Annotated in this window: 40 protein-coding genes and 1 pseudogene; 20 read left to right on the top strand and 21 right to left on the bottom strand. The window is 61.3% G+C overall.

From position 1 onward, the window contains the following. Positions 1-1,828: DUF6531 domain-containing protein (locus tag J5M72_RS27455; RefSeq protein ID WP_243433520.1), on the bottom strand; the 1,828-nt coding region annotated here is incomplete at its 3' end. A gap of 249 nt (positions 1,829-2,077) precedes the next feature. Here J5M72_RS27455 and J5M72_RS27450 point away from each other — a divergent pair. After that, a complete protein-coding gene (locus J5M72_RS27450; RefSeq protein ID WP_207868051.1) occupies positions 2,078-2,773 on the top strand; it encodes an HAD-IA family hydrolase in 696 nt (231 codons plus the stop codon). Between the two features lie 71 nt (positions 2,774-2,844). On the opposite strand, the gene J5M72_RS27445 is transcribed toward J5M72_RS27450, so the two are convergent. Beyond that, complete coding sequence (locus J5M72_RS27445) at positions 2,845-3,591, bottom strand: 3-oxoacyl-ACP reductase family protein (RefSeq protein WP_207868049.1); 747 nt, start codon at positions 3,589-3,591, stop codon at positions 2,845-2,847. A gap of 125 nt (positions 3,592-3,716) precedes the next feature. Between J5M72_RS27445 and J5M72_RS27440 the strand changes: the two genes are divergently transcribed. Next, the gene (locus tag J5M72_RS27440; protein WP_207868047.1) at positions 3,717-4,658 is read left to right on the top strand and encodes a LysR family transcriptional regulator; all 942 of its coding nucleotides are present in this window, start codon (positions 3,717-3,719) and stop codon (positions 4,656-4,658) included. On the opposite strand, the gene J5M72_RS27435 is transcribed toward J5M72_RS27440, so the two are convergent. From J5M72_RS27435 to J5M72_RS27425, 3 genes are all read right to left on the bottom strand, one after another. Continuing rightward, positions 4,627-5,355 (bottom strand): aspartate/glutamate racemase family protein, encoded by a 729-nt coding sequence (locus J5M72_RS27435; protein WP_207868045.1) that lies wholly within the window; start codon positions 5,353-5,355, stop codon positions 4,627-4,629. The genes J5M72_RS27440 and J5M72_RS27435 overlap by 32 nt on opposite strands. Before the next feature lie 54 nt (positions 5,356-5,409). Next, positions 5,410-6,954 carry an NCS1 family nucleobase:cation symporter-1 gene (locus J5M72_RS27430; protein WP_207868043.1) on the bottom strand — a complete coding sequence of 515 codons (1,545 nt, stop codon included), beginning with the start codon at positions 6,952-6,954 and terminating at the stop codon, positions 5,410-5,412. 509 nt (positions 6,955-7,463) lie between these two features. Continuing rightward, positions 7,464-8,198, bottom strand: coding sequence for a phosphoadenylyl-sulfate reductase (locus J5M72_RS27425; RefSeq protein WP_007960132.1), 735 nt, complete (start codon positions 8,196-8,198; stop codon positions 7,464-7,466). A gap of 163 nt (positions 8,199-8,361) precedes the next feature. On the opposite strand from J5M72_RS27425, the gene thrH reads away from it, so the two are divergent. Beyond that, on the top strand, positions 8,362-8,979 hold the full coding sequence (thrH, locus tag J5M72_RS27420) for a bifunctional phosphoserine phosphatase/homoserine phosphotransferase ThrH (protein WP_119428417.1): 618 nt from the start codon (positions 8,362-8,364) through the stop codon (positions 8,977-8,979). Positions 8,980-9,020: 41 nt separating this feature from the next. On the opposite strand, the gene pabB is transcribed toward thrH, so the two are convergent. The 4 genes from pabB to J5M72_RS27400 form a co-directional block, all read right to left on the bottom strand. After that, the gene (gene pabB, locus J5M72_RS27415; protein WP_207868041.1) at positions 9,021-10,364 is read right to left on the bottom strand and encodes an aminodeoxychorismate synthase component I; all 1,344 of its coding nucleotides are present in this window, start codon (positions 10,362-10,364) and stop codon (positions 9,021-9,023) included. A 108-nt stretch (positions 10,365-10,472) separates the two neighbouring features. Next, positions 10,473-11,459 carry an alpha-L-glutamate ligase-like protein gene (locus J5M72_RS27410; RefSeq protein WP_169429549.1) on the bottom strand — a complete coding sequence of 329 codons (987 nt, stop codon included), beginning with the start codon at positions 11,457-11,459 and terminating at the stop codon, positions 10,473-10,475. Beyond that, entirely contained in the window at positions 11,459-12,994 is a 1,536-nt protein-coding gene (locus tag J5M72_RS27405; protein ID WP_085711890.1) for an inactive transglutaminase family protein, read from the bottom strand. Before J5M72_RS27405 ends, J5M72_RS27410 begins: the two co-directional genes overlap by 1 nt. 5 nt (positions 12,995-12,999) lie before the next feature. Beyond that, positions 13,000-13,536 (bottom strand): ATP-dependent zinc protease, encoded by a 537-nt coding sequence (locus J5M72_RS27400; RefSeq protein ID WP_169429550.1) that lies wholly within the window; start codon positions 13,534-13,536, stop codon positions 13,000-13,002. A 298-nt stretch (positions 13,537-13,834) separates the two neighbouring features. Between J5M72_RS27400 and J5M72_RS27395 the strand changes: the two genes are divergently transcribed. The 6 genes and pseudogenes from J5M72_RS27395 (at position 13,835) to prpD (ending at position 22,449) form a co-directional block, all read left to right on the top strand. Beyond that, positions 13,835-14,557: a GntR family transcriptional regulator gene (locus J5M72_RS27395; protein ID WP_169432611.1), complete on the top strand. Its 723-nt coding sequence runs from the start codon at positions 13,835-13,837 to the stop codon at positions 14,555-14,557. After that, the gene (gene prpB, locus J5M72_RS27390) at positions 14,554-15,444 is read left to right on the top strand and encodes a methylisocitrate lyase (protein ID WP_007951973.1); all 891 of its coding nucleotides are present in this window, start codon (positions 14,554-14,556) and stop codon (positions 15,442-15,444) included. The genes J5M72_RS27395 and prpB overlap by 4 nt, the downstream gene beginning before the upstream one ends. Before the next feature lie 43 nt (positions 15,445-15,487). Then, positions 15,488-16,615, top strand: coding sequence for a 2-methylcitrate synthase (gene prpC / locus J5M72_RS27385; protein ID WP_207868039.1), 1,128 nt, complete (start codon positions 15,488-15,490; stop codon positions 16,613-16,615). 203 nt (positions 16,616-16,818) lie between these two features. Further along, positions 16,819-19,413 (top strand): Fe/S-dependent 2-methylisocitrate dehydratase AcnD, encoded by a 2,595-nt coding sequence (gene acnD, locus J5M72_RS27380; RefSeq protein WP_207868037.1) that lies wholly within the window; start codon positions 16,819-16,821, stop codon positions 19,411-19,413. 54 nt (positions 19,414-19,467) lie between these two features. After that, positions 19,468-20,741: pseudogene (gene prpF / locus J5M72_RS27375) on the top strand (2-methylaconitate cis-trans isomerase PrpF). A 223-nt stretch (positions 20,742-20,964) separates the two neighbouring features. Then, a complete protein-coding gene (prpD, locus tag J5M72_RS27370) occupies positions 20,965-22,449 on the top strand; it encodes a 2-methylcitrate dehydratase (RefSeq protein ID WP_207868032.1) in 1,485 nt (494 codons plus the stop codon). 20 nt (positions 22,450-22,469) lie between these two features. On the opposite strand, the gene J5M72_RS27365 is transcribed toward prpD, so the two are convergent. The 3 genes from J5M72_RS27365 to J5M72_RS27355 form a co-directional block, all read right to left on the bottom strand. Beyond that, positions 22,470-23,792 (bottom strand): nitrate/sulfonate/bicarbonate ABC transporter ATP-binding protein, encoded by a 1,323-nt coding sequence (locus J5M72_RS27365; RefSeq protein ID WP_207868030.1) that lies wholly within the window; start codon positions 23,790-23,792, stop codon positions 22,470-22,472. Between the two features lie 14 nt (positions 23,793-23,806). Continuing rightward, complete coding sequence (locus tag J5M72_RS27360; protein WP_207868028.1) at positions 23,807-25,552, bottom strand: ABC transporter permease subunit; 1,746 nt, start codon at positions 25,550-25,552, stop codon at positions 23,807-23,809. A 296-nt stretch (positions 25,553-25,848) separates the two neighbouring features. After that, positions 25,849-26,667, bottom strand: a complete 819-nt coding sequence (locus tag J5M72_RS27355) for a pyruvate, water dikinase regulatory protein (protein WP_169429557.1) — start codon at positions 26,665-26,667, stop codon at positions 25,849-25,851. A 174-nt stretch (positions 26,668-26,841) separates the two neighbouring features. On the opposite strand from J5M72_RS27355, the gene ppsA reads away from it, so the two are divergent. From ppsA to J5M72_RS27315, 8 genes are all read left to right on the top strand, one after another. Further along, positions 26,842-29,217, top strand: a complete 2,376-nt coding sequence (gene ppsA, locus J5M72_RS27350) for a phosphoenolpyruvate synthase (RefSeq protein WP_207868026.1) — start codon at positions 26,842-26,844, stop codon at positions 29,215-29,217. A 98-nt stretch (positions 29,218-29,315) separates the two neighbouring features. After that, on the top strand, positions 29,316-30,305 hold the full coding sequence (locus J5M72_RS27345) for an alpha/beta fold hydrolase (protein WP_207868024.1): 990 nt from the start codon (positions 29,316-29,318) through the stop codon (positions 30,303-30,305). A 226-nt stretch (positions 30,306-30,531) separates the two neighbouring features. Continuing rightward, positions 30,532-31,023, top strand: coding sequence for a ribonuclease E activity regulator RraA (gene rraA / locus J5M72_RS27340; RefSeq protein WP_065259739.1), 492 nt, complete (start codon positions 30,532-30,534; stop codon positions 31,021-31,023). A gap of 24 nt (positions 31,024-31,047) precedes the next feature. Further along, positions 31,048-32,043 (top strand): zinc transporter ZntB, encoded by a 996-nt coding sequence (locus tag J5M72_RS27335; RefSeq protein WP_169429559.1) that lies wholly within the window; start codon positions 31,048-31,050, stop codon positions 32,041-32,043. Between the two features lie 63 nt (positions 32,044-32,106). After that, positions 32,107-32,355: a CrfX protein gene (locus J5M72_RS27330; protein WP_085700244.1), complete on the top strand. Its 249-nt coding sequence runs from the start codon at positions 32,107-32,109 to the stop codon at positions 32,353-32,355. Positions 32,356-32,357: 2 nt separating this feature from the next. Further along, on the top strand, positions 32,358-33,182 hold the full coding sequence (locus tag J5M72_RS27325) for a mechanosensitive ion channel domain-containing protein (RefSeq protein ID WP_065259736.1): 825 nt from the start codon (positions 32,358-32,360) through the stop codon (positions 33,180-33,182). Between the two features lie 90 nt (positions 33,183-33,272). Continuing rightward, positions 33,273-33,863 carry an RNA polymerase sigma factor SigX gene (gene sigX, locus J5M72_RS27320; RefSeq protein WP_011333251.1) on the top strand — a complete coding sequence of 197 codons (591 nt, stop codon included), beginning with the start codon at positions 33,273-33,275 and terminating at the stop codon, positions 33,861-33,863. Between the two features lie 107 nt (positions 33,864-33,970). Further along, positions 33,971-35,020: an OmpA family protein gene (locus tag J5M72_RS27315; RefSeq protein WP_085711904.1), complete on the top strand. Its 1,050-nt coding sequence runs from the start codon at positions 33,971-33,973 to the stop codon at positions 35,018-35,020. 74 nt (positions 35,021-35,094) lie between these two features. Here the strand turns inward: J5M72_RS27315 and cobA are convergent, their stop codons facing one another. The 8 genes from cobA to J5M72_RS27275 form a co-directional block, all read right to left on the bottom strand. Continuing rightward, the gene (gene cobA / locus J5M72_RS27310) at positions 35,095-35,847 is read right to left on the bottom strand and encodes a uroporphyrinogen-III C-methyltransferase (RefSeq protein ID WP_169429561.1); all 753 of its coding nucleotides are present in this window, start codon (positions 35,845-35,847) and stop codon (positions 35,095-35,097) included. 13 nt (positions 35,848-35,860) lie between these two features. Then, positions 35,861-38,575 carry a nitrate reductase gene (locus J5M72_RS27305; RefSeq protein ID WP_207868021.1) on the bottom strand — a complete coding sequence of 905 codons (2,715 nt, stop codon included), beginning with the start codon at positions 38,573-38,575 and terminating at the stop codon, positions 35,861-35,863. Further along, positions 38,575-38,892, bottom strand: a complete 318-nt coding sequence (nirD, locus tag J5M72_RS27300; RefSeq protein ID WP_007951992.1) for a nitrite reductase small subunit NirD — start codon at positions 38,890-38,892, stop codon at positions 38,575-38,577. Before nirD ends, J5M72_RS27305 begins: the two co-directional genes overlap by 1 nt. Then, a complete protein-coding gene (gene nirB, locus J5M72_RS27295; RefSeq protein WP_169429563.1) occupies positions 38,889-41,357 on the bottom strand; it encodes a nitrite reductase large subunit NirB in 2,469 nt (822 codons plus the stop codon). The genes nirD and nirB overlap by 4 nt, the downstream gene beginning before the upstream one ends. Before the next feature lie 308 nt (positions 41,358-41,665). Next, positions 41,666-43,336, bottom strand: a complete 1,671-nt coding sequence (locus J5M72_RS27290) for a bifunctional protein-serine/threonine kinase/phosphatase (protein WP_207868019.1) — start codon at positions 43,334-43,336, stop codon at positions 41,666-41,668. Positions 43,337-43,343: 7 nt separating this feature from the next. Then, a complete protein-coding gene (locus J5M72_RS27285) occupies positions 43,344-44,555 on the bottom strand; it encodes a nitrate/nitrite transporter (protein ID WP_169429565.1) in 1,212 nt (403 codons plus the stop codon). A gap of 220 nt (positions 44,556-44,775) precedes the next feature. Beyond that, on the bottom strand, positions 44,776-45,351 hold the full coding sequence (locus J5M72_RS27280; RefSeq protein WP_007916390.1) for an ANTAR domain-containing protein: 576 nt from the start codon (positions 45,349-45,351) through the stop codon (positions 44,776-44,778). A 15-nt stretch (positions 45,352-45,366) separates the two neighbouring features. After that, on the bottom strand, positions 45,367-46,578 hold the full coding sequence (locus J5M72_RS27275) for a CmpA/NrtA family ABC transporter substrate-binding protein (RefSeq protein WP_207868016.1): 1,212 nt from the start codon (positions 46,576-46,578) through the stop codon (positions 45,367-45,369). A 222-nt stretch (positions 46,579-46,800) separates the two neighbouring features. Between J5M72_RS27275 and J5M72_RS27270 the strand changes: the two genes are divergently transcribed. Next, on the top strand, positions 46,801-47,820 hold the full coding sequence (locus tag J5M72_RS27270) for a quinone-dependent dihydroorotate dehydrogenase (protein ID WP_169429567.1): 1,020 nt from the start codon (positions 46,801-46,803) through the stop codon (positions 47,818-47,820). 138 nt (positions 47,821-47,958) lie between these two features. On the opposite strand, the gene J5M72_RS27265 is transcribed toward J5M72_RS27270, so the two are convergent. Continuing rightward, the gene (locus J5M72_RS27265; protein ID WP_003223300.1) at positions 47,959-48,174 is read right to left on the bottom strand and encodes a ribosome modulation factor; all 216 of its coding nucleotides are present in this window, start codon (positions 48,172-48,174) and stop codon (positions 47,959-47,961) included. A 530-nt stretch (positions 48,175-48,704) separates the two neighbouring features. Here J5M72_RS27265 and rlmKL point away from each other — a divergent pair. Continuing rightward, the gene (gene rlmKL / locus J5M72_RS27260; RefSeq protein ID WP_207868014.1) at positions 48,705-50,975 is read left to right on the top strand and encodes a bifunctional 23S rRNA (guanine(2069)-N(7))-methyltransferase RlmK/23S rRNA (guanine(2445)-N(2))-methyltransferase RlmL; all 2,271 of its coding nucleotides are present in this window, start codon (positions 48,705-48,707) and stop codon (positions 50,973-50,975) included. A 144-nt stretch (positions 50,976-51,119) separates the two neighbouring features. After that, positions 51,120-53,481 (top strand): diguanylate cyclase (locus tag J5M72_RS27255; protein ID WP_207868012.1); only part of this gene is annotated, 2,362 nt, incomplete at its 3' end.

Here is a 53,481-nt window from a genome sequence, read left to right as displayed (position 1 = left end):
CGACCAGATGCGCCCGCTCGTAACGCAGCAGCAGCGAACGACCGGCCCCGTTATCCAGGCGCTGAATCCGGTCGGAATGATCCCGATGCACCGTCAGACGATTCGCATAGGCATCGCTGACAGCGGTAAGACGTCCAGCCCGAAAGTGATAAAACCGCGCCGCGTCCCCCGCCAGCGCGACGATCAGTTCCTCCGGCTCGTCCCCGAGAAAAGTCGCCGCCCGCGACAAACTGTTGTGAATCGCCGGCCGCTCGACGCTCGGCAATGGAAACCGCGTGCGCCGGTTCTCATGGTCAACCCAGACCACCGAAGCACCATCGACCTCCAGCCGATGCGCCAGCGAATGACTCCAGCCAAACCCCAGCCCGACATCGATCTCGGCTGCACTGGTGCGATACAAGCGGCTGAACTCGAACGGCAACAGCCCGTCGAGCACGCCGTCGGTCAGCGTCAGCAACTCCTCACCGGTGACCATCGACACCGGACAGCCGTTGGTACAGGTCCGCGGCGCACAATCGGCGCTGGCGCCGTTGGGGTTTTTAGCCTGCTCCGAAGCATCATCCCGAGGCTCATGCCGTTCCATGCGCGTCATGGCGTGGGACTTGTCACGGGCAATGGGCGCCGGATTGGGCACCGTCAGCACCAGCGTATCCGCCGTGCGGACTTCCAGCGGAATGGCCGGTGTCGGGCGCAGCGGCGCCGGGCGTGCATTGACCATCAGCGGTTTCAAAGCGCTCGCATGTCGGGTCAGATCGGGCGCCGAGGTCAGCTCTGCCAGCCGCAACGCCGACGCCGCCAGCCATTCCCGCGCACGCGGCGACTTGACCTTGCCCAATACCTTTGTGCTCAACCGCAGCGGCACACCCATGCCACCCGACACACACATCAACAGAAAGCCGACCAGCAGTTCGGCCCTGACCTCAGCCACCACCTCGGCCAGAAAGTGCGGCGGCAGCATCTTCAGCCAACTGGTAAAGGCCGCCAGATAAATGAACAACAACGGCTCATCGCTGAGCATCAGCAGACCATTGGCGATGGCCTCGGACGACGCGGTGAGCAGGGCATCCAGTTCAACAGCGGAAAGGTATTGCAGAAGCTTTTCGCTGTTGGCCTGCAAGTCGGCGAGCAGGGCAAACAGTTGCTTCACGTCATCCCAGACACCATTCAGGGCCGTTTCGAAACCGCGCCAGTCGGCCTGCTGCAACTGACCGTAACGCTCGGTGAAACCGGCGCTGGAAAACTCCGTCCACTGCGGTTGAAATCCTTTCCATTCCTCGCGCAGCCAGCCTTCCAGGCCATCGATAAGGCCCTGATACGAGGCATACAACGCCTGGATATGCGCGTTGGAAACATCGGGAAAGAAGGTGATGCGATAACGCTGGCCCCGGTCGCAATCGTCGACCTTGAGAATGCCACTGGGGCCGATGGTGTAATGCAGCGGTTCGCCGAACTTCAGGACACCATCGACATCGGAAATGACCGGTTCCAGGGTCACCGGCGTGTCGCCGATCGGAACGAAGCGCGCTGCTTCGAACATGTGCACCAGCGTCATGGAGCCAGTGGCGGAACACATGGCCACGGAGGAACTGATGGGCTTTCGGCTGGCCACGGGTGCACTGAGCCGCACATCGTTACCGACCTCGAACACCTGATCGACATCCAGCGCGGTGCCTGTCCAGAACTGCTCGGCCCAGCTTTCATAGTTGTTGAGGCAGAGGCGGAACTCCTGAAACAGCGTTTCGGCGTCGGGCTGGTCAGGGTTCAGCGCAGCGACCACCAGCAAACCAATGCTGTTGTTCAGGGTCAGGAGTCGATCGGATGGAAGCATTCGCAGTCACTCGCGCGCATCAAGGGAATGGCGCGAAACTTTGCGGGGGATCAAACAGGAAAGAAGTCGGGCAAGTAGGCGATGTCTGTAGGGCGATTCTCTAAATGTGCCTGGCAACGTTCGGCGGACAACCGACATTCCCCGTTGCTCAACCTCGGCTGGGCTCGCTATGCTGCTGAACCCATTAATCAGATCCGAGCAGCGGCGCTACCCACGCCGCCCGGGATATCTTTGATAACGGATCCGATGATGAATGCACCGCTGAAGGCGTTCGGCCCGATCAAGGCCGTGATTTTCGACATGGACGGTTTGCTGCTGGACACCGAGGGCATTTACACCGAGGTCACCTCGCTGATTGCCGAACGTTACGGACGCACGTTCGACTGGAGCATCAAGCAGAACATCATCGGTCGCGGTGCCGGCGATCTGGCGCGCTACGTGGTCGAAGCGCTGGACCTGCCGATCACCGCCGAAGAGTTTCTGGTGATTCGCGAGCCGCTGATGCGCGAGCGCTTTCCCACCGCGCAAGCGATGCCGGGTGCCGAGGAACTGATCCGCCACCTCAAAGCGCACAACATTCCGATTGCCGTCGGCACCAGTTCGTCGCGCCAGTCGTTCGGTCAGAAAACCACGTTGCACCGCGACTGGTTTGCGTTGTTCGACTTCATCGTCACCGCCGACGATCCGGAAGTCGGCGCTGCCAAGCCTGCACCGGACATTTTCCTCACCGCCGCTCGCCGCCTGGGTGTGGCACCGGAAGATTGCCTGGTGTTCGAAGACTCACCGTTCGGCGTGACAGCCGCGAAAGCAGCCGGCATGACCGCCATCGCCATTCCCGATGCCGCCATGGCCGATGAAAAATACGCACACGCCGACGGGATTCTTCGTACGTTGAAAACCTTCACACCGAGTGCCTGCGGATTGCCGGCGCTGGATTGGGCCTGATCAAACCGCCGACATAAAAACGCCGCCCCTCCTTTAACAGAGGGGCGGCGTTTTTCGATCACACGAAACAATCAGGCGCCGAAACCACCGTCGATGGTCAGGCTGGCACCGGTGATGTAACCGGCTTCCGGGCCTGCAAGGTAGGCGACGAAGCTGGCGATTTCCTCGGCTTTGCCGTAACGACCGACCGCCATCAAAGGGATCAGGCTGTCGGCGAACTCGCCATGAGCCGGGTTCATGTCGGTATCGACCGGGCCAGGTTGCACGTTGTTGATGGTGATGCCGCGTGGGCCGAGGTCGCGGGCCAGGCCTTTGGTCAGGCCGACCAGTGCGGACTTGCTCATCGCATACACGCTACCACCGGCGAAGGGCATGCGGTCGGCGTTGGTGCTGCCGATGTTGATGATGCGTGAGCCTTCGCCCATGTGTTTGGCGGCTTCCTGGCTGGCAATGAACACGCTGCGCACGTTGATTGCCAGGGTCTGGTCGAAGTCTTCCAGCTTGAAATCTTCCAGCGGCGCGACGGCCAGCACACCGGCGTTGTTGACCAGGATATCGAGGCGGCCAAAGGTTTCGACAGTGGCGCTTACGGCGTGACGGATGGCGCTGGCGTCTGCACTGTCGGCCTTGATCGCCAGGGCTTTGCCGCCGGTGGCGGTGATGCTGTTTTGCAGTTCTTCAGCCTTGGCGGCGGAGCTGACGTAGGTAAAGGCAACCGCGGCGCCTTCAGCAGCCAGGCGTTTGACGATGGCGGCACCGATGCCGCGAGAGCCGCCTTGAATCAGAGCGACTTTACCGCTGAGGTGTTGAGTGGTCATGTTCGATCTCCAGAAATTTCAAGGCAGGCTGCCTTGGTGTGGTGTCGAGTATCTGCCCCTCGCCACCAGGCGAGTAGACCGTGGTTGCTATAGTCTGTGTAAACCAGAAGTTTAGAGTGGCGGCCATGGAAACCTTCAGCAGTATCGAATGCTTCGTGCGCAGCGCCGAAGTCGGCAGCTTTGCCGAGGCCGCGCGACGCCTGAGCCTGACACCGGCCGCCGTGGGCAAAAGCGTGGCGAAACTGGAAGCGCGCCTCGGCGTGAGGCTGTTCCAGCGTAGCACCCGTCGGTTGACCCTGACGGAAGCGGGTCAATTGTTTCTGAGTGAGGTCAGCGCAAGTCTGACCACCATCCAGAATGCCGTGAGCAATCTGGCCAGCGCCGGCGGTCAACCGGCGGGCACGCTGAAGGTCAGCATGGGCACGGTGTTCGGCCGCTTGTACATCGTGCCGTTGCTGGGAGAGTTCCTGAAAAGGTTTCCGGCGATCAATCCGGACTGGCACTTCGATAACCGCCAGGTCGATCTGATCGGCCAGGGTTTCGATGCGGCGATTGGCGGTGGTTTCGAACTGCCCCAGGGCGTGGTTGCGCGCAGGCTGACGCCGGCGCATCGGGTGTTGGTGGCTTCCAAGGATTATCTGGATCGGTACTCGCCGATCAGCGAGCCGGACGACCTCAAGTTGCACGACGGTATCCTGATCCGCTCACCGCAAACCGGTCGTGTGCGCTCCTGGCAGTTGACCCATCGCACCCGACAACACAGCCCGCTGACCCTCAAGGCACGAATGACGATGAGCGACTCCGAAGCCGCCTGCGCCACGGCGGCGCAGGGGTTGGGGATTGCGTTGGTGAGCATGCCGTTTGCCGTCGGCTATCTGGAGGCGGGAACGTTGCAGCGGGTCCTGCCTGACTGGTACGTCGACGACGGCAACATCTCCATTTATTACGCCGAGCACAAACTGCTGCCGGGCAAGACCCGGGCGTTCGTTGATTTCATCATCGAGCAGTTTTCAACGCGGGATCTCGCAGAACGGTTCAACGCGCAAAACGTGCTGGCCAGCCGGTGATGGTTTTCGGGCGCGGCGTCGCATACGTGCGCACCTTGGACGTCGACAGCCCCAGGCGCACGAGGGATTCGGCGATCGTGACGGCAGCGGTGACGCCATCGATCACCGGCACGCCGGTACGCTGACGGATTTTTTCATCGAGCCCGGCCATGCCGCCGCAACCCAGGCAAATCACTTCGGCTTTGTCCTGGGTCACCGCCAGTTCGGCCTGGTGCACGATCGCCTCCAGCGCCCGCTGCGGTTCATGTTCCAGCTCCAGAACCGCAAGTCCACTGGCGCGCACTGAGGCACAACGATCCCAGAGGCCGGACAGTTTCAGCCGATCCTCAATTAACGGTACGGTGCGATCCAGCGTGGTGACCACCGAATAGGCGTGGCCGAGAAACATCGCGGTGCTGGCCGCCGCGTCGGTGATGTCCACCACCGGCACGTTGAGCAATTCCTGCAAACCTTCGCGACCGTGTTCACCGTAGCCGGCCTGGATCACTGCGTCGAACGGCTGGTCGTAGGACATCACCCGGTCCATCACGGCGATGGCGGCCAGATAGCTTTCGAAATTGCCCTCGACGGAATCGGCGCCGAAATGCGGCGTCAGGCCGACGATTTCCGTGCCCGGGGAGGCGACAGCCTGCGCCGAACGGGCGATGGCCTGGGTGATGGATTCGGTGGTGTTGACGTTGACCACGAGAATTCGCATGGGAAGTCCTTATTACGGTTGGTTCTGCGGCCCCGCGAAGGGCCGCCAAAAAAATCAGTGGCTGACGTTGTCGACGGCGATGGATTCACCGTCCACGTCGGCGTAGTGCGGCTGGCGTTTGGCGATGATCAGGTAGAGCATCCCGGCAATGCCGGCACCGATCAGCCAGGAGAAGGGCGAAACGCTGTGGAAGCCCGGTACCAGTGCGAGGACGATCGCGATCAGCGCGGCCGGAATGAACGCCGCCACCGCGCGCAGATTGACGCCACGGCTGTAGAAATACGCGCCGTTCGGGTCTTCGCTGTACAGCTGCGGCACGTGGATCCGGCCTTTGCGGATGAGCCAGTAGTCGACCATGATCACGCCGTACAACGGGCCAAGCAGGGCGCCGAGGCCGGACAGGAAATACACGATCACCAGCGGGCTGTTGTAGAGATTCCACGGCAGGATCAGCACGGCAATGGTGGCGCTGATCAGCCCGGCGCGGCGGAAGGTCAGGTATTTCGGCGCCAGGTTGCTCAGCACGAAGGCCGGGGCGACGAAGTTGGCCATGATGTTCACCGCCACGGTGACGATCAGGAACGCCAGGCAGCCGAGTACCAGAAAGAACGTGTTGGGTATCGAGGCGATGATCTCGGTCGGACTTTCGATGATCCGGCCGTTGATCTGAAATTGCGCACCGCACAGCAGGACGGTGATTCCGGCGAACACCAGAATATTTACCGGCAGGCCCCAGAAGTTTCCGATCTTGATGGTTTTGCGGCACGGCGAAGAGCGGGCGAAGTCGCAGAAGTTGAGGATCAGCGTGCCGTAAATCGCCAGCCACAAGGCGCCACCGGCAAAGATGTTGCGCCACATCTCGCCGCCGGTCAGCGGTTCGCGAATCGACCAAGCGATGGTCGCGTTGGCCTGGGTGTACATCCACGCGGCGAGGCAGGCGACGGTCAGCAGAATTACCGGCCCGGCGAACGCTTCGTAGCGGCGGACCATTTCCATGCCGTAGGCGAGGATCGCCAGCTGCACAAACCAGATCGCCACGAAACACACCCAGCCCAGGCTCGACAGGCCGAGGATCGAGTTGTGGTCGTAGTCGGCGAATCCCGGATGAATCGCCGTGAGCAACACCCGAAACACCACCGACGCCAGGTACGTCTGAATGCCGAACCAGGCGATGGCGATAACCGCCCGGATCAACGCAGGAATCTGCGCCCCGTGAATGCCGAAACTGATCCGGCTGATGACGGGAAACGGTACCCCGGTCTTCTGGCCCATGTAGCCCGACAGGTTCATGAAGAAATACACCAGCGCCGCGCCGATCCCCAGCGACAGCAGAATCTGCCAGCCGCCCAGACCCAGGGCGTAGAGGCCGATGGCAAATGAATAGTTGGCGATGTTGTGCACATCGTTGGTCCACAGGGCAAAGATGCTGTATTTGCCCCAGCGCCGTCCTTCGACCCTGGTCGGCGCGAGGTCACTGTTGTGTAGACGCTGGCTCAGTTGCAGCGACTCGGCGATACCGTCACGAGGCACGGTGTGGTCGAGGGTTGAGGAGGAGGGCTGATTCAGCGCGATGGTGTTGTTCGAGAGACTCGTACGCATTCCGGCAGGCTCCTGATGTTCGGGCCACGATGACTGTGCATGAGCGCTCAGGCTCGGCAGATCTTCGTCGGGGCGGTGAAACATCACAGGTTAGGGGCATCTGCAGCCTGTACGGGATAGGGCGCTTCAGGCTGGCGGATCGAAGTGTGGGTTCATGTTTTGCAGATTTGTATACAAAACATGTATGCACATAAGCCAGATCTGTGCCAGTTATCGATCTATGCAAACCCTCGCTGATTTCTAAAAGTTATTGAATGGCGCCAAGTCGCTGAAACTCAGGCGATATAAATTGACCGTTCGAACAGGTATTTATTTTTCGGGAGGGATTTTGGCGGGCGCCGGGAGGATTCGTTTCTGGAGCGTGATGTAACTTTTCAGGGCGCAGAAACGAAAAGTGCACACATAAATGGCACTGATGGTGACATTCGTGTGTACACATTTTTCAAGGCGGGTAGAGAACACTGTGGGAGCTGATTTGTTCCCACAGTCGCATCATCGGGGCTGGGAATTTACGCCTTGCTGATGATATTCCCCGCATGCAGCCCGCATTCTTTCTGGGTCGCTTCTTCCCACCACCAGCGACCTTCGCGTTCGTGCTGGTTCGGCAGGACAGGGCGGGTGCACGGTTCGCAGCCGATGCTGATGAAGCCGCGCTCATGCAGGCTGTTGTACGGCAGCTCCAGCATGCGGATGTAGCCCCAGATTTCCTCGCTGGTCATCTGCGCCAGCGGGTTGAACTTGTACAGGGTGCGCTCCGGGGTGGAGAACGCTGTATCGATTTCCATCACCGCCACGGCGCTGCGGGTGCCAGGGCTTTGATCGCGGCGCTGGCCGGTAGCCCAGGCTTTGACACCTGACAGCTTGCGGCGCAGCGGCTCGATCTTGCGGATGCCGCAGCATTCGCCATGGCCGTCCTTGTAGAAGCTGAACAGGCCTTTTTCCTTCACGAACGGTTCAAGTTTGGTGTAGTCCGGCGAGACCAGTTCGATATCGATCTTGTAGTGCTCGCGCACCTGATCGATGAATCGGTAGGTTTCCGGATGCAGGCGGCCGGTGTCGAGACTGAACACCTTGACGTTCTTGTTCAGCTTCCAGGCCATGTCCACCAGCACCACATCCTCGGCGCCGCTGAAAGATATCCACAGGTCGTCGCCGAACTCGGCGAACGCGAGCTTGAGGATGTCCTGCGCGGATTTGTTGGCATAGGTCGTGGCGAGTTCCACGACGTCGAACGTTGGGCTCATCAGGGCGGCTTCCTACAGGTCGGTGGCGCTGGGCGCTCTATATGGCGGCGATGGTAACAAAAAGCAACGCCCGTCGGGGCGGCCTCTGCGTTGCGCGCTCCAGGTCGAGCGGCTAGAGTGCGGGCTCGCTCGACTCAATAAACATTACAAACGGGAGTGTCTTGTGGAAATCGCCTGTCTTGATCTTGAAGGGGTGCTGGTACCGGAAATCTGGATCGCCTTCGCCGAAAAAACCGGAATCGAATCGCTCAAGGCCACCACCCGGGACATTCCCGACTACGACGTGCTGATGAAGCAGCGCCTGCGCATCCTCGACGAGCATGGCCTGAAGCTTTCGGACATCCAGGAAGTGATCGCGACCCTCAAGCCGCTGGACGGCGCGGTAGAGTTCGTCAACTGGCTGCGCGAGCGGTTTCAGGTGGTGATTCTGTCGGACACCTTCTACGAGTTTTCCCAGCCGCTGATGCGTCAGCTGGGTTTTCCGACCTTGCTCTGTCACCGCCTGATCACTGACGAAAGCGGGCGGGTCACGGGCTATCAGTTGCGTCAGAAAGATCCGAAGCGTCAGTCGGTCCTGGCTTTCAAGAGCCTGTATTACCGGGTGATTGCGGCGGGGGATTCCTACAACGACACCAGCATGCTGGGCGAGGCGGATGCGGGGATTCTGTTCCATGCGCCGGATAACGTGATCCGCGAGTTCCCGCAGTTTCCGGCGGTGCACAGCTTTGCCGAGTTGAAACAGGAATTCCTCAAAGCTTCGAATCGCGATTTGAGCCTTTAAGTCATTCTGTGACGAGGGCGCAAATGCCCTCGCCACACACGTCAGAGGTTCTGCAAGGTTTCGAGCAGAACCCTGACCTTGGTAATCGACTCCTGATACTCCGCTTCCCAGTCCGAGTCGGCGACGATCCCGCCGCCGCCCCAGCAGCACACCTGTCCATCCTTCACCAGCAGACTGCGAATGGCGATGGAGCTGTCCATCTCGCCGCGAACATCCAGATACAGCAACGAACCGCAATACAAACCACGGCGGGTCTGTTCCAGTTCGTCGATGATCTGCATCGCGCGGATCTTCGGTGCGCCGGTGATCGAGCCGCCGGGGAAGCTGCCGGCGATCAGGTCCAGGGCGTCGCGATCTTCCGCCAGTTCACCGGTCACGCTGCTGACCAGATGATGCACGTTCGGATAGCTTTCCAGGCTGAACAGCTCTGGCACTCGCACCGAGCCGATACGGCAGGTGCGGCCCAGGTCATTGCGCAGCAGGTCGACGATCATCAGGTTTTCCGCGCGATCCTTGGGACTGGCCAGCAGTTCGGCGGCGTTGGCTGCGTCTTCGGCCGGGGTCGCGCCACGGGGGCGAGTGCCTTTGATCGGACGGGTTTCCACCTGGCGCTGGCTGACTTTGACGAAGCGCTCGGGGGAGAGGCTCAGCACTGCATTGCCGTCAGGAAGGCTCTGGAATCCGGAAAACGGCGTCGGGCAGGCCTCACGCAATTTGCAGTAGGCCAGCCATGGGTCGCCTTCGCAGGGTGCGCGGAAACGCTGGGCGAAGTTGACCTGATAGCAGTCGCCGGCCTGGATGTATTGATGAATGCGTTCGAGCGCCTGACGGTATTCGTCGGCCGAAAGATCAGCCGCCATCGGGCTGTTCAGCTTGAACGGGGCCGGTTCGGTGTTCACTGGTTGGCTGAACACAGTGATCAGCCGTTGTTTTTCGCTGGCGCTGACCGAGGGGTGAAACACCAGTTGGCTGGTGGCCGATTGGTGATCGCTGATCAGTGCCCAGTCGTACAGACCAAAACGCGCATCGGGCAATTGCAGGTCATCCCGGGCCTGGCTCGGCAGGTTTTCCAGATGCCGACCGAAGTCGTAGCTCAGGTAGCCGATCAGGCCGCCGGCGAAGGGCAATTCGTACCCGTCGGGCAATTGTGCTTCGCCCAGCCGGGTCAGATTGTCCCGCAGACGTTGCAGGAAATCGTCGCCGCGCTCGTCCGGCAATACCGCCAGCTGTTCCAGCGGCCAGGCACTGAGCAGGTCATAACGGCCACGGTCGGCACTCGGCCGGCCGCTGTCGAGCAGCACGGCGCCGGGCGCATGGCGGACGGCCGCAAAATAGTCGGCGGGGTTGGCGCGGTAGGGCAGCGGGTGTACGGAACAGGTCAACATGGGCGGGGCAGATCGGCCATCAAGGCGGGGTGGGGATTGTAGTCCCCTCCGGGAATTGCTCCTAGAGGGGATGTCGGGGATTGGCAGATTGGTGGCAGGTAGTGCGACTTAGCCCTCGACCGCCGGAATATGCCCAAACAACGCCTGAGCAAACGCCACCCGCTCTTCAGCCGACTCTGTCACGCCACGTGTCTTGAGATCCTCCAGATGCGCTTCCACCGCATGGGTACGTGCAGTCAGGCCGCAGTCATTGGCAATCTGGATATTCAGCCCCGGTCGCGCATTGAGTTCGAGAATCAGCGGGCCCTTTTCCTGATCCAGCACCATGTCCACGCCGATGTAACCCAGGCCACACAGTTCATAGCAACCGGCGGCAAGCTTCATGAAACCGTCCCAGTAGGGCAGTTGCACGCCGTCCACCGCGTTGGTGGTGTCCGGGTGTTTGGCGATGATGTTGTTCAGCCAGGTGCCACGCAATGTCAGGCCAGTGGCCAGATCGACACCGACGCCGATGGCGCCCTGGTGCAGGTTGGCCTTGCCACCGGACTGACGGGTCGGCAGGCGCAGCATGGCCATTACCGGGTAGCCCATCAGCACGATGATGCGGATGTCCGGCACGCCTTCGTAGCTGATGCTCTTGAAGATCTGGTCCGGGGTCACCCGATACTCGATCAGTGCCCGGTCGCGGTGACCACCGAGTGAATACAGGCCGGTCAGGATGCTGGAGATATGGTGCTCCAGCTCCTCGTGGGTGAGGATCTTGCCCGATACGGTGCGATAGCGACCTTCGAAACGGTCGGCGATGACGATGATGCCGTCACCACCGGCGCCCTGGGCCGGCTTGATCACGAAGTCGTTGCGCCCGCCGATGATCTCGTCGAGGTTGTCGATTTCCTTCTCTGTGGAAATCACGCCGTACAGTTCCGGCACATGAATACCGGCCTTGATCGCGCGTTCCTTGGTGATGATCTTGTCATCGACGATCGGGTACAGGCTGCGCTTGTTGTACTTGAGCACGTAGTCCGCGTTACGTCGATTGATGCCCATGATGCCCCGGGCTTCCAGGGCCTTCCAGGTCTTCCAGAAACCGAACATCAGGCGTCAGCCTTCTTCAGGAAGGCCTTGAAGCGCACCAGTTCGGTCAGGCGATAACCGCGATAGCGACCCATGGCCAGCATGAAGCCCACCAGGATCAGCAGGATCGCCGGGAAGGTGAACACGAAGTACACCAGCTCCGGAACGGTCATGATCAGGTGGGCCAGGGACGCTGCGAACAGCGTGCCGATCGCCACTTTCAGAGCGTGGCTGGCGCCGCGTTCTTCCCAGGTGATCGACAGGCGTTCGATGGTCATGGTCAGAATCACCATCGGGAACAGCGCCACCGACAGGCCGCGTTCCAGACCGAGCTTGTGGCTGAACAGGCTGATCGCCGCGATCAGCACCACCACGAAGGTCAACACCACCGACAGACGGGGCAGCATTTGCAGTTTCAAGTGTTCCAGGTACGAACGCAGTGACAGCCCAAGCGCCGTGATCACGGTAAACAGCAGTATGCCGAAGCCCAGCTGCGTCTCGCGGAAGGCCAGGGCGATCAGCACCGGAGTGAACGTGCCAAGGGTCTGCAGGCCGACCAGGTTGCGCAGAATCAGGATCACCAGCACGCCGATCGGGATCATCACCATGATCATGAACGTCTGCTGGGTTTGCAGCGGCAAGCCGTACAGCGAGTATTCGAGGAAGTTGGCGTCGGTGTTTTCGTCGGTCAGCTTGGCCAGACGAATCGCGTTCATCTCGCTGTTGTTCAGGCTGAAGGTCACGTTGGCCTTCTTCGCGCCGTCGACGGTGATCAGGTTTTCGTCGCCGGTCCACCATAGCAGGCGGTCGGTCGGCAGACCTTGTTCGCCGGTTTCCGGATTGAAGTACAGCCAGTCGTTGCCGTTGAAGCTGCGCAGCCACAGTTCAGGGGTTTGTGGCTGATCGGCGACGAGGCGAATGGTGTGGACTTTCTCGACAGGAACGTGGGCGATGGACAGCAGCAGCTCAACGATTTTTGCCTTGTGGGCCGTCGATGGGTCGCCAGCCAGCAGCAGTTTCACGTTGTCGTCGTTGGTATTGTTGACACGTTTGATCGCTTCGCCAATGAAGGTCTCGACGTCGGCCGAGTGCTGGCGGATCGGGGCGAGCAGGGCTTCGGCGGCGATTTTTTCCGGGCCTTCGATGGCCATGCTGTCGCGGAAAGTCGGGCCTTTGACCTTGGTTTTCTCGGCGGTGTAACGCTTGGTCAGTACCAGGCGGTAATACAGGGTCTGGTTGCCCTTGGCCCGGCGTGCCGACCAGGTGACCTTGCGGTTGCCGTCGACACGGTTGACCGCCACGCCGTAATTGTTGGAGATGAAGCTTTCATTGAGGCTGACGTAATCGCGGCTCAGGGGCGGCACGAACATCTGGATCTTGACCGGATCCTTGGTGCTGGCGACGAACTCGACCTTGGCGTCGATGTTCCACAAGTCGTCGGTGGCGTCTTCGGTCACCGGGATGCCAAGCACGAAAATCTGATAGGCCGTAACCGAAACGCCCAGGAGCACCAGGATGGTGATCAGGATTTTCAGGTGGAAGGTTAGAGAACGCATGGAAATTACTCGGCGGTATGAGCGGCGATGGCGCAGGCGGGTTTGCCGGCAGCGTATTTAAGACTGGGATCGACCAGCGCATCGAAGCGTTTCAGCGCCTCGGAGCCGATCAAAAGCGGATATTGGAACGCACTGCGGTCGGTCAGGTTCACTTCGATGCTGCGCATTGCTGAACCCATACAGATATCCAGCTCGATCACCGGGCGCGCGGTGTACTTCTTGCCTTCTTCCGGATCGTAGTCGCCGGCGCGGCGCTTGATCTTGCTGACCCGGGCCAGCGGCCGTTCGATCGGGTGCGAATGCGCGGCGTCGATGGCCAGGTAGAAACGCACCCAGGATTCGCCGTTGCGCTTGAAGCGTTTGATGTCGCGGGCACTCAGGGAAGCGGTTTTCGCCCCGGTGTCGAGTTTAGCCGCCACTTCCAGGTTGATCCCGTCGAGGGCAGCGTATTCGTTGAGGCCGTACACAGTCTTTTCCCCCGCCACAGCCAGGCTGGGCAGGCAAAACAGATAGAAAAAGGTGGGGAAGGGCTTGAGTCTCATAAATCCTGGTGAGCAGCGGTCCGTTCTCGGTTCAGGGCCACGGCATCAGGAGATCCTGTCTGCGCGCGCCTTCGTGTGCCTATCAGCTTTTTATGACAAGCCGTGCAAGTGACTGGCAAATGCGGGCGGCATTCTAGCACGGTGGTTTTATGGCGCCAGCGCCCGAGCGGGTCTATAACCCTTGGGGTTGATCCTGAGGGTTATTAGACGATTGTCGACAATATCCATTTATCCTTTGACTGGGATGGGCTGATTCGCTAGTTTTTGCCGCATTGGATTTAAAGGTGTCGACAATATGCTGGATCAACTCGATCCCCCCGTTATCAGCGGCGACGATTCGGAAACCCTGTCCGAAAACGTCTTCCGGCGTATCCAGGCCGCCATCGTCAAAGGCGAGATCGCTCCGGGCAGCAAGATCTCCGAGCCGGAGCTGGCGCGCACCTACGGCATCAGCCGCGGGCCGCTGCGCGAGGCGATTCATCGTCTGGAAGGCCAGCGCCTGTTGGTGCGCGTGCCGCATGTCGGCGCACGGGTGGTGTCGTTGAGCCACGCCGAACTGCTCGAACTCTACGAAATCCGCGAATCCCTCGAAGGCATGGCCTGCCGTCTGGCGGCCGAACGCATGAGTGTCGAAGAAATCGACGAACTGCGCCGGGTGCTGGAAACCCATGAGCGCGATGCGGCATTTCAGGCCGGCGTCGGCTACTACCAGCAGGAAGGCGATTTCGACTTTCACTACCGGATCATCCAGGGCAGCGGCAACCGCACCCTGACCCAGATGCTCTGCGGCGAGCTGTATCAACTGGTGCGCATGTACCGCATCCAGTTTTCCACCACGCCCAACCGCCCGCGCCAGGCCTTTGCCGAACACCACCGGATTCTCGATGCCATCGCCGACCGTGACGGCGAGCTCGCGGAATTGTTGATGCGCCGTCACATCGGCGCCTCGAAACGCAACATCGCCCGTCACTACCAGGACGGCGCCGACAATAAGACAGCCACTGAACGAGGTGAGTCATGAGTTCCAACAAGAGCACTCCAGGCCAGCGTTTCCGCGATGCGGTCGCCAGCGAACATCCGCTGCAAGTGGTCGGAGCAATCAACGCCAACCACGCGTTGCTGGCCAAGCGCGCCGGTTTCAAGGCGATCTACCTGTCAGGTGGCGGGGTGGCTGCCGGCTCCCTCGGCGTGCCGGACCTGGGCATCACCGGCCTGGATGACGTGCTGACCGACGTGCGCCGCATCACCGACGTCTGCGACCTGCCGCTGTTGGTGGACGTGGACACCGGTTTCGGCGCCTCGGCGTTCAACGTGGCCCGCACCGTCAAATCGATGATCAAGTTCGGCGCGGCAGCGATTCACATCGAAGACCAGGTTGGCGCCAAGCGCTGCGGCCACCGTCCGAACAAAGAGATCGTGACCCAGCAGGAAATGGTCGACCGCATCAAGGCTGCCGTCGATGCCCGTACCGACGACAGTTTCGTGATCATGGCCCGCACCGACGCGCTGGCCGTTGAGGGCCTGGAATCGGCACTGGATCGCGCCGCCGCGTGCATCGAGGCCGGCGCCGACATGATCTTCCCGGAAGCCATCACTGAACTTGAGATGTACAAGCTGTTCGCCAGTCGGGTGAAAGCGCCGATCCTGGCCAACATCACCGAGTTCGGCTCTACGCCGCTGTACACCACCGAGCAACTGGCTGGCGCGGATGTGTCGCTGGTGCTGTACCCGCTGTCGGCGTTCCGCGCGATGAACAAGGCTGCAGAAAACGTCTACACCGCGATCCGCCGCGACGGCACTCAGCAGAATGTCATCGACACCATGCAGACTCGCATGGAGCTCTACGATCGCATCGATTACCACACCTTCGAGCAGAAGCTCGACGCGTTGTTTGCGGCGAAGAAGTAAGCCGCAACCGTACTCCCTAATAAATTCAAGATTGGAGACAACAATGGCCGAAGCAAAAGTACTCAGTGGCGCCGGGCTCCGGGGCCAGGTCGCCGGGCAAACCGCACTGTCCACCGTGGGCCAGGCCGGTGCCGGGCTGACCTATCGCGGCTACGACGTGCGCGAACTGGCGGCAGACGCACAATTTGAAGAAGTGGCCTACCTGCTGCTTTACGGAGAGCTGCCGACCCAGGCACAGCTCGCCGGCTATCAAGCAAAACTGAGCAAGCTGCGCGACCTGCCGCAAGCGCTGAAAGAAGTGCTGGAACGCATCCCCGCCGACGCCCACCCGATGGACGTGATGCGTACCGGTTGCTCGTTCCTGGGCAACATCGAGCCGGAGAAGGACTTCTCCGAGCAACGCGACAAGACCGACCGCCTGCTGGCCGCGTTCCCGGCGATCATGTGCTACTGGTATCGCTTCAGTCACGACGGCAAACGCATCAATTGCGTGACGGACGAGCAGTCCATCGGCGGCCACTTCCTGCACCTGCTGCACGACAGGAAACCGAGCGAACTGCATGTCAAAGTCATGAACGTGTCGCTGATCCTCTACGCCGAACACGAATTCAATGCTTCGACCTTCACCGCTCGGGTGTGCGCTTCGACCCTGTCCGATCTGTATTCCTGCGTCACGGCGGCCATCGGCTCGCTGCGCGGCCCGCTGCACGGCGGCGCCAACGAAGCGGCGATGGAAATGATCGAGCGCTTCTCGTCGCCGGAAGAGGCGATCAAGGGCACCCTCGGCATGCTCGAGCGCAAGGACAAGATCATGGGCTTCGGCCACGCGATCTATAAGGACAGCGATCCGCGCAACGAGGTGATCAAGGGCTGGTCGAAAAAACTCGCCGACGAAGTGGGCGACAAGGTCTTGTTCGCGGTCTCGGAAGCCATCGACAAAACCATGTGGGAGCAAAAGAAACTGTTCCCCAACGCCGACTTCTACCATGCCTCGGCGTACCACTTCATGGGCATCCCGACCAAGCTGTTCACCCCGATCTTCGTCTGCTCGCGCCTGACCGGCTGGGCGGCGCACGTGTTCGAACAGCGCGCCAACAACCGCATCATCCGTCCAAGCGCCGAGTACACCGGCGTCGAACAGCGCAAGTTCGTGCCCATCGAACGTCGCTGAATGGTGGCGCTGCCGCGTTGTTGACTGGATAAACCGGGAACCAATGTGGGAGCGGGCTTGCTCGCGAATGCGGCGTGTCAGTCAATGATATGTCGACTGACACGCCGCATTCGCGAGCAAGCCCGCTCCCACAGTTGACCGAGTTGATTTCAATACCGAGGTAGCGCTCACCTCTTGTTATCACCGTGACCGAGTCCTGACCGATGAACACAGAATTTCGCAAGAACCTGCCCGGCACGCCGCTGGATTATTTCGACGTCCGCGCGGCGGTCGATGGGATCCAGCCCGGCAGCTACGACACCCTGCCGTACACCTCTCGCGTGCTGGCGGAAAACCTCGTGCGTCGCTGCGACCCGGCGACGCTCAACGATTCCCTGAAACAACTGATCGAGCGCAAACGCGACCTCGACTTCCCGTGGTTCCCGGCCCGCGTGGTGTGCCACGACATTCTCGGCCAGACCGCGCTGGTGGATCTGGCCGGCCTGCGTGACGCGATTGCCCGGCAGGGCGGCGACCCGGCGCAGGTCAACCCGGTAGTGCCGACCCAACTGATCGTCGACCACTCGCTGGCGGTCGAGGCGGGCGGTTTTGACAAGCAGGCGTTCGAGAAGAACCGCGCCATCGAAGACCGTCGCAACGAAGACCGTTTCCACTTCATCAACTGGACCAAGAAGGCGTTCAAGAACGTCGACGTGATCCCGCCGGGCAACGGCATCATGCACCAGATCAACCTGGAGAAAATGTCTCCGGTGATCCAGGTGCGCGACGGCGTGGCGTTCCCGGATACCTGCGTCGGCACCGACAGCCACACCCCGCACGTCGATGCGCTGGGCGTGATCGCCATTGGTGTCGGTGGCCTCGAAGCTGAAAGCGTGATGCTCGGCCGCGCGTCGTGGATGCGTCTGCCGGAAAGCGTCGGCGTCGAACTGACCGGCAAGCTGCAACCGGGCATCACCGCCACCGACATGGTGCTGGCGCTGACCGAGTACCTGCGCAAACAGAAAGTGGTCGGCGCATGGTTGGAGTTCTTCGGCGAAGGTGCTTCCGCGCTGACCCTCGGCGACCGCGCGACCATCTCCAACATGGCTCCGGAATACGGCGCTACGGCGGCGATGTTCTACATCGACCAACAAACCATCGACTACCTGAAACTTACCGGTCGTGAAGATCAGCAAGTGCAGCTCGTCGAGCAGTACGCCAAACAGATCGGTCTGTGGGCCGACAGCCTGAAAGGCGCGCAATACGAGCGCGGCCTGACCTTTGACCTGTCTTCGGTGGTGCGCAACATGGCCGGCCCGAGCAATCCGCACGCCCGCGTGGCGGTGTCGGATCTGGCGGCCAAAGGCATCGCCGGCCAGTGGGAAGACGTCCCGGGGCAAATGCCCGACGGCGCGGTGATCATCGCCGCCATCACCAGTTGCACCAACACCAGCAACCCGCGCAACGTGATCGCTGCCGGCCTGCTGGCGCGCAACGCCAACAAGCTCGGGCTGACGCGTAAGCCGTGGGTCAAGTCGTCGCTGGCGCCGGGTTCGAAAACCGTGGCGCTGTACCTCGATGAAGCGGGGCTGACCACGGAGCTGGAGCAACTCGGTTTCGGCGTCGTCGCCTTCGCCTGCACCACCTGCAACGGCATGTCCGGTGCGCTGGATCCGGTGATTCAGCAAGAGATCATCGACCGCGACCTGTACGCCACCGCTGTGCTGTCCGGCAACCGCAACTTCGACGGTCGGATTCACCCGTACGCCAAGCAGGCATTCCTCGCTTCGCCGCCGCTGGTGGTGGCCTACGCGATTGCCGGCACCATTCGTTTCGACATCGAGAAAGATGTGCTGGGCGTGGTCGACGGCAAGGAAATTCGCCTGAAAGACATCTGGCCGAGCGACGAAGAAATCGACGCCGTAGTGAAATCCTCGGTCAAGCCCGAGCAGTTCCGTCAGGTCTACATCCCGATGTTCGCCATTCATGAAGACACCGGCCCGAAAGTCGCGCCGCTGTACGACTGGCGCGAGATGAGCACCTACATCCGTCGTCCGCCGTACTGGGAAGGCGCGCTGGCCGGGGCGCGTCCGCTCAAGGGCATGCGCCCGCTGGCGGTGCTGCCGGACAACATCACCACCGATCACCTGTCGCCGTCGAACGCGATCATGCTCGACAGCGCCGCCGGCGAATACCTGGCGAAAATGGGCCTGCCGGAAGAGGACTTCAACTCTTACGCGACCCACCGTGGTGACCACCTGACCGCGCAGCGCGCGACCTTCGCCAACCCGAAACTGTTCAACGAAATGGTCGTGGAAAACGGCAAGGTCAAGCAGGGCTCGCTGGCCCGTGTCGAGCCGGAAGGCAAAGTGATGCGCATGTGGGAAGCCATCGAAACCTACATGGAGCGCAAGCAGCCGCTGATCATCATCGCCGGCGCCGACTACGGCCAGGGCTCGTCCCGGGACTGGGCGGCCAAGGGCGTGCGGCTGGCGGGCGTGGAAGCGATCGCCGCCGAAGGTTTCGAACGCATTCACCGCACCAACCTGGTGGGCATGGGCGTGTTGCCGCTGGAATTCAAACCGGGCACCGACCGCAAGACATTGGGCATCGACGGCAGCGAAACCTACGACGTGATCGGCGAGCGCACCCCGCGCGCCGACCTGACGCTGGTGATCCATCGCAAAAACGGCGAACGCGTCGACGTGCCGGTGACCTGCCGCCTCGACACCGCCGAGGAAGTGTCGATCTACGAGGCCGGCGGCGTGTTGCAACGCTTCGCCCAGGACTTCCTCGAAGAGTCGGCGGTTGCCGTTTAAATCACGTAGTGCGAACGCGGGTCGGTTGACCCGCGTTTGCTGATAAGGAGCACCATGGCTCACGCACCGCAAATAAGAATTCCCGCCACCTACATGCGCGGCGGCACCAGCAAAGGCGTGTTTTTCAGCCTCAAGGATCTGCCCGAAGCCGCGCAGATTCCCGGTCCGACCCGTGATGCGCTGTTGCTGCGGGTCATCGGCAGCCCCGACCCGTACGACAAGCAGATCGACGGCATGGGCGGTGCCACGTCGAGCACCAGCAAAACCGTGATCCTGTCGAAAAGCATCAAGGCCGATCACGACGTCGATTACCTGTTCGGTCAGGTGTCCATCGACAAGCCGTTCGTGGACTGGAGCGGCAACTGCGGCAACCTGTCGGCGGCGGTCGGTTCGTTCGCCATCAGCAACGGTCTGGTGGACGCCAGCCGCATTCCGCACAACGGCGTGGCGGTGGTTCGCGTGTGGCAGGCCAACATCGGCAAGACCATCATTGCCCACGTGCCGATCACTAACGGCGAAGTGCAGGAAACCGGTGATTTCGAACTCGACGGCGTGACTTTTCCGGCCGCCGAAGTCCAGGTCGAGTTCATGGACCCGGCAGCGGAAGAAGAGGGCGGCGGTGGCTCGATGTTCCCCACCGGCAACCTGGTCGACGAGCTGGAAGTGCCGGGCGTCGGTACGTTCAAGGCGACCATGATCAACGCGGGTATCCCGACGATCTTCGTCAACGCCGAAGACATCGGTTACACCGGCACCGAACTGCAGAGCGCGATCAACAGCGACCCGAAAGCGTTGCAGATGTTCGAGACGATTCGTGCCTACGGTGCTTTGCGCATGGGGCTGATTTCCAATCTGGATGAAGCGGCCAAGCGGCAGCACACGCCTAAGATTGCGTTTGTCGCCAAACCTGCGGATTACGTGGCATCCAGTGGCAAGGCGATTGCGGCCGGGGATGTGGATTTGCTGGTGCGGGCGTTGTCGATGGGCAAGTTGCACCACGCGATGATGGGCACGGCGGCGGTGGCGATTGGTACGGCGGCGGCTATCTCTGGCACGTTGGTGAATCTGGCGGCTGGTGGTGTTGAGCGTAATGCGGTGCGGTTCGGGCATCCGTCCGGAACCCTGCGCGTGGGGGCTGAGGCCAGCCTTGAAAACGGCGAATGGGTTGTGAAGAAAGCGATTATGAGCCGTAGTGCCCGCGTCCTGATGGAAGGTTTCGTTCGCGTACCAGGCGACTCTTTTTAAGATCAAAAGCCTACCCTCACCCCAGCCCTCTCCCGGAGGGAGAGGGGGCTGACCGAGGTGTCTTGCGGGATACATCGACCTGAAAAAGCGTGGCGATTATGGATTCGGCAAAGCACTTTCAGGTCGGCGTAGCTTTTGAACATCCCCCATTCGGTCCCCTCTCCCTGCGGGAGAGGGCTAGGGTGAGGGGCTTTACTAACTGAAGAAACACACAACGAGCAGGCACCCCAGACCTGCATTCAACAAACCAGCCAGGCCCCTGAGGAAGACCCCACCACTCATCATTCCCCACCCAGGAGAACCGCAATGAGCGCCAACGTCGACCTGAACAACCGCCCCGACTACGACGATGTCCTGCAGGACATCGCCGATTACGTCCTCACCTGCAAAATCGAATCCGCCGAAGCCCTCGACACCGCCCGCAACTGCCTGATGGACACGCTGGGCTGCGGACTGCTGGCCCTGCGTTTTCCCGAATGCACCAAGCACCTGGGCCCCATCGTAGAAGGCACCGTCGTGCCGTTCGGCGCCCGAGTGCCGGGCACATCCTATCGCCTGGATCCGGTAAAGGCCGCGTGGGACATCGGCTGCATCGTACGCTGGCTCGATTACAACGACACCTGGCTCGCCGCCGAATGGGGGCATCCATCGGACAACCTCGGCGGGATTCTCGCGGTGGCCGATCACTTGGCACAAAAGCGTCTGGCCAATGGCGAAGCGCCGTTGACCGTGCGCGATGTGCTCGAAGCGATGATCATGGCCCACGAGATTCAGGGCGTGATCGCCCTGGAAAACTCCTTTAACCGCGTAGGCCTCGACCATGTGATTCTGGTGAAAGTGGCTTCGACAGCCGTTGTCGCCAAACTCATGGGCGCCAATCGCGAGCAGTTGTTGTCGGCGTTGTCCCATGCGTTTGCCGATGGTCAGGCGTTGCGCACTTACCGGCATGCGCCAAATGCCGGTTCGCGCAAATCCTGGGCGGCGGGGGATGCCTCAAGTCGCGGCGTGCGCCTTGCCGACATCGCCCTGCGCGGTGAAATGGGAATTCCCGGTGTGCTGACGGCAAAGCAGTGGGGTTTCTACGACGTGCTGTTCAGCCACACCAACAACGATCTGGCACTCAAGCCCGAAGGCAAGCGCGCCTTCAGCTTCTCGCGGCCGTTCGGCAGTTACGTGATGGAAAACGTGCTGTTCAAGATCAGCTTCCCCGCCGAGTTCCACGCGCAGACCGCCTGCGAAGCCGCTGTGACCCTGCATCCGCAGGTGCGCAATCGTCTGCATGAGATCGACCGGATTGTCATCACCACCCATGAGTCGGCGATCCGCATCATTTCCAAGGTCGGGCCGCTGGCCAACGCCGCCGATCGCGATCACTGCCTCCAGTACATGACCGCCGTGCCGCTGGCGTTCGGCAATCTGGTGGCCGAGCAGTACGAGGACGATTTCCACAGGGCCCATCCAATCATCGATGTGCTGCGCGAAAAAATGGTCATCGTCGAAGATCCGCGTTTCACCCGCGAATATCTCGAGCCCGACAAACGCTCGATTGCCAATGCGGTGCAGGTGTTTTTCAAGGACGGTTCCAGCACCGAAAATGTGGTGGTGGAGTACCCGATCGGTCACCGTCGGCGCAGGGCCGAGGGCATTCCGTTGCTGGAGGACAAGTTCAGGGCGAACCTGGCCACGCGTTTTACCGGCCAGCGCGGCGCCGAGATCCTTGCGCTGTGCAAGGATCAGGTGCGGCTAGAGGCGACGCCGGTGAACCGCTTTGTCGACTTGTTCGTGATCTGAATCGCCGGGATTGTCGAGGGCTACAGGCTGCCCTCGACATCTTCCAGGCTGAAGGTCTCCGTGTTGTCGTCGTAGGAGAAAATCTCGGCGTAGCGACCCCAGGCAATCACGATTTCCAGGTTTTTCTCGACGAAGGCCTCGGTCAGCGAATCTTCCAGTTCCTGCTCGAAACGCACCCGTGGCGCCCGGTGGCCGTTGCGCTCCAGCAATACCTGACGGATCCGCGCGGCCAGCGGTATGTAGCGGATCAGATGTTCGGCAAACAGGGTCTTGCGTGCCTGGGTGCTGTAGTCGGCGAACAGTTTCCCGGCCTCGGTCAGGGTGATATCCGCGCCTTTGAGTTCGGCGAAGCCCAGGTATTCGAGCATTTCGGCCACCGGAAACAGGTCGTCCACTTCCAGCAAGCGACGTTCGGCCACGGTGGGCAGGCCGGCGTGACCGTTGTAGGGCTCGGCCGCCAGGGTTTCGATCAGGCCTGCCATCAGGTTGGTGGATACTTCCTGCAGCGGGCTGCTGATCTTCAGTTCGGGTTTGCCGGTGCCAGCGTCGGTGCTGCGGCGGTCGGTCATCTGCGCGTAGATGTCATCGACCATTTGCCGGAACACCGGATCCAGGCGATTGCGCGGATGGGCGAAGGGCACCTTGATTTCCGCCACCAGCCGCCCCGGGTTGGACGACAGCACCAGAATGCGGTCGCACATCAGTACCGCTTCTTCGATGTTGTGGGTCACGATCAGGATCGATTTGATCGGCAGTTGCTTGCCGCTCCACAGGTCCAGCAGATCGTTTCTCAAGGTTTCGGCGGTCAGCACGTCCAGCGCCGAGAAGGGTTCGTCCATCAACAGCAGCGTCGGGTTGACCACCAGCCCGCGAGCGAACCCCACGCGCTGGCGCATGCCGCCGGACAGTTCGCGAGGGTAGGCGTTTTCGAAACCGTCCAGGCCGATCAGGTCGATGGCCGCCAGCGCTCGCTTGCGTGCTTCTTTGCGTTCGACCTGCAAGGCCTGCAGGCCGGCCTCGACGTTTTCCAGCACCGTCAGCCACGGGAACAGGGCAAAGGTCTGGAACACCATGGCCACGCCTTCGGCCGGGCCGTCCAGCGGCTTGCCGTTGTACAGCACTTCCCCGGACGAGGGCTCGATCAGGCCCGCGATGATCCGCAGCAGGGTGGACTTGCCCGAGCCGGAGCGGCCAAGCATGCCGACTATTTCGCCTTCGTGCAGGGCCAGGTTGATCCCGCTGAGCACCTGCAGCTCGTCCTTGCCCTTGCCGAACACTCGGTTGACGTCGGTGAGCGAGTAGATTTCGGGTGTGGCACCCGTGTGTTCGGTATAGGTATTCATCACATCGAATCCCGTCAGTTCAGGCGAAGTTTGTTTTCGGCCATGGCGTACATCGGTCGCCAGACCACGCGATTGAAGGCCACGACAAAGAACGACATCACCACCACGCCGAGGGTGATTTTCGGGAAGTCGCCGGCGGCAGTGGTTTGCGCGATGTAGGCGCCGAGGCCGTGGGCGACGACTTTGTCCTGCCCCCAGGAAACGAATTCGGAGACGATGCTGGCGTTCCATGCGCCGCCCGAAGCGGTGATGGCGCCGGTCACGTAATACGGGAAGATCCCTGGCAGCATCACCTTGCGCCACCACAGCCAGCCGCGAATGCGGAAGTTGGCGGCGGCTTCCTTGAAGTCATTGGGGAAGGCGCTGGCCCCGGCGATCACGTTGAACAGGATGTACCACTGCGTCCCGAGCACGATCAGCGGGCTCAGCCAGATGTCCGGGTTCAACTGGTAGCGCAGGATCACGATGACGAATACCGGGAACAACAGGTTTGCCGGAAACGCCGCGAGAAACTGCGCCAGCGGCTGGATCTTTTCCGCCAGTGCCGGGCGCAGACCGATCATCACGCCCAGCGGCACCCAGATCAGCGAGGCGATGAAGATCAGCCCGGCCACTCGCAACAGAGTGAACAGCCCCAACAGCAACACATGCCCGACTTCTGCGAACGTCACCTCGGTGCCGACATACAGCACGATGTGGTACAGCGCATACGCGGTCAGCAGCGCGATAAACGAGCCCCAGATCCAGTCGATGGCCTTGGTGGTGGCGGGGCTTTGCGAAGTCATGACCTTGCGCGCCGAACGCGGCAGGTTCAGGCGCATGTTGCCGAGGCGGCTGGTGGCGCGACTGATGGGGCGCAAAATGCGCTGGATCATCCGGGTGCGCTGAATCAGATTCAGCACCCAGGACTCCGGCGCAGCGGTCTGCGAGGCGGTGTTCTCCATGCGGAACTTGTCGGCCCAGTCCACCAGCGGGCGGAACAGAAACTGGTCATAGATCAGGATGACCACGATCATCGTCAGGATGACGTAGCCCACGGCGTGCATGTCTTTTTGCGCGATGGCCAGGGCGAGGAACGAACCGATCCCGGGCAGGGTGATGGTCTGGTCGCCGACGGTGATCGCTTCGGAGGCCACCACGAAGAACCAGCCGCCGGACATGCTCATCATCATGTTCCAGACCAGCCCGGGCATCGCAAAGGGTACGTCGAGCTTCCAGAATTTCTGCCAGCCGGACAGTTGCAGGTTGGTCGAGACCTCCACCAGATCCCGCGGCAGCATGCGCAGCGACTGATAGAAGCTGAACGTCATGTTCCAGGCCTGGCTGGTGAAAATGGCAAAGATCGCGGCGAATTCCGCGCCCAGTACCCGGCCGGGAAACAGCAACAGAAAGAAGGTCACGGTGAAGGAGATGTAACCCAGCACCGGCACCGATTGCAGGATATCCAGCACCGGCACCAGGAGTTTTTCGGCGCGTCGGCTTTTGGCCGCCAAGGTGCCGTAGAGCAGGGTGAACACCAGTGACGCCACCATCGCCGCGAGCATGCGCAGGGTGGTGCGCATGGCGTATTCCGGCAAATGGCTCGGGTCGAGTGAGACCACTTCACTTTGCAGCGTGCCGATCGGGGCCCAGGTTTCCCGGGCGCCGATCGAGAAAAACAGCAGGAAGCCGATCACCAGCGGCAGGGCGATCAAGTCCCAGCGATTGGGCAGCAGACGTCGGGTCGAGGCCGGTATGTAGTGACGGAACACCTTATTCATAAGCAGTGATTCCTGCAGTGCTCTGAATGGAGGCGCGGCAGTCTGAACGTAGCTTCAGTCTGCACGGCGCACCCGGGAATGAACGGACGCTCATTCCTTGACTTCAATGGGGAGGCTGGATGCTGCGGGCCCGTTGAATTCAGCGGGCCGAGAGGGTTGGCGCATCCGGTTTGTGGCCGGATACGCAACTTGCGCGGATTGTATATTTCGGAATGTTACAAAGGCGTAAAAAACACGGCCCGCAGGCGAGCTTGTGATACTTCATTCAGCCTGCGGACAGGTTGGGCGCGTCGGGGTTACTTGAAACGCCGCTCCACGCCTTTTTCCACCAGGATCTTCGCCGAAATCTCTTCCACGGAAAAATGCGTGGAGTTGATGTGCGGGATGTTTTCGCGGCGGAACAGGTTCTCCACTTCGCGCACTTCGAATTCGCACTGGGCGTAGCTCGAATAGCGGCTGTTGGGCTTGCGCTCGTTGCGGATCGCGGTAAGGCGGTCCGGGTCGATGGTCAGACCGAACAGCTTGTGCTGGTGGGCGCGCAGGGCGGTTGGCAATTGCAGGCGTTCCATGTCGTCTTCGGTCAGCGGGTAGTTGGCCGCGCGGATGCCGAACTGCATCGCCATGTACAGACACGTCGGCGTCTTACCACAACGCGACACGCCCACTAGTATCAGGTCGGCCTTGTCGTAATAGTGGGTGCGGGCGCCGTCGTCGTTATCGAGGGCGAAGTTCACCGCCTCGATCCGCTCCATGTAGTTGGAGTTGTGGCCGATCGAATGGGATTTGCCGACGGTGTAGGAAGAGTGCTCGGTCAGTTCCTGTTCGAGCGGGGCGAGGAACGTCGAGAAAATGTCGATCATGAAACCATTGGAGGTTGCGAGAATCTCACGGATGTCCTGATTGACGATGGTGTCGAAGATAATCGGCCGGAAACCATCGGTTTCAGCGGCTTTGTTGATTTGTTGTACCATGGCCCGCGCTTTGTCCGCGTTGTCGATGTAGGGCCGCGTGAGCTTGGTGAAGGTAATGTTTTCGAACTGCGCCAGAAGGCTTTGACCCAGGGTTTCGGCAGTAATGCCGGTGCCATCGGAGATAAAGAAAGCAGATCGTTTCATTTGCACCTTGGGCCTTAAGCTAATGAGTATTTCTGGATATGATAGGCGCGATTTGCCGGCCGCCATCGGCCCGCATTCTCACTTATTTTCCAGGTCCAGGCCATACAACCGGCCGATGCTCCCCCGAGCCGCCGGTTTCTGAGCTTTTCCAACACAGTTAGTGGAGAGATCACCTTGGTAGAGTACGTAGTTTCCCTCGATAAGCTCGGCAAACACGATGTTGAGCATGTGGGGGGCAAGAACGCATCCCTGGGCGAGATGATCAGCAACCTGGCCGGTGCCGGTGTGTCGGTCCCCGGCGGTTTCGCCACCACGGCGCAGGCCTATCGCGACTTTCTCGAGCTGAGCGGCCTCAACGACCAGATCCACAAGGCTCTCGACGCCCTGGACGTCGATGACGTCAACGCGCTGGCCAAGACCGGCGCCCAGATCCGCCAATGGATCATGGAAGCCGAATTCCCTGAAAAACTGAACACCGAGATCCGCACCGCGTTCGCCGCGCTGTCGGCCGGCAATCCCGATGTGGCGGTGGCCGTGCGTTCCTCCGCCACCGCCGAAGACCTGCCGGACGCCTCGTTCGCCGGTCAGCAGGAAACCTTCCTGAACATCCGTGGCGTGGAAAACGTCATCCGTGCGGCCAAGGAAGTGTTCGCTTCCCTGTTCAACGACCGCGCCATTTCCTACCGCGTGCACCAGGGCTTCGACCACAAACTGGTCGCCCTGTCGGCCGGCGTGCAGCGCATGGTGCGTTCGGAAACCGGCACCGCCGGCGTGATGTTCACCCTCGATACTGAATCCGGCTTCCGTGACGTGGTGTTCATCACCGGCGCCTACGGCCTGGGCGAAACCGTCGTACAAGGCGCGGTGAACCCGGACGAATTCTATGTCCACAAGGGCACGCTTGCGGCCGGTCGCCCGGCGATCCTGCGCCGCAACCTGGGCAGCAAGGCCATCAAGATGATCTACGGCGACGAGGCCAAGGCCGGTCGTTCGGTGAAAACCGTTGATGTCGACAAGGCCGAGCGCGGGCGTTTCTGCCTGACCGACGCCGAAGTCAGCGAGCTGGCCAAGCAGGCGATGATCATCGAGAAGCACTACGGCTGCCCGATGGACATCGAATGGGCCAAGGACGGTGACGACGGCAAGCTGTACATCGTGCAGGCCCGTCCGGAAACCGTGAAGAGCCGCACCCAGGCCAACGTCATGGAACGTTACCTGCTGAAAGAAACCGGCACCGTGCTTGTGGAAGGCCGTGCCATCGGTCAGCGCATCGGCGCCGGCAAGGTGCGGATCATCAAGGACGTCTCCGAAATGGACAAGGTCCAGCCGGGCGACGTGCTGGTCTCCGACATGACCGACCCGGACTGGGAACCGGTGATGAAGCGCGCCAGCGCCATCGTCACCAACCGTGGCGGCCGTACCTGCCACGCGGCGATCATCGCCCGTGAACTGGGTATTCCGGCTGTCGTCGGTTGCGGCAACGCCACCCAGCTGCTGAAGGATGGCCAGGGCGTGACCGTGTCCTGCGCCGAAGGCGACACCGGTTACATCTTCGAAGGCGAACTGGGCTTCGACATCAAGAAAAACTCCGTGGACGCCATGCCGGAGCTGCCGTTCAAGATCATGATGAACGTCGGCAACCCGGACCGCGCCTTCGACTTCGCGCAGCTGCCGAACGCCGGTGTGGGCCTGGCCCGTCTGGAATTCATCATCAACCGCATGATCGGCGTCCACCCGAAAGCGCTGTTGAACTACGACGGCCTGCCGCAGGACATCAAGGAAAGCGTCGACAAGCGCATCGCCGGTTACGACGATCCGGTCGGTTTCTATGTCGAGAAACTGGTTGAAGGCATCAGTACCCTGGCCGCTGCGTTCGCGCCGAAGAAGGTCATCGTGCGTCTGTCGGACTTCAAGTCCAACGAATACGCCAACCTGATCGGCGGCAAGCTGTACGAGCCGGAAGAAGAAAACCCGATGCTGGGCTTCCGTGGCGCTTCGCGTTACATCAGCGAATCGTTCCGTGACTGCTTCGAACTCGAGTGCCGTGCGCTGAAACGCGTGCGCAACGAGATGGGCCTGACCAACGTCGAAATCATGGTGCCGTTCGTCCGTACGCTGGGCGAAGCCAGCCAGGTGGTCGATCTGCTGGCCGAAAACGGCCTGAAGCGCGGCGACAACGGCCTGCGCGTGATCATGATGTGCGAACTGCCATCCAACGCGATCCTGGCTGAAGAGTTCCTCGAATTCTTCGACGGTTTCTCGATCGGTTCCAACGACCTGACCCAGCTGACACTGGGCCTGGACCGTGACTCCGGGATCATCGCGCACCTGTTCGACGAGCGTAATCCGGCAGTCAAGAAGCTGCTGGCCAACGCGATTGCCGCGTGCAACAAGGCCGGCAAGTACATCGGCATCTGCGGTCAGGGCCCTTCGGACCACCCGGACCTCGCCAAGTGGCTGATGGAGCAGGGCATCGAAAGCGTATCGTTGAACCCGGACACCGTGCTGGAAACCTGGTTCTTCCTTGCCGAAGGCCAGGCGGCGGAATAAACCGTGAATGAAGCCCCGGCCCGTTGACCCGGGCCGGGGCTTTAAGATTGAAGTAGGGCGAGCTCTCCGGATGCCGCCCTTTTTTGTGCAAGAGCATTATGCAAAGCAGCAGCAACCTATTTCCTGTCGCCCTGATCAGCGCTGAACGACGCGGTGATCTGAGCGAAGACATCTACCGTTTGAAGCCGGGCAACAGCCCTGACTGGTCCGTGGAAATCGCGGTGACCCGTCTCGGCATGGCCGATGAACCGGCGACACGCGGCGTGCCGGTGATCTTGCTGCACGGCAGCTTCTCCAACCGGCGCTTCTGGTTCTCCCCGAAAGGTCTGGGGCTGGGCGCTTATCTGACGCGTCTGGGGTTCGATGTATGGATCCCGGAAATGCGCGGCCACGGCATGTCCCAGCGCAACGAGGACTATCGCCGCAACCGCGTCGCCGATTACGCCCGTTACGATTTGCCGGCCATCGCCGCGTTCGTGCGTGAACAGAGCGGGCAGATCCCGCACTGGATCGGTCATTCGCTGGGCGGCATTACGCTCGCGGCTGCCCTGGGCGGCGAATACCTCGGCGAACCGGCCGTAGCGTCGGCAGCGTTTTTCGGCACGCAGGTCAGTCGTACCTACTGGCCGCTGAAAATTCCGCCGGTGGAATGGAGCGGGCGTTTCATTCTCAAGCGTTTTGCCCAGTTGTCCGGCTCGCGTCTCAAGCGTGGCCCGGAAGACGAGCCGATCGGCCTCGCGCTGGAAAGCATGCGCTGGTATGGCCTGTTCGGGCGTTTCGGGGACAAGGACAAGGATTGGTGGGCGGGGCTCGCCGATGTCAAGGTGCCGGTGTTGGCCGTGACGGCGGTCGGGGATCATCAGGATCCGGCCTGGGCCTGCCGCAAGTTGTTCGATCAGGTCGGCTCCGAGCACAAGCAATTTATCAATCTGGGTCGTGAACAGGGCTTCAGCGAAAATTTCGGTCATGTCGAAATGTTGGTGAGCAAGGCCGCCCAGGCCGAAGTCTGGCCACTGGTGGCGCGCTGGCTGGCTGACCAGCACACGCCATTACTTGGCGAAAAGATGGATCTGGCGGCGGCAGGATGAGCGGAGGGCTCTGAAAAGGGCATTTCGTTCGGGTCGGCTTGCGGCTAAGATATGACGCATTGGACGGTTCCGGTCACATTTGGTGGCTGTTTCGCTATTACGTTTCAGCCTGTGTTCAGGTTCACTCAGCGACCATTGCATGGACTAAGGTAAACAGCGACCGTCGGATCTCGTTTCAAAAGAGTGCGACATCCTTGATCGTCTTCCTTGTTACAGGAGTTATTCGATGAACCATTACCTCACGCCTGACCTGTGCGACGCCTATCCGGAGCTGGTGCAGGTGCTGGAACCGATGTTCAGCAATTTCGGTGGCCGTGATTCCTTCGGCGGCGAAATCGTGACCATCAAGTGCTTCGAAGACAACTCGCTGGTCAAGGAACAGGTTGAACTCAAGGGCAACGGCAAGGTGCTGGTGGTCGATGGCGGCGGTTCCCTGCGGCGTGCGCTGCTGGGCGACATGCTCGCCGAGAAAGCCTCGAAAAACGGTTGGGAAGGGCTGGTCATCTACGGCTGCATCCGTGATGTGGACGTCATCGCCCAGACCGATCTCGGCGTGCAGGCACTGGCCAGCCACCCGATGAAGACCGACAAGCGGGGTATCGGCGACCTCAACGTGCCGGTGACGTTTGCGGGCGTTACGTTTCATCCGGGCCAATACATCTATGCGGACAACAACGGCGTGATTATCTCGCCGAGCCCGCTGAAGATGCCTGAATAAATCGCGGCAAGCACTGGGGTGAGGATGTTCGAGGAAGAAAACGCGCAATGGGGGCTGGTGCATGCCCTGGTGCTGGATGGTAAAGGCGGTGCGCGTTCGATAGCCCGGACTGAACTCGACGATTTGCAGCTGCAGGCCCATGAAAGCCTGTGGCTGCACTGGGATCGCAGTCACCCGCAGACCCAGACCTGGCTGCGCAAGTCCAGCGGACTGAACGAATTCACCTGCGATCTGCTGCTGGAAGAGAACACCCGTCCACGGCTGTTGCCGCTGCCCGATTCCGAGTTGCTGCTGTTTTTGCGCGGGGTCAACCTCAATCCTGGGGCCGAGCCGGAAGACATGGTCTCGGTACGGATTTTCGCTTCGGCCCAGCGTGTGATTTCCCTGCGTTTGCGCCCATTGCGCGCCACGGATGAACTGCTGGCGATGCTGGGGGAGGGCAAGGGCCCGAAAACGTCGTCCGAACTCATTCTTTATCTTGCGCAATATCTCACCAACAAGGTGCAGGATCTGGTCACTTGCCTCTCGGAAGTGGTCGATGAAGAGGAAGAAAAGCTGGACGCCGACGAACGGTATACCCCCGAGCACGGAGCGGTTTTGCACATCCGTCGTCGAGCCGCCGGACTGAAGCGTTTTCTCGCACCGCAGCGCGATATTTTCGGACAGCTGACGCGAATAAAACTGCCATGGTTCGTCGATGACGACGCGGACTATTGGAACGAATTGAACAACAGCCTGACCCGCTACCTCGAAGAGCTCGAATTGACCCGAGAGCGCGTGGGGCTTGTGCTGGACACCGAAGACCGGCGTTTGAGCGTGCGCATGAATCGCACCATGTACCGCTTCGGGATCATCACCGGGATCTTCTTGCCGATGAGTTTTCTCACCGGCCTGCTGGGGATCAATGTCGGTGGAATTCCACTTTCCGGAAGCCCTTACGGCTTCCTGGTGGCATGCCTGCTGATGGTCCTGGTGGCGCTCGGACAATGGTGGTTGTTCCGCCGATTGCGCTGGGTTTGACGATGGGCCATGTGACCCGACCAAATTTGCCCGCGTCTTTCACAGACATCACGAGAGGTGCGTATGCACGATCCGTTTGAACAGTCTTTGCGCGACATGCTCAACGCCTCGCCGTCCGGCCGCGACGACGATGCCTGCCTGGGCCGCGTACTCAAAACCGCCAACCGCCAGGTCGGCGCCGGTGATCTGTTCAGCCTGCTGGGCCGCTGGCTGCCTGCGCTGATGATCGCCCTGAACAACGGCTCGGCTCATGTCGCGCCGGTTTCCCGTCTCCGTAAACCTACCGCTCGCACTGCTGATAAGGCTGATTGAATATGGAACTTGATCTCTGGACTCAGAGCCTCGTCACGGCAATGACAGCGTTGTGGACCAAAGTCGCTAATTTCATCCCGAACCTGTTCGGCGCACTGGTGGTGCTGCTGTTGGGCTTCGTGGTGGCCAAGTTGCTGGACACATTGCTGTCCAAGCTGCTCGCCAAACTCGGCCTCGACCGCTTGATGGGCGGCACCGGCCTGACCAAACTGATGTCCCGTGCGGGACTGCAAGTGCCGATCTCGACCCTGATCGGAAAAATCGTCTATTGGTTTGTTCTGCTGATTTTCCTGGTTTCTGCGGCAGAATCCCTTGGACTTGAGCGAGTTTCAGCTACGCTGGACATGTTGGCGCTGTATGTGCCAAAAGTTTTCGGCGCCGCGCTGGTGCTGCTGGTGGGTGTATTGCTGGCGCAACTGGCCAACGGACTGGTGCGCGGTGCGGCAGAAGGCGTAGGACTGGACTACGCTTCAGGACTTGGGCGAATTGCCCAGGGCCTGGTGATCATCATCAGTATCTCGGTCGCGATCAGTCAGCTTGAGGTCAAGACCGACCTGCTGAACCATGTGATCGTCATCGTATTGATTACCGTTGGTCTGGCGGTTGCGCTGGCCATGGGCCTGGGAAGCCGGGAAATTGCCGGTCAGATTCTTGCGGGAATCTATGTGCGTGAGTTGTATCAGGTTGGGCAACAAGTGCGTGTTGGCGAGGTCGAAGGTCAGATCGAAGAGATCGGCACGGTTAAAACCACATTGCTGACCGATGAGGGTGAGCTAGTCTCTCTCTCCAATCGGATCCTGCTGGAACAGCATGTGAGTAGCCGCTAACCCGGCAAACCCTGCTAATGTATGCCGCCGCAAAATGCCAGCTGATGCTGGCAGCGGTGGACATTGACCTGACTGTCGGCACGACTTGTTTTGAATAAAGCCCAAACGCTATCCACGCGCTACGACCCCCGCGAGCTCTCTGACGAGGAGTTGGTCGCGCGCTCGCATACCGAGCTGTTTCACGTGACGCGCGCCTATGAAGAACTGATGCGGCGTTACCAGCGGACATTATTTAACGTCTGTGCACGATATCTTGGGAACGATCGCGACGCAGACGATGTCTGTCAGGAAGTGATGTTGAAGGTGCTGTATGGCCTGAAGAACTTCGAGGGCAAATCGAAGTTCAAGACGTGGCTGTATAGCATCACCTACAACGAATGCATCACACAGTATCGGAAGGAACGGCGAAAGCGTCGCTTGATGGACGCACTGAGTCTTGACCCCCTCGAGGAAGCGTCCGAAGAAAAGGCGCCGAAACCCGAGGAGAAGGGCGGACTCGATCGCTGGCTGGTGTATGTGAACCCGATTGACCGTGAAATTCTGGTGCTACGTTTTGTCGCAGAGCTGGAATTTCAGGAGATCGCAGACATCATGCACATGGGTTTGAGTGCGACAAAAATGCGGTACAAACGTGCTCTTGATAAATTGCGTGAGAAATTTGCAGGCATTGCTGAAACTTAGTTCAGCGCAAATATCTCTTACGTGTAGGCAAGTTCTGATAGACTTGCCGCCGAGTTGTCCCCCGGTTTGCGGGACTGCTTCACAATCACCAGATGGGGATTTAACGGATGAAACTGAAAAACACCTTGGGCTTGGCCATTGGTTCTTTGATTGCCGCTACTTCGTTCGGCGCACTGGCACAAGGCCAAGGCGCAGTTGAAGGCGAACTGTTCTACAAGAAGCAGTACAACGACAGCGTTAACCATGTCGAAGACGGCTTCAACCCAGGCGCCTCTATCGGTTACTTCTTGACCGACGACGTGTCGTTGAACTTCACCTACGACAAGAACAACCACACCCGTTCGAACGACGGCACTGGCAGCCAGAAGCTGGATGGCGACAACTTCGGCCTGATCGCTCAGTACCACTTCAACAACGCTGGTGACGCTCTGCGTCCTTACGTTGCTGGCGGTGTGAAGCACGGCAGCCTGACCAACGTAGCCGCTGACGGCCACACCGGTCGCGACCAGTCGACCTACCTGAACGCTGGCGCTGGCGTTAAGTACTACTTCGCTGAAAACTTCTACGCCCGTGCTGGTGTAGACGCTGACTACAAACTGGACAACGGTCGCTGGAACTACGCTCCAGTAATCGGTCTGGGCGTGAACTTCGGTGGCGGCAACAAGCCTGCCGCTGCTCCAGTTCCAGCACCAGCTGAAGTCTGCTCCGACAGCGACAACGATGGCGTTTGCGACAACGTTGACAAGTGCCCGAACACCCCAGCCAACGTAACTGTTGACGCTGATGGCTGCCCGGCAGTTGCTGAAGTTGTTCGTGTAGAGCTGGACGTGAAGTTCGACTTCGACAAGTCGGTCGTCAAGCCAAACAGCTACGCTGACATCAAGAACCTGGCTGACTTCATGAAGCAGTACCCATCGACTCACACCACTGTTGAAGGTCACACTGACTCCGTCGGTCCTGACGCTTACAACCAGAAACTGTCCGAGCGTCGTGCAAACGCCGTTAAGCAAGTTCTGGTTAACCAGTACGGTGTTGAATCGTCCCGCGTTCAGTCGATTGGCTACGGCGAAACCCGTCCAGTTGCTGACAACAAAACCGAAGCTGGCCGCGCCGTTAACCGTCGCGTAGAAGCTCAGGTTGAAGCTCAAGCTAAGTAATTAGCTCGCTGCTTTGAGGAAAGCCCGGCTCAGGCCGGGCTTTTCTTTGTCTGCGATTTGGTAAAACCAGAGGGTCAGGCTGACTGATTGGCGGGCCAGGCGAGCAAACCGGATCGGTCCGCAGAAGCCGCCACTGCACCAATCACCAGAATGGCCGGGCTCTTGAGCTGGAACCTGCAGGCTGCTTCCTCCATCCCCGTCAGATCGCTCCGGCATTCACGTTGTTGTGGCAGGGATGCGTTCTCGATCATCGCCACCGGCGTCTCCATCGCCATTCCGCCTGCCAGCAACTGCTCACGAATTTCGCTGAGCTTGGCCACCCCCATGTAGATCACCAGCGTCGTGCCGCTCTGCGCCAGGGCCTGCCAGTTCACCTGACTGTCATCCTGAGTGTGCGCGGTGACCAGCGTCACCCCCCGCGCTACGCCGCGTAATGTCAGCGGAATGTCACACTGCGTCGCCCCGGCCAGCCCGGCGGTGATGCCATTGACCAGCTCCACTTCAACCCCGCGCTCACGCAGCCACTGCGCTTCCTCGCCGCCACGGCCGAAGATGCAGGGATCGCCGCCCTTGAGGCGCACCACGCATTTGCCCTGGCGCGCATAACGCAGCATCAGCCGATGAATGAACGCCTGTGGCGTCGAGCGACAGCCGCCGCGTTTGCCGACTGGAATGATCCGTGCGGCGGGGCAGTGTTCCAGCACTGCGTCGTTGACCAGATCGTCGATCAGCACCACATCCGCTTCGCGCAAGGCACGTACGGCTTTGAGCGTCAGCAATTCAGGATCGCCAGGACCTGCGCCCACCAGCCAGACTTTTGCGTTCATGGTGTTTTCCTCTTCAGATGACGGCGACCGGCCGCGTTTCGGCGGCCAGCAAACGCTTGATTTCCGGGACGCAGGAACCACATTGCGTGCCGCAGCCCAGTGTGTTTTTCAAACCCTGCAGATCCAGACCTTCTCGAATGCCGGCGCAGACCGCGCTGTGGCTGACGTTTTTGCAATTGCACAGGGTCTTGTCGGCAACGCTCTGCACACCGGCATTGCCCGGCGGCGCACTCATTGGCGCCAGCAGCCAGCGCCGCAGTTGTTCGTCTGCGCGGCCCTCCAGCCACAGGCCTTGCAACCAGTGTCGGGCAAGGGTTTCGCCGGCGAGGCGGATCGCGGTGATTCGCCCGTTTTCGATGCGTACCCGTTTGCCGATCGCCCGGCGCGGATCGTCATAGGCCAGCACCGGGCCGTCGATCAGAGCCAGGCACTGGTCGATTTCGCGCAGCAATTGCGGATCGGGTGCGGCGGCGCTGGCAGTGCGTATCAGCAGCGCCGGCCGCTCGCGACCGACCAGACTGAGGCTGACGTAGGAAAACGCCTCACACAGCGGACGAAGCGCCTCAAAATGCCGCTGAACATCCCCCTCGATCAGTGCGAACAGTTGCCAGGGCAGATTCACCGGTTCCAGGCGTACCCCGCTGTGCTTGAGTTCAGGTTGTTTCGACAGGGGGTCGAAGGCGGGCAGCGTCAGGCAGTTCACGCCGCCCTTGAGAAAACGATCACCCCAATGCATCGGCAGAAACGCCTGACCAGGACGCACGCTGTCATCGCTGCCGACCGCCACGACCACTGCGCCACGACGACTTTTCAGGCTCACCAGATCCCCCGGTTGCAAGCGATGACGGCGCAATTCGTCCGGATGCAGACTCAACACTGCTTCGCTGACATGACCGAACAACTGCGCCGCCGTGCCGGTGCGGCTCATACCGTGCCATTGATCGCGCAGTCGGCCGGTGATCAGGGTCAGGGGAAAACGTGCGTCGCGTTGTTCCTTGGCGGCGCGATAGGGATCGGCAACGAACTGCGCCCGCCCGTTCGCTGTAGGAAAGATCCCGTCGCCATACAGCCGGGCTGTACCTTGGCGGGCGCCAGCGGGGAAGGGCCATTGCTGTGGCCCCAGCTCATCAATCAACCCATGGCTGATCCCCGATAGATCCAGATCGCGCCCCCGGGTCAGTTGTTTGTACTCGTCAAACAACTGCGCCGGTTGCTCGAAAGCAAACAGACCCGGCTGTTGCGGGCGCAGACGTTTCTCCAGGCGCTGTGCGAAATCTACGGTGATCGCCCAGTCCGGACGCGCCTCACCCGGTGCGGCAATGGCTTTGCGGACGTGGGAAATCCGCCGCTCAGAGTTGGTCACCGAGCCTTCTTTCTCGCCCCAACTGGCTGCCGGCAACAGCAGGTCGGCAAACGTTGCGGTTTCGGTGGTGCGAAACGCCTCCTGCAACACCACGAACGGACAGGCTTCCAGCGCCGCGCGGACGGCGTTCTGGTCCGGCATCGATTGTGCGGGGTTGGTGCAGGCAATCCACAGCGCCTTGATCTGGCCGCTGCGCACCTGTTCGAACAGTTCGATGGCGCTGAGGCCGGTGTTTTCCGGCAGCTTATCCACACCCCAATACGCCGCGACTTCTGCGCGGTGCTCTGGATTGGTTACTTCACGATGGCCTGGCAACAGGTTGGAAAGGCTGCCGGTTTCCCGCCCGCCCATGGCGTTCGGCTGACCGGTCAGGGAGAAAGGTCCCGCACCTGGCCGACCGATTTGCCCGGTGGCCAGGTGCAGATTGATCAGCGCGCTGTTCTTCGCGCTGCCGGCGGTTGACTGGTTCAGGCCCATGCACCACAGCGACAGAAAACTCGGCGCGGTGCCGATCCATTCGGCGCATTGCTGCAGCTGCTCGACACTGATCCCGCACAGCTGCGAAACCATGGCCGGGGTGTAATCGCGCACCAGGCTTTTCAGCTCGGCGAGCCCGTCGGTGTGCGCCTTGATGAAGTCGCGGTCGATCCAGTCTTCCCACAACAGCAGATGCAAAATCCCATGGAACAACGCGACATCGGTGCCCGGCAGAATCGCCAGATGCAGGTCGGCGAGGTCGCAAGTGTCGGTGCGCCGAGGGTCGATGACGATGACTTTCATCTGCGGGCGGCGGGATTTGGCCTCTTCGAGGCGGCGAAACAGTACCGGATGGGCGTAGGCCATGTTACTGCCGACGATCATCACGCAATCGCTCAGCTCCAGGTCTTCATAGCTGCACGGTGGTGCGTCGGCACCAAGGCTGCGCTTGTAGCCAACCACCGCCGAAGACATGCACAACCGCGAATTGCTATCGATGTTATTGGTGCCGACCAGCGCCCGCGCCAGTTTGTTGAACGCGTAGTAATCCTCGGTCAGCAACTGCCCGGAGATGTAAAACGCCACGCTGTCCGGGCCGTGTTTAGCGATGGTGTCGGCGAACACATTGGCGGCGTGATCCAGCGCGGTGTCCCAGTCGCAACGACTGCGCGCCAAGCCTTTGCCCAGGCGCAATTCCGGGTACAACGCCCGGGCCGCGAGGTCACCGGTCAGGTGCAGGGTTGAGCCTTTGCTACACAGTTTGCCGAAGTTGGCCGGATGCGCCGGATCGCCGCTGACGCCGAGAATGCGCTCGCCGTCATGCTCGATCAGCACGCCGCAGCCGACCCCGCAATAGCAGCAGGTCGAGGCGGTCGTCTGGCGGTTCATCAGACGGCGTCCCGCAGGGCCAGTTGCACACGGCCGTTTTCCACACGGGCCGGGTGATGGTGCGCGCAGCCGACGTCCGGCGCCTGGGCTTCGCCGGATTGCAGGTCGATCTGCCAGTTGTGCAGTGGGCAGGCCACGCGTTTGCCGTAGATCAGGCCTTGGGACAGCGGGCCGCCCTTGTGCGGGCAGCGGTCATCGAGTGCGAAAACTTCGTCGTCGCTTGTGCGAAAGATCGCAATGTCACCTTTGGGCCCGGCGATGATCCGCGAACCGAGGGCGTTGATTTCTTCCAGGGCACAGATATCGAGCCAGTTCATGCCGGCACCTCCAGGTTTTTAACGGGGATCACGTCGAATTCTTTCTTCAGTTGCGGTTGGGCGAGGCGTTCTTTCCAAGGGTCCTGTTCGAACGACAGGGAGAATTGCAGGCGCTCGTTCAGGGCCTTGCGGCGCTCGGGATCTTCCAGCACGGCCTTCTTGATGTGCTCCATGCCGACCCGTTGCAGGTAGTGCACGGTGCGTTCGAGGTAGAAGGCTTCCTCGCGGTACAGCTGCAGGAACGCGCCGTTGTATTCGCGCACTTCCTCGGCGGTCTTGAGCTTGACGAAGAACTCGGCGACTTCGGTCTTGATCCCGCCGTTGCCACCGATGTACATCTCCCAGCCGGAATCGACGCCGATGATGCCTACGTCCTTGATCCCCGCTTCCGAGCAGTTGCGTGGGCATCCGGAGACCGCCAACTTCACTTTGTGCGGCGACCACATGTTGAACAGGTCATGTTCAAGATCGATGCCCAACTGGGTCGAATTCTGCGTGCCGAAGCGGCAGAACTCGCTGCCGACGCAGGTTTTCACGGTTCGGATCGATTTGCCGTAGGCGTGGCCGGATGGCATGTCGAGGTCTTTCCAGACCCCCGGCAGGTCCTGCTTCTTGATCCCCAACAGGTCGATGCGCTGGCCGCCGGTGACCTTGACCATCGGCACCTGATACTTGTCCGCCACGTCGGCGATCCGCCGCAGTTCCGACGGGTTGGTCACGCCGCCCCACATCCGTGGCACCACTGAATAGGTGCCGTCCTTCTGAATGTTGGCGTGGGCCCGTTCGTTGATCAGACGTGACTGTGGATCGTCCTTGGCTTCGCCGGGCCAGGTGGAAATCAGGTAATAGTTGAGCGCCGGGCGGCAAGTGGCGCAACCGTTCGGGGTGCGCCAGTTGAGGTAGCTCATGGTGCCGGCGATGGTCAGCAAATGCTGTTCGCGAATGGCCTGGCGGATCTGGCCGTGGTTGAGGTCGCTGCATCCGCAGATGGCTTTTTCGCTTTTCGGTTTGACGTCCGCCGCGCCGCCGACGGTGTTGATCAGGATCTGCTCGACCAGCCCGGCGCAGGAGCCGCAGGAGCTGGCGGCCTTGGTGTGTTTCTTCACTTCGTCGACGCTGAACAGGCCGTGTTCCTGAATCGCCTTGACGATGGTGCCCTTGCACACGCCGTTGCAGCCGCAGACTTCGGCGTTGTCGGCCATGCTCATGGCTTTGTCCTGGCCCTGATGTCCTACATCGCCTAAAGCATGCTCCATAGAAGAAGAGCCGCCGAACATCAGGTGATCGCGGATCTGCCGAATGTCGTGATTCTCACGAATCTGCCGGAAATACCAACCACCATCCGCCGTATCGCCGTACAGACAGGCGCCGACCAGCACGTCATCCTTGATCACCAGTTTTTTGTACACCCCGCCGATCGGATCGGAGAGGGTGATGGTCTCGGTGCCTTCGCCGCCCATGAAGTCGCCGGCGGAAAACAGGTCGATGCCGGTGACCTTCAATTTGGTCGAGGTCACCGAGCCCTGATAGCGGGCGAAACCCAGTTGCGCCAAGTGGTTGGCGCAGACCTTGGCCTGTTCGAACAGCGGCGCGACCAGGCCGTAGGCGATGCCGCGATGGCTGGCGCATTCGCCGATGGCATAGATGCGCGGGTCGTAGGTTTGCAGGGTGTCGTTGACCAGAATCCCGCGATTGCACGGGATGCCGGCCTTTTCCGCGAGTTCGGTATTGGGGCGAATGCCAGCGGCCATGACCACCAGATCGGCAGGAATGATGTCGCCGTTCTTGAATTGCACCGAGCCGACGCGACCGTTGCCGGCGTCGTGCAGGGCCTGGGTCTGTTCGCACAGGCGAAAGTGCAGGCCGCGGGATTCGAGGGCGGTTTGCAGGAGCTGGCCGCTGGTCTTGTCCAGTTGCCGCTCCAGCAGCCATTCACCCAGGTGCACCACGGTGACGTGCATGCCGCGCAGCATCAGGCCGTTGGCCGCTTCGAGGCCGAGCAGGCCACCGCCGATCACCACGGCGTGCTTGTGGGTCTTGGCGGTGTCGATCATCGCCTGGGTGTCGGCGATGTCGCGGTAGCCGATCACGCCCTGCAAGGTGTTGCCGGGGATCGGCAGAATGAACGGGGTCGAGCCGGTGGCGATCAGCAAGCGATCGTATTCGGCCTCGGTGCCGTCTTCGGCGATCACACGGCGTTTGACCCGGTCGATCTCCACCACTTTGCGGTTGAGCAGCAGTTTGATGCCGTTTTCCAGGTACCAGTCGAGGTCGTTGAGCACGATCTCTTCGAAGGTCTGTTCGCCGGCCAGCACCGGCGACAGCAGGATGCGGTTGTAGTTGGTGTGCGGTTCGGCGCCGAAGACCGTGATGTCGTACAGCTCGTTGCTCAGTTTCAGCAGTTCTTCCAGGGTGCGGACCCCGGCCATGCCGTTGCCGATCATCACCAGTTTGAGTTTTTTCATCAGGTTCTCCGGGAGCATCGGGCTTGCCTCTTGTGGGCAGTCAGGCCTTGCTCGACAAAATGGCGCAAACAAAAAAGGCGTCCCGCCAGTTACCTAGCGAGGACGCCTTTGTCCTTGTCCCGTTCTCTCGGGAAGCCTGGCCTTCGTCGTTGAAGGTCGGGCTTTATGTCAGTTGGAAACGTTAATGCAGTGGTTGTGCCAATTCGCGCTCAGACACGAATTCATTGGGGTGGGACTGGAATTGGCCAGATGTTCATTGTGGTTTTTGCACTGAATGGAAGCAGTCTGCCCGCTAATGGAGCGTCGGATCAGCCATGAAACAACAGAAACAGCAGCACCAGATTGCCCAGTAGCGCCAGCAGCGCCAGTGTCCGCCAGACCTTCAGCGGCTCCCGCTCGAGCAAGGGACGAGGACGTACATTCAGGCTGCGGCGTTCACCCTGTTCCAGCGTGAGCAGCCATTCTTCAGCGGTTTCATAGCGTTGCAGCGGGTCAGTCGAGACACCACGTTCCAGACACTGCGCCAGCCATTCCGGCAGATCCGGCCGATAACGAGCCGCACTCACCGGCAGCCCGAAACGCGGACGCTGGAAGGCTTCGACTTCTCCGTAGGGAAAATGCCCGGTGAGCAGGAAATACAAGGTTACGCCCACCGCATACAGATCCTGACGAGCCTCGGGCGCATCCCCTCGAAAGGACTCCGGTGCGATATAGCTCGGGGTTCCCGGCAGCGTCGAGGGTGTGTCCTGCGAAAGACCGGGGCAATACGCCAGACCGAAATCCAGCAAACGCAACTCGCCGTCGTCCCCCAGCAGCAGGTTCTCCGGTTTGATGTCGCGGTGCAGAATCTGCCGCCGATGCAGAAGGCCGACGGCCCGCAACAGGCGTTCGGCCAGGTCCTGCCACTGAGCCAGCGGTAGTGGGCCGGCTCGCTCGAACAACTGCGCGAGGGTGATTCCCGAATATTCACGCATCACGTAGTACAAATGCTGACGCTGACTGGCGCTATGGACTTCAGGGAAATGTCGCCCGGCCACGCGTTTGAGAAACCATTCCTCCGCCAGCAGTGCCTGACCTGCGTGGGTATCGTCCGCCAGCCGTGAGGGCAAGGTCTTCAACAGCCACGCCTGGCCTTGGCCATCGAGGACGCGATACAGCAACGATTGCTGGCTTTGGCCGACGATGCCTTGCACCTGCCAGCCCTCGAAGGTCTGACCCGGTTTGAGCGTCGGGGGCAGCGGCCATTGCTGCAACTGAATCAGCGCATCGCCGATGCTCGCTTCCCCCACGGCATCCACCCGCACCAGCAAGGCACTGGCGTTGTCCTGGGCGCCGGCCAGATGCGCGGCGTTGACCAGCGTTTGTGCCGCACTGTGCAGATCCGGTTGATCACGCAGGATCCCGGCGATGGCCGTGTCGCCGAGCGCGGCCCAGACACCGTCGCTGAGCAGCACGAAGCTTTCGCCTTCACGCAGTTCGCCGTCGAGAAAGTCCAGCACCAGATGCTGATCCAGCCCCAGTGCGCGCTTGAGCACGTGCTGCATGCCCGGTTGTTCCCAGACGTGATCCTCGGTGATGCGCTGGAGGGTGTCGGCATGCCAGCGATAGACCCGGCAATCCCCCACATGCGCCAGCGTGAAGCGCCTGCCGCGCAGGACCAGCGCGCTGACGGTGGTGAGCAACGGCTGGCCACCGCCATTGGCTTGCAACCAGCGATTTTGCGCGAGCAACAGGCGATCCAGCGCCTGGGCCACGCTCCAGGTCTGCGGGGTGGCGTAGTAGTCCAGCGCCAACGCCTGCAAGGTCGAGCGCGCAGCCAGACCGCCATCGGCGCACTGGCTGACGCCGTCGGCGATGGCGAACAGGAAACCCTTGCTGGCGGCCAGCGCCGGGGCCGGAGTGACCAGGCGCAAGGCGTCCTGATTCTCCGCGCGGGGGCCGGTGGCGCTGGCTTCAGCGAAGCTCAGTCGCAGTGCCATGCGGGCCTCAGACCCGGGCGGCGGTCACGGCCGCCGAACCCCAGGTGGTTCTCCAGCGACGTTTGACCCCATGCAGGCCGAACCACGCCAAAACGCCAAGGCTGGCGAACAACCACAGCGCCAGTTGATAGCTGCCGGTGCTCTGTTTGATCGCGCCCATGCCCGCCGCCAAAGCAAAACCGCCGATGCCGCCGGCCATGCCGATCAGCCCGGTCATCACGCCGATCTCCCGGCGAAAGCGCTGTGGCACCAGTTGGAACACCGCGCCGTTACCCGCGCCAAGACCGAGCATGGTGCAGACGAAAAGCGCCAGCGCCGCGTAGGAACTGGGCAGGTTGAATCCGACCGCTGCGATGCAGACCGCCGCCACCGTGTACATCGCCAGCAAGGTGCGAATCCCGCCGAAACGGTCAGCCAGCGCGCCGCCCAGCGGTCGCATCAGGCTGCCACCGAACACGCAGGCGGCTGTGTAGTAACCGGCGGTGACCGGGCTCAGGCCGTATTGATCGTTGAAGTAACCGGGCAGGGCGCTGGCCAGGCCGATGAAACCGCCGAAGGTGACGCTGTAGAAAAACATGAACCACCAACTGTCGCGGTCGCCCAGAGCTTTGAAGTAGTCAGCCATGGATTTGGCCTTTGGCCGCTCCGGCGCGTTTTTCGCCAGCCAGGCAAACAGTACCAGGGTCAGGATCAGCGGAATCAGGGCGAAACCGAACACGTTGCTCCAGCCGAACGCCGCTGCCAGTACCGGGGCGATCAGCGCCGCGAATACGGTGCCGGAGTTGCCGGCGCCGGCAATGCCCATCGCCTTGCCCTGATGCTCCGGCGGATACCACTGCGAGGCCAGCGGCAGCGCCACGGCGAATGAAGCGCCGGCCATGCCGAGGAACAGGCCAAGCAACAAGGCTTGCTCGTAACTGTGGATGCCGAGTTTCCAGGCGCCGAACAGCGCGCAGATCACGATCACCTGGCCGATCAGCCCGGCGGTTTTCGGCGACAGGCGATCGGCAAGCATGCCCATCGCAAAGCGCAGCGCGGCGCCGGCCAGAATCGGCGTGGCCACCACGAGGCCGCGTTGTTGGGTGGTCAGGTGCAGGTCAGCGGCGATTTGTACCGCCAGAGGGCCGAGCAGGTACCAGACCATGAAACTCAGATCGAAATACAGGAAGGCCGCGAACAGGGTCGGGGTGTGGCCGGATTTCCAGAAGCTTTTATTCATCGCGCACCTCAGCGGTAGAGAATCTCGGGAAGGAATCAGAACCAGCACAGTGGGGCGCCGCCACGGCCGCACCACCGGCCCCGGTCAATGGGGCCAAAACGCAAAAACGCCGCTACCCGGATCGCCGAAAGGGGCGAAGAAGGTGAGCGACGTCTTTGTCGTGGGTGGGGCAACCGCCGTTGGTTACCTGTAGGGATTGCTTAGCGAGATTTGTGCCAGCTCAGCCAAGCAACTCGCTCATCGCGATGATCTGTTCGGCGACCTGGATCAGTTTCTGCTGGCGGCTCATGGCCTGGCGGCGCATCAGGGTGTAGGCCTCTTCTTCGTTGCAATCCTTCATTTTCATCAGCAACCCCTTGGCCAGTTCGATGCGCTTGCGTTCGGCCAGTTGCTGGTCGCGGGCCTGAAGCTGGGCGCGCAAGGCCTGATCGCTCTCGAAACGGGCCATGGCCACGTCGAGAATCGGCTGCAGGCGTTGTGCGTGAATGCCCTCGACGATGTAGGCACTGACCCCGGACTTGATCGCCTGACGCATCACGCCGGGGTCGTGCTCGTCGGTGAACATCACGATCGGCCGGGGCTGGTCGCGGCTGACCAGCACCACTTGTTCCATCACATCGCGGCTCGGTGACTCGGTATCGATCAGGATCACGTCCGGACGCACCGTTTCGACGCGCGCCGGCAGGTCGATGGTCAGGCCCGACTCGTCGATCACCTCGAAACCGGCCTCGGTCAGCGCGGCTTTCAGGCGCCCGACTTTTTTCGCGGTGTCGTTGATCAGCAGAATGCGCAGCATGTTCGCGGTCTCCTGTCAGCGCTGGGCGAGAAGGGGCGCGCTGTCGCTCAGCGCGTGGAGCTTGAAGCTCCGGGCATAGGCGGCCGGATCGCTGCCGTCCCAGATCTTGCCGTCGATCAACTGGCTGCTGCGCATGTCTTTGCCCCAGGCCGCGACGCCCACGGCAGTCGCCGCGTCGCGATAGATCTCCAGTTGTTGCACCTGCCGGGCGACGGCGAGGTAATCCGGGTCATCGCGCAGCAAACCCCAGCGGCGGAACTGGGTCATGAACCACATGCCGTCCGACAGGTAAGGCAGGTTTACCGCGCCATCGCCATGAAAGCGCAGGGCGTGCGGGTCCTGCCAGCGATTGCCCAGGCCGTCGTCGTAGTCGCCGAGAAAGCGCGGTTCGATGCAGGACACCGGGGCGTCGAGGTATTCCGCTGCGCTCAGCAACTGGGCGGTGCTGCGGCGGTTTTCCGGGCTCTCTTCGATGAAACGGCTGGCTTCGAGGATCGCCATCACCAGCGCGCGGGCGGTGTTGGGGTATTGCTCGACGAAGGCGCGGGTGCAGCCGAGAACTTTTTCCGGGTGATCGGGCCAGATGGTCTGGCTGGTGGCCAGCGTGAAGCCGAGATTCTGTTGCACGGCGCTGGCGGCCCACGGCTCGCCGACGCAGAAACCGTCGATGCGACCGGCCTGCAGGTGCGCAACCATTTGTGGCGGCGGCACGACCACGCTGTCGACATCCTGCAACGGATGAATGCCCTGGCTCGCCAGCCAGTAATACAGCCACATGGCATGGGTGCCGGTCGGAAAGGTCTGGGCGAAGGTCAGTTTTGCGCGGGTTTGGTGCACATGGTGGTGCAACGCTTCAGGACCGGTCACGCCCAGGCCCTGCAAACCGTGGGACAGGTTGAGGCTCTGACCGTTCTGGTTCAGGCCCATCAGCACCGCCATGTCGGTCGGCGCGACGCCGCCGATGCCCAGATGCACCGCGTAGATCAGGCCGTAGAGGCTGTGGGCGGCATCGAGTTCGCCGCTGACCAGATTGTGCCGCAGGTTGGCCCAGGAACTCTGGCGCTTGAGGTTCAGGGTCAGGCCGTAAGGCTGGGCAAAGCCCTGGGTGGCCGCGACCACCAGCGAGGCGCAGTCGCTCAGGGCCATGAAGCCCAGGTTGATCGCGCTTTTTTCCGGGGCATCGCTGCCGTTGACCCAGGCCAGCGGCCCGGCGGAGGTTTGAGTCATGAAAGCCACCCTCAAAAAAAACGCCGTCCCAGGCTTTGCCCGCGCAAAACCGAGAGACGACGCCATTGTCCTTGCCTGCACGCCACCATTGGCCTGCAGGCTGATGCCGAGGAAGGTGCAAGGCATATGCCATGCGCACCGATTTACCCGTGCGCCTCGCGCGGCGGGACGATGCCCGGCTATAATCGCCGCCTCTTTTCGCCGCCCGAGTCATAGCCGCCCATGTACACCCTGGCCCGTCAGCTGTTGTTCAAACTTTCCCCGGAAACCTCCCACGATCTGTCGCTGGATCTGATCGGCGCGGGCGGGCGTTTGGGCCTCAACGGCTTGCTGTGCAAGGCGCCGGCGTCGCTGCCGGTGACTGTCATGGGCCTGCAGTTCCCGAATCCTGTGGGTCTGGCGGCCGGTCTGGACAAGAACGGCGCGGCCATCGACGGCTTCGCCCAGCTGGGGTTCGGTTTTGTCGAAATCGGCACCGTGACCCCGCGTCCGCAGCCGGGCAACCCGAAACCACGGATTTTTCGCCTGCCGGAAGCCGAGGCGATCATCAACCGCATGGGTTTCAACAACCTCGGTGTGGATAACCTGCTGGCGCGGGTGGCGGCGGCCAAATACAAGGGCGTGCTGGGGATCAACATCGGCAAGAACTTCGACACCCCGGTCGAGCGCGCGGTGGATGACTACCTGATCTGCCTGGACAAGGTCTACGCCCACGCCAGCTACGTCACGGTCAACGTCAGCTCGCCGAACACCCCGGGCCTGCGCAGCCTGCAATTCGGCGATTCGCTCAAGCAATTGCTGGCGGACCTGGCTACGCGCCGCGCCGAACTGGCCCTGCGTCACGGCAAACATGTACCACTGGCGATCAAGATCGCGCCGGACATGACCGACGAAGAAACCGCGCAAGTCGCCCAGGCGCTGATCGAAACCGGGATGGACGCGGTGATCGCCACCAACACCACCCTCAGCCGCGTGGGCGTCGAAGGCATGGAACACGGCGACGAGGCGGGCGGTCTGTCCGGCGCGCCGGTGCGTGAAAAGAGCACCCACACCGTGAAAGTGCTGGCGTCCGAGCTGGGTGGCAAACTGCCGATCATCGCGGCGGGCGGTATCACCGAAGGCAAGCATGCGGCCGAGAAGATCGCTGCTGGCGCGAGTCTGGTGCAGATCTACTCCGGCTTCATCTACAAGGGCCCGGCGCTGATCCGCGAATCCGTGGACGCCATCGCCGCCAAGCGCTGATCGGCGGACATGAAAGGCAGGCATAAAAAAGGGCTCCTCGAAGGAGCCCCTGGGCCGTAGCCCGCCGTCCGGGAAGGACGTGCATGGTGATCAGGTTGTTACGAAATCAGATTGTCGTGTCGCAATAAGTGCCCTGTGTCAGCCGACGGCGTGAAGTTCGTTGAGTCTGTGGATTCCCGCAGTGCCGGTCATACCGTCCCAGTTGTCGCCGCGTCCTTCTCGCCAGCCGTTGATCCAGGCTTGACGTACCGACGGTAGAGTAAATGGGCAAAGCTCACGGGATTTGCCACCAACGCCATATTGATATCCGCGCAAAAATGCTCTTTCCAACGGATCACGCTTAAGTCTTCTCATAGGGTGTTTCCCTCACTTGTTGACTGTTTTTGTCGCGTCGACCTCAATTGAGGTCTGGCAGAAAAACTCTGCCGTTGGCGGCTCGCTGCCGGCGTGGCGAGCCAAGGTGTTGACGCCGTTGCGACGTCAACCTGTGTCCAGTTCTAACCAATGAGTCACATCGATGGAATGACCGTTTTGTCATAAGGACGTAACGAAAAAGATGCTATTGCCATAAGTAACCGCGTATTTATCCAGTGTTCGTTGGCCAAACCCCGGTATGATCGGCCCCGCGCTGGATGATGAGGTTAATCCTTTAGTGAGAATGACCCACGTTTACTCTGGGGTACTATTCGACGAAGGGTTGCTTTGAGTCATTTTGTTGCATCAACTTTTTTATCTGTCCCGGCATCTAAGCTCTTTTAACCCGAGCAGCGGGGATGGAACGGCACACCTTCGTGCCACGCGGGCGCTCTTGTAGAAAAGCGCCTGATTGAAAACCGGATCGGCAATGCGTTGCCGGTTCATCAGCCAAAGGCTCTGGAAAAACCATGTCCGACCGTTTCGAACTCTTCCTCACTTGCCCCAAAGGCCTTGAAGGCCTGCTCATCGAGGAAGCCGTCGGGCTTGGCCTTGAAGAAGCTCGCGAGCACACTTCCGCCGTGCGTGGCATGGCGACCATGGAAACCGCTTATCGCCTGTGCCTCTGGTCGCGTCTGGCCAACCGGGTGCTGCTGGTGCTCAAACGCTTCCCGATGAAAGACGCCGAAGACCTGTACCACGGCGTACTCGACGTCGACTGGCAGGATCACATGCTGGCCGACGGTACCCTGGCCGTGGAATTCAGCGGCCATGGTTCGGGCATCGACAACACCCACTTCGGCGCCTTGAAGGTCAAGGACGCCATCGTCGACAAGCTGCGCACCCCGCAGGGCGACCGTCCAAGCATCGACAAGCTCAACCCGGACCTGCGCATTCATCTGCGCCTGGATCGCGGCGAAGCGATTCTGTCCCTCGACCTCTCCGGTCACAGCCTGCACCAGCGCGGTTATCGCTTGCAGCAGGGCGCTGCGCCGCTGAAGGAAAACCTCGCGGCCGCGATCCTGATCCGTTCCGGCTGGCCACGCATTGCCGCCGAAGGTGGGGCGCTGGCTGACCCGATGTGCGGTGTCGGCACGTTCCTGGTCGAAGCCGGCATGATCGCCGCCGACATGGCGCCGAACCTGCGTCGCGAACAGTGGGGCTTCACCGCCTGGCTCGGTCACGTACCGGCGCTGTGGAAAAAACTGCATGAAGAAGCCGTCGAACGCGCCGCCGCCGGTCTGGCCAAGCCGCCGCTGTGGATCCGTGGTTATGAAGCCGACCCACGGCTGATTCAGCCGGGCCGCAACAACGTCGAGCGCGCCGGCCTGAGCGAATGGATCAAGATCTATCAGGGCGAAGTCGCCACCTTCGAACCGCGCCCGGACCAGAACCAGAAAGGCCTGGTCATCTGCAACCCGCCGTACGGCGAGCGTCTGGGCGATGAAGCCAGCCTGTTGTACCTCTACCAGAACCTTGGCGAGCGTCTGCGTCAGGCCTGCCTGAACTGGGAAGCGGCGGTGTTCACCGGCGCGCCGGACCTGGGCAAGCGCATGGGTATCCGCAGCCACAAACAGTATTCGTTCTGGAACGGCGCGCTGCCATGCAAGCTGCTGTTGATCAAAGTGCTGCCGGACCAGTTCGTCACCGGCGAGCGTCGTACCCCGGAGCAACGTCAGGCCGAGCGCGAGCAAGCCGCTTACGATCAGACGCCGAACGAGCCGCAAGAGCGCAAGTTCAACAAGAACGGCAACCCGATCAAACCGACGCCGGCCCCGGCGCCTGTGATCGAGCAGCCGCGCCTGAGCGAAGGCGGGCAGATGTTTGCCAACCGCCTGCAGAAGAATCTCAAGGCGATGGGCAAGTGGGTCAAGCGCGAAGGCATCGACTGCTACCGCGTCTACGATGCGGACATGCCGGAATACGCCATGGCCATCGACCTCTATCACGACTGGGTGCACGTCCAGGAATACGCCGCGCCGAAGTCGATCGACCCGGAAAAAGCCTCGATCCGCATGTTCGACGCCCTGGCGGCCATTCCGCAGGCGCTGAACATCGACAAAAGCCGCGTGGTGGTCAAGCGCCGCGAGCGGCAGAGCGGCACCAAGCAGTACGAGCGTCAGGCTGCCCAAGGCAAATTCAATGAAGTGACCGAGGGTGGCGTGAAGTTGCTGGTCAACCTCACCGACTACCTCGACACCGGGCTGTTCCTCGATCACCGGCCGATGCGCATGCGGATTCAGAAAGAGGCCGCCGGCAAGCGCTTCCTCAACCTGTTCTGCTACACCGCGACCGCCAGTGTGCACGCAGCCAAGGGCGGCGCGCGCAGCACCACCAGTGTCGACTTGTCGAAAACCTACCTCGACTGGGCGCGCCGCAACCTGTCGCTCAATGGCTTCTCCGACAAGAACCGTCTGGAGCAGGGCGATGTGATGGCGTGGCTGGAGAACTGCCGGGAAGAGTACGACCTGATCTTCATCGATCCGCCGACCTTCTCCAACTCCAAGCGCATGGAAGGGATCTTCGACGTGCAGCGTGACCAGGTGCAACTGATCGACCTGGCCATGGCCCGCCTGGCCAGCGGCGGGGTGTTGTACTTCTCCAACAACTTCCGCAAGTTCCAGCTGGAAGACAACCTGGCCGAGCGCTACGCGGTCGAGGAAATCACCGCCAGCACCATCGACCCGGATTTCGCCCGCAACGGCAAGATCCACCGCGCCTGGAAAATCACGGCCCGTTGACACTCTGAGCAGTTGGATCCACAGAGCCTTGATTTTTAAGGCTCTTGGATCCCATCAGAGCTAGCCAAATTAGTGGCTAATAGCTATAACTCACTCACGGCCAACGGGGTTATCCCGCTAGTACTGGCGTAGTGAGTGGCCCATATGTCGTTGCACCCCGTGCGCCCAAAGATCCTGGGTTTCATCAGCGAAGAAGTCTCGGCCTGGCTGGTCGCGCTGCTGGTATTGCTCGCCGGCGGGATTCTCACGGGGCTGCTGGCCTGGGCCACCCTCAATCAGTTTCACAGCCAGTTGCGCCAGCGTTTTCAATTGCTGGCCAATGAGCGCTACAGCCGCATCGAAGAACGTTTTCAGGATCAGGAGCAACGCCTCGACGGCCTGCGCCGGTTCTTCGCCAACTCTGAATCGGTGTCCCGCGCCGAATTCGACGGCTACACCCATCCTTTATTGCTGCGCACCCAGGCCTATTCGTTCGCCTTGCGGGTGAGCGGTGCCGAGCGCGCCGCGTTCGAGCAGCGGGTGCGTGACGAAGGCCTGAGCACCTTCAGCGTGCGCGAACTCAATGCCCGCGGCGAGCTGCAACTGGCCGCGGCCCGGGATGAATACGTGGTGGTGTTGTACAGCCAGACCCAGAGCCGGCTCGGCTCGCCGTTGGGTTACGACCTGCTGGCACAACCGTTGCGCCGCACCACTCTGGAGCGCGCCGACCAGCTTCGCGGCCTGGCAGTGTCGCAGCCAATGCATCTGGTGGGTATCGAGCCGGCTTACGCCCGCGGCGTATTGTTGGTGGCGCCGGTGCTGCGCGAAGGCGAGCCCAGATCATACGGCTACGTGATGGCCGTCATCAGCATGCGTCAGCTGCTGGCGGACGGTTTGCCGGATCCCCCTCATGACTACCTTTCGGTGCGCATCCTCGATCTGTCCACCAACGACCAGCATGAGGTGCTGTTCGAGTCGACCAATGATCCGGCGCCCAGCGATCTGTCGACCACGCGGCTGGTGCGCATGGCCGACCATGACTATCAGGTCGATATCTCGCCCAGCGAGGCTTTTTTGCAGGCTAACCATTCGTCGGTCGGCAGTGTGGTCATTCTGGGTGGCTTGCTCAGTCTGCTGCTCAGTGCGCTGCTGTATGTGCTGGTCAGTCAGCGTCAGCGGGCCTTGCGCATGGTCGAGTTGCGCACTCAGGAGCTGCATGAGCGCGAGCAGGAACTGCGGGGCACCCATGGCCAGTTGCGCGGGGTGCTTAACGCGGCGACGCAAGTGGCGATCATCGCCACCGACCTGCGCGGTGTAATCAACACATTCAATCCCGGTGCGGAGCAGATGCTGGGCTACGGCAGCGCCGAGGTCATCGGCCACATGACGCTGGAAAACCTGCATTTCCCCCGGGAGCTGGTCACCCGTGCGGCGGAGCTGAGCGCCCGCTATGGCAAGGCCATCCCGACCTGCCAGGCGATGCTGGTGGAGGGCGGCGAAGTCGGCGGGCATGAGGCGCGCGAGTGGACGCTGGTGCGCAAGGATGGCAGTCATCTGCCGGTGAACATGCTGGCCACCCCAGTCCTGGACGAGCAGGGGCTGTGGGTCGGGCACCTGGCGATCTGCATCGACATCACCGAACGCAAGCGCGTACACGAAGCGCTGGCGGCGCGGGACCTGCTGTTGAAGAAACTCAGTGCTCACGTTCCCGGAGGCATCTATCAGTTCAAGATGGAATTCGACGGGAGCTTCAGCGTGATCTACGCCAGCGAGGGCATCCGCGAGATCTACGAGCTGGAACCTGACGTGCTGCTGCTCAATGCCGAATCCATCTTTACCCGGATTCATCCGCAGGATGTCAGCCGCGTGCGCAAGTCGATCCGTGCCTCGGCGGATAACCTCAGCCCGTGGCGCGAGGAGTACCGCGTGCAATTGCCCGAGCGCGGCCTGCGCTGGGTGCGCGGCGAAGCGACCCCGGAGGAACTGCCGGGCGGTGGCGTGCTCTGGCATGGCTACATCTCGGACATCTCCGACCTGAAGCGCGTGGAGGAAGAACTGCGCGCACTGTCGGTGACTGATTCACTGACCGGCATCCACAACCGGCGCTATTTCCAGGAACGTCTGACGACCGAAATGGCCCGGGTCGAGCGTGGAGGTGGCGAACTGTCGGTGATCATGCTCGATATCGATCATTTCAAACGGATCAACGATCAGTACGGCCATGCAGTCGGCGACCGGGTGTTACAGGCGGTGTGCGAGCGCATCGGCCATCGGCTGCGGCGTACCGACGTGTTCTGTCGCTTGGGCGGTGAAGAGTTCATGGTGCTGTGCCCGGACATCGACGGTGATCATGCGTACATGCTGGCCGTGGAGTTGTGGCAAGGCCTGCGCGGGGCGCCGGTGGATGTGGTCGGTGTGGTAACGGCGAGTTTCGGGATTGCCAGCTGGCGGCCGGGGGAGGGCGCTGATTCGCTGTTGTTGCGGGCGGATTCAGGGGTTTATGCGGCGAAGCAGGGCGGGCGGGATC

Origin of the sequence: Pseudomonas sp. 58(2021), from assembly GCF_017491585.1 — a bacterium.
Taxonomy (GTDB): Bacteria; Pseudomonadota; Gammaproteobacteria; order Pseudomonadales; family Pseudomonadaceae; genus Aquipseudomonas; species Aquipseudomonas fluorescens_BT.
The sequence above is the reverse complement of the archived record's forward strand: the minus strand, read 5'-3'. Positions and strand labels throughout refer to the sequence as shown.

What these genes read in the sequence shown, in the direction of transcription:
- J5M72_RS27450 (WP_207868051.1), top strand. Translation starts at nt 2,078, where the DNA reads ATGAATGCACCGCTGAAGGCGTTCGGCCCGATCAAGGCCGTGATTTTC.
- J5M72_RS27445 (WP_207868049.1), bottom strand. Translation starts at nt 3,591, where the DNA reads ATGACCACTCAACACCTCAGCGGTAAAGTCGCTCTGATTCAAGGCGGC.
- J5M72_RS27440 (WP_207868047.1), top strand. Translation starts at nt 3,717, where the DNA reads ATGGAAACCTTCAGCAGTATCGAATGCTTCGTGCGCAGCGCCGAAGTC.
- J5M72_RS27435 (WP_207868045.1), bottom strand. Translation starts at nt 5,355, where the DNA reads ATGCGAATTCTCGTGGTCAACGTCAACACCACCGAATCCATCACCCAG.
- J5M72_RS27430 (WP_207868043.1), bottom strand. Translation starts at nt 6,954, where the DNA reads ATGCGTACGAGTCTCTCGAACAACACCATCGCGCTGAATCAGCCCTCC.
- J5M72_RS27425 (WP_007960132.1), bottom strand. Translation starts at nt 8,198, where the DNA reads ATGAGCCCAACGTTCGACGTCGTGGAACTCGCCACGACCTATGCCAAC.
- pabB (WP_207868041.1), bottom strand. Translation starts at nt 10,364, where the DNA reads ATGTTGACCTGTTCCGTACACCCGCTGCCCTACCGCGCCAACCCCGCC.
- J5M72_RS27410 (WP_169429549.1), bottom strand. Translation starts at nt 11,459, where the DNA reads ATGTTCGGTTTCTGGAAGACCTGGAAGGCCCTGGAAGCCCGGGGCATC.
- J5M72_RS27405 (WP_085711890.1), bottom strand. Translation starts at nt 12,994, where the DNA reads ATGCGTTCTCTAACCTTCCACCTGAAAATCCTGATCACCATCCTGGTG.
- J5M72_RS27400 (WP_169429550.1), bottom strand. Translation starts at nt 13,536, where the DNA reads ATGAGACTCAAGCCCTTCCCCACCTTTTTCTATCTGTTTTGCCTGCCC.
- prpB (WP_007951973.1), top strand. Translation starts at nt 14,554, where the DNA reads ATGAGTTCCAACAAGAGCACTCCAGGCCAGCGTTTCCGCGATGCGGTC.
- prpC (WP_207868039.1), top strand. Translation starts at nt 15,488, where the DNA reads ATGGCCGAAGCAAAAGTACTCAGTGGCGCCGGGCTCCGGGGCCAGGTC.
- acnD (WP_207868037.1), top strand. Translation starts at nt 16,819, where the DNA reads ATGAACACAGAATTTCGCAAGAACCTGCCCGGCACGCCGCTGGATTAT.
- prpD (WP_207868032.1), top strand. Translation starts at nt 20,965, where the DNA reads ATGAGCGCCAACGTCGACCTGAACAACCGCCCCGACTACGACGATGTC.
- J5M72_RS27365 (WP_207868030.1), bottom strand. Translation starts at nt 23,792, where the DNA reads ATGAATACCTATACCGAACACACGGGTGCCACACCCGAAATCTACTCG.
- J5M72_RS27360 (WP_207868028.1), bottom strand. Translation starts at nt 25,552, where the DNA reads ATGAATAAGGTGTTCCGTCACTACATACCGGCCTCGACCCGACGTCTG.
- J5M72_RS27355 (WP_169429557.1), bottom strand. Translation starts at nt 26,667, where the DNA reads ATGAAACGATCTGCTTTCTTTATCTCCGATGGCACCGGCATTACTGCC.
- J5M72_RS27345 (WP_207868024.1), top strand. Translation starts at nt 29,316, where the DNA reads ATGCAAAGCAGCAGCAACCTATTTCCTGTCGCCCTGATCAGCGCTGAA.
- rraA (WP_065259739.1), top strand. Translation starts at nt 30,532, where the DNA reads ATGAACCATTACCTCACGCCTGACCTGTGCGACGCCTATCCGGAGCTG.
- J5M72_RS27335 (WP_169429559.1), top strand. Translation starts at nt 31,048, where the DNA reads ATGTTCGAGGAAGAAAACGCGCAATGGGGGCTGGTGCATGCCCTGGTG.
- J5M72_RS27330 (WP_085700244.1), top strand. Translation starts at nt 32,107, where the DNA reads ATGCACGATCCGTTTGAACAGTCTTTGCGCGACATGCTCAACGCCTCG.
- J5M72_RS27325 (WP_065259736.1), top strand. Translation starts at nt 32,358, where the DNA reads ATGGAACTTGATCTCTGGACTCAGAGCCTCGTCACGGCAATGACAGCG.
- J5M72_RS27315 (WP_085711904.1), top strand. Translation starts at nt 33,971, where the DNA reads ATGAAACTGAAAAACACCTTGGGCTTGGCCATTGGTTCTTTGATTGCC.
- cobA (WP_169429561.1), bottom strand. Translation starts at nt 35,847, where the DNA reads ATGAACGCAAAAGTCTGGCTGGTGGGCGCAGGTCCTGGCGATCCTGAA.
- J5M72_RS27305 (WP_207868021.1), bottom strand. Translation starts at nt 38,575, where the DNA reads ATGAACCGCCAGACGACCGCCTCGACCTGCTGCTATTGCGGGGTCGGC.
- nirD (WP_007951992.1), bottom strand. Translation starts at nt 38,892, where the DNA reads ATGAACTGGCTCGATATCTGTGCCCTGGAAGAAATCAACGCCCTCGGT.
- nirB (WP_169429563.1), bottom strand. Translation starts at nt 41,357, where the DNA reads ATGAAAAAACTCAAACTGGTGATGATCGGCAACGGCATGGCCGGGGTC.
- J5M72_RS27290 (WP_207868019.1), bottom strand. Translation starts at nt 43,336, where the DNA reads ATGGCACTGCGACTGAGCTTCGCTGAAGCCAGCGCCACCGGCCCCCGC.
- J5M72_RS27285 (WP_169429565.1), bottom strand. Translation starts at nt 44,555, where the DNA reads ATGAATAAAAGCTTCTGGAAATCCGGCCACACCCCGACCCTGTTCGCG.
- J5M72_RS27280 (WP_007916390.1), bottom strand. Translation starts at nt 45,351, where the DNA reads ATGCTGCGCATTCTGCTGATCAACGACACCGCGAAAAAAGTCGGGCGC.
- J5M72_RS27275 (WP_207868016.1), bottom strand. Translation starts at nt 46,578, where the DNA reads ATGACTCAAACCTCCGCCGGGCCGCTGGCCTGGGTCAACGGCAGCGAT.
- J5M72_RS27270 (WP_169429567.1), top strand. Translation starts at nt 46,801, where the DNA reads ATGTACACCCTGGCCCGTCAGCTGTTGTTCAAACTTTCCCCGGAAACC.
- J5M72_RS27265 (WP_003223300.1), bottom strand. Translation starts at nt 48,174, where the DNA reads ATGAGAAGACTTAAGCGTGATCCGTTGGAAAGAGCATTTTTGCGCGGA.
- rlmKL (WP_207868014.1), top strand. Translation starts at nt 48,705, where the DNA reads ATGTCCGACCGTTTCGAACTCTTCCTCACTTGCCCCAAAGGCCTTGAA.